Genomic DNA, 57,671 nt, shown 5'->3' on the forward strand with positions numbered 1-57,671 from the left:
CGTTGCAAGAAATAGAATCGCAAAAATTGATCTTTCAACAGGTCAAGTTACATCGTGGAATCCGAATGCAAATGGCACAGTTTATTCAATTTTGCCAGATCCATCAGGAATAGGAATTTATGTTGGTGGTGCATTTACGAATATAGGTGGTGCTGGAAGAAATCGCCTTGCAAGGTTAAATCCAACCACGGGCAGTGCGGATACTTGGAATCCAAATGTTGGAAATGGTGCGATTTACACAATTCAAGTTTATGGGACAACCGTCTATGTCGGAGGGTCATTTACATCTATAGGTGGCATTACAAGAAATTATATCGCAGGGATAAGTGCATCAACTGGGGCAGTTGTGTGGTATCCTACTCCTGGAGCAAATAACACCGTTTATTCTTTGAAAGTTTTATTAACTTATGGTGATTTTTTATTATGTGGTGGCGCATTTACGACAATTGCAGGGCAGACGAGAAGTAGATTATGCTCTTTTGATCTAAGCACAGGAAATATAACAAGCTGGGCTCCAAATGTAAATGGAACAGTTTATTTTGTTACGGCTGATGTTAATGATATTTTTATAGGTGGAAGTTTCACAACCGTTGACGCTCAGCAGAGAAATAGAATTGCGAAATTTAGCAATCCTTCATTTCCACCTGTCCTTTCAAATTGGAATCCAAGCGTAAATAACACAGTGTATGTTATCGGTCAGAACGGAAGTGATGTTTTTATAGGTGGGAGCTTTACGCAAATAAATCTTTATACACGAAATTACATAGCAAGCATTGATCTTTCAAGTGGGAAATTAACAAACTGGAATCCGGGAACAAATAACACGGTTTTTACGATGCTTGCTGTTGGTTCAACGCTTTACATAGGAGGTCAATTTACCACTGTTGCGGGGCAACCGAGAAATCGTCTTGCTTCTTTTAATTTAACAGATGGAACTCTAACATCGTGGAATCCATCCGCAAATTCGGATGTGAGAACTATTGCAAGTGATGGCATTAATTTTCTTTTCGTCGGTGGTGCATTTACATCTATCACGCAAGGAGCAGCTTATACAAGAAATTATCTTGCTTCTTTTTCCTTGAGTTCAGGTTTAATAACGCCGTGGGCGCCAAACGCAAATGGAAACGTTTATGCTCTCTCTGTTTCAGGCGGTGCTTTATATGTTGGTGGTGCATTTACAAGTATACACGGTCAAACACGAAATAGATTAGCAAAGTTTGATTTAAACTCTGGCGGGCTTCTTTCGTGGGCGCCAAATGTTAATAATATCGTATGGGCAATCGCTGTTTCCGGCTCAAATGTCTATATCGGGGGTCAATTCACATCTGTGAATTTAACAACGAGAAATTATATAGCACTTGTTGATGCTGTGAGTGGAAATCTTTTGCCGTGGAATCCAAACGCAAATGGACAAATTTACACTATCACCTTAACAGGTTCTACGGCTTATGTCGGTGGTGCTTTCACAATTATAGGCGGACAGCCGAGAAATCGCATCGCTGGGATTGATCTCGCAACTGGTTCTGCTACATCCTGGAATCCGAATGCAGATAACTCTGTCTATACAATTTTGCTTTCACCTTCAACAGGAAGAGCTTATATCGGAGGTCAATTCACGCAGATAATGGGACTTCTATATTCATATCTTGCAAGTTTGACGATTCCGGATTTATTTGAGCAGGTTTTAACAGTTGGATTTTCTGTTAGTTCAATTTCAGTTATCACAGGTTCAACTGGAAATACCGCATATGTAAGGTTAAGCTGGCTTGATAGAACACCGCCTGAGGAAGGAGTTTATAGTTTTACATTTGAAATCACAAGCCCAAGCATATCAATAAATTCAGGAAATGTATCGCTACATCCTTCAATTTCTGGAAGTTTCAACATTTCAAAAACAAACATTCCTGGTGGTGTAAGGGTCACGATAACAGGGAATTCTATAAGCTCATTGCTTATAGATAATGGCTTAAGCGAAGGTGTATATATTGTTGCTATTTTAACATTTGATGCGCCCACGATAGATGGAACATATTACATAAATCTAACAAACATAAACCCAGCGCAAATACGCACCGTTAATCCTCCATATTCGTTATCAAATCAAACTATAACCGATGGGTATACAACTTTGACTGTTAACTCAATTACTCTCTTCCCCATAACAGTGCCATATTTTACTCCCGTTGGATACACACAAAATAGAAAATACGGAGACATAAACTGGGATGGCTCAATAGATATATCAGACATTACATCGCTTGCAGATATTATAATTGAGAATTACTCTGCTGTGCCTGTGAATGATCCAATATATGGGACAAGATATTTTTATGAAGGTGATGGCTACGGTGGAACGAATCTAGATAAAGCGGACAGAAGGTCTGCTGATGTTTGGGGAACTGGCGGAGATGGCGATCCAACAAATGGAGAAGGAGATGATCAAATTGAACAAATGGATCTTGCAGTTCTTGTTGATGCTGTGACAAATGGAGTTTGGCCAAGTTATAGCGGTGTTATATCAGCAGTTGTAGGAAGACCTGCATTTAAAATCTCCAATGGAAATTATCAACCCGAAAATTTACACGCCAAATTTAGAAAAAACACAACAGATGTATTTGTAAATTTTGAAATTTTCAACCCCGGAGAAAAATCAAGCAAAATAAAAGTTACGGTGGAAAACCAAAGTTATGGTTTGAAAGGCTTACAAATAGAATTTGCTTCGTCTATTTTGCCGGGAGAAATTCAAATATGGGCTTTACCTGATGCAAGTGGGTTAAAAATTGCCTGGGCAAGAAATGAATTCAACAAAGTTGTTATCTTACTTTTTGCCGAAGGTGGCAAGACATTTAAAGTAGGGAAAATTTCATATTTTACGATAGTTTTAGCCAATATCACAGTTGAACAATTCCTCGCATCAGAGCCAAAAGTAATAGCAAGTATAAATAATCTCTCTTATAATGTTGGATTTAATGTGAGTAATGCATCTGGAATTACGCCTTCAACTTACATACTTCACCAAAACTACCCAAATCCGTTTAATTTAGAAACAGTGCTTGATTTTGAAGTCCCTGAATACTCAAGCGTTAAATTGATAATATGGAATTCGCTTGGACAAAAGGTAAAAGAACTTTACAGCGGGATTGTCGCACCGGGCAAATACAAATTATTTTGGGATGGTAAAGATGATTTTGGAAATTTTGTTTCATCAGGTGTTTACTTCTACACGATGTATGCGAAATCACTTGAAGACGGGAGAGAATTCACGATGACAAGAAAAGCAATACTTATGAAGTGATGTTGTGTTAAAATCTACCCCCTTTTTTGATTTATCATTAACCGATTTAAATTAACTCATTGATCATCTTCAAAAGTTTGACTATATCAAAAGGTTTCTCAATAAATCCCGCAACACCTTTAATTTCTTCTCTCTCCGACTCAGTGATATAGCCGGTTGCAATTATAACCTTCACATTTGGATTTATCAAAAGAAGTTGTGCAAGCGTTTCTTTACCGCTCATCTTTGGCATGTTCAAGTCAAGAATCACAAGGTCAATCTCATCCTTATGCTCTTTATAAATGTTCACGCCTTCAAAACCATCTCCGGCTGTATAAACTTTAAATCCTTCAGTTTCAAGGAGTTCTTTTCCAGCAAACCTTATTTCTTCCTCATCGTCAATTAAAAGTAATGTTCCTGTTTTCTTCACTTCCACTTTTAAATCTGTTTCTACCTTTGTTTCTTCTTTATAAACTGGCAAATAAATTGAAAACTTTGTTCCTTTCCCAACTTCGCTATAAACTTTTATAAAGCCGTCGTATGATTTAACGATTCCATAGACAGTTGAAAGTCCAAGTCCTGTTCCTTTTCCAACTGGCTTTGTCGTGAAAAACGGCTCAAACAATCTTCTTTTAACCTCTTCCGTCATCCCAATTCCTGTGTCAATCACATGCATAACAATATATTCAACTCCCGGCTTTGCGTCAAATCCATTCCCGAATCTATTTTCCATTTTAAAAATTAACTTCCCACCATCTGGCATAGCATCTTTTGCGTTAACAGCAAGATTAAAAATTATTTGCTGAACCTGCGCTTCTTCACCAAGAATTGTAAAGTTATCAGCGCCAAATTCGCAAGATATCTCAATGTTTCTCGGAAATGTCTCTCTAAAAACTCTAACAGATTCTTCAATTAAATGATGAAGATTTATCGGTTTCACCTCACCCGTTGGCTTCTTCCGTGCAAATGTGAGAAGTCGTCTCGCAAGTTCTGCCCCTCTTAAAGCAGTTGATGTAATCGTGTTAATCCATTTCTCATATTCAGGATTTTTAACCTTCATTCCAAGAAGTTGACCTGCACCGATTATTATCTGCAATATGTTGTTAAAATCGTGCGCAATTCCACTTGCAAGCGTCCCAAGTGCTTCAAGCTTTTGAGATTGTTGTAGCGCCTCTCTCCTTTTAACTTCCTCCGTCACATCAATAATCATACCCTGCGCTGCTGGTTTCCCTTCGTATTCAACTCTTTTAGTATAACCCTCTATGAAAATAACCTGCCCATCCTTTCTTAATCCTTTTGCACTCCACTTGTTTATCTCAAACTCACCCTTCAATCTTCTTCTCAACTGTTGATTCAATCTTTCTCTGTCATCTGGATGTATCAAAACAGAATAATTTTTCAAATTCAAAATTTCATCTTTCGTATATCCAAAAATCTCGCAAAACTTGTCATTGACAAATTTAAATCCGGATGCGTCCATAAGATAAGCCCCGAAAAATGGATTTTCAACAATTGACCTGTATTTTTCCTCAGATTTTAAGAGTTCAATCGTTCTTTTCTCAATTTCATATTCAAGATGTTCGGAAAATTTAAAATTAAGATAAAGCACCGTCACAACGCTTATAACTATGCCCAGCAAACTCAATATCAACCAGACGAAAGCCGATTTTGGTAAAACTTCAAGAAGTGAAAAATCTTCAAGAAAATGATAATCACAAATCAAGAAACCATCCCCATTAAAATTTACAGGGGTAAGAGAAAGAGCAAGAATTGTTCGCCTTGAATTTTTGTATACTCTTGATGAAAAACTTTCAGGGCTTTCTGCCTTCTCCACGCCTTCAAGTATTGAGCGAATTGATTCGGGTTGATCAACAACAGAGCTTAAATACTGTAGAAAATTTTTGCCAAGTTCTTTTTCGGAATCCGCAGAGATTATGTTGCGTGATAAATCAATGAAATAAATGTTTGCAGGTGATTCAAGCGTCTTTTTTAAATTTTCTCTGATGCTGTCAAAATTTATTTCAATTCCAACTCCACCTGAAAAAATTTTATTTGCTTCATACCTTGGATAGAAGATATAGAGATGGTAATGCCCGCTTTCGTCCCTGAGAAAAAGCGATGCGCTTGAATTATCTGGAGAAAAATTTTTATAAGGTATCCAAATCTCAACAGCTTTAGGATGAGAATAAAAAACATTTCCCTTTTCATCAAAGAAGAAAACATTTGAGACAAGTTCCCCGTATCTTTCAATCAAACTTTTTAAAGTGTCTCTAATTTTTTCGCTTCTAAAATCATTTTTAGTCAAAAGCTTAACACGCATTGATAAATTTTCAATTTCCCTTTCGCTTTCCCTTGCAAAAACTTTTATTATCTCTGCATCTTTTTTGACTTTGTCAAAGAAAACTCTTTCCTGAATTTGGAAAAACACTCCCGCCGAAAATGTTCCAGTTAAAATAACCGCAATCCCTGCAAATACAGCCATAACTGTAAATCGCCTAATTAACCCCGCTTTTGCAATTGCAAGATATTTTGAGCCAAACTTATCAAGAATTAAAGGCGAATGCGAAATTAAAACATGCAATATGTTGAATGTTAAGAATCCAGCGACAAATGTTCCAGCTATCTCAAACCCAAGATAAATTTTATTGAGAATGTTTGCTGAAATACCCAACTTTAAACCCCATAGCCACACAAATGCCTCAATCAAATAGTAAAGCGAGACAAGTTTTATTTGTTTGCTTCTCTTCGGCGCTTTCTCGCACACAATTTTATTCGTAAGCATAATATCACCAAATACAAAATAAGCAACGAAAAACTGCGCTTGAATCAAAACATAAAATAGGTCAGTGAAAAGATAAATTATCTTTTCATACGATTGCATCAAGAAATATGGAACAAGCGAAAGGAGATATACAAGAAGAATTGGGAATGCTTTTTTCAAAGTTGATTTTAAACTGCCAATCTCGGTTATTCTGGCGAAGAAATTGTGAAGCGAGAAAATCCCCGAGATCAAAAGAAAACCAGCGAGAAGATAAATAAATTGCAAAATTATAAGTTCTGTGCTCGTGATGATGCCAAAATTAGCAGTGATGTAAAACGACTCATAAGTTGCAATTAGATAAAAGACAGTGGAGAAAAATAGAAGAGATGAACCTGTTCTTTTCCCAGTTTCAGATGTTAATCTATAAGCAAGAACTGTAAGCGAAATTACAGGCAAAAGAACATATAAAAATTCAAGTGCTTCACTTACAAGACCTAATAAGTGTGACTCCACAAAGACCTCATAATTTTAATTTCAAAGCAAAATTCAAAAACATAGTTGCCAAAATCATAAACACCTACTTCTGTTCCTGCGGGGTTGCAGCTGGTTGAGATTGTCCCTGTTGAGGAGCAGGAACAGTAACGGGCGGAACAGATTTAGCTCTTTGCTGGATTATGCTTTCCCGGACGCTTTCGGGTGTTTTTTTCCGGGAAGAAAGAAAAGATTGATTATAATTGCAAGCAGAAGAAAAATTGCCCCAAGAGTAATGGTTGCTTTGCTTAGAAAATCTGCTGTTCTTCTTATTCCGAATACAGTTCCGAAACCAGCGCCACCAAATGCGCCAGCAAGCCCACCACCTCTTCCAGCTTGAAGCAAAACCGCAATTATAAGCAAAACCGCAATAATTATCTCAATTGCAACAAGAACAGAATACATCGTTTTAAGCTTCGGTTGAATTTTGTTTTTAAATTTTTTTGTGTTTAAAATTTAATCAAAATTACCAACAAAAACAAAATAACTCCCTAACAAGAAAGGTCTAACGATTGCATCAAAAGCCAAACCTTGTTTAATTTAAAACCAGAAAAATAAATTTTCCCAACCCGATGCGAATTTTAATTTACACAGGCAAAGGTGGCGTCGGAAAAACAACTGTTTCATCAGCAACTGCTGTTTTATGCGCTGAACTTGGCTATAAAACAATCGTCATAAGCACTGACCCAGCACATAGTTTAAGTGATTCGCTTTCAAGAAAAGTCGGAAAATATCCAGTTAAAATCACCGATAAACTTTATGCGCAGGAACTGGATGTAAATGAAGAGCTTAGATTAAATTGGGATAAAATTCAGGGTTTTGTAGTTAAGTTTTTGTCTTATCAAGGTTTTGATAGATTCATAGCCGAAGAATTTGCAATTTTCCCGGGGCTTGAGGAATTGTTCAGCTTACTTAAAATTTCTCAATACCATGATCAGAAAAGTTATGATGTCATAATAATTGACTGTGCTCCGACCGCAAGCACAATTAGAATGTTAAGTTTTCCAGACATAGTAAGTTGGTATATGGAGAGATTTTTCCCGCTTGAAAGAAAACTTGTAAAAACGATAAGACCTGTGGCTGAAAAAGTTGTCAAATTCCCTCTTCCATCTGATGATGTTTATGCGCAGGTTGAAGAACTTTACAAAAAAATTGAACACACAAAGAAAATTTTAACCGATGTCAAAAAATCTTCTGTAAGAGTTGTTGTAAATGCAGAAAAGATGGTTATAAAAGAATCACAGAGAGCATACACATATTTGAACCTTTTTGGTTTCCCAGTTGATCTCGTGATTGTGAATAAAATTTTTCCAGAGGAAATTCAAGATAAACATTTCAAAAAATGGAAACAGACGCAGTCAAAACACATTGAAACCGTTAAAGAAGCATTTTCACCGATACCTATAAAAATCTCTTTCCTTCAAGATGATGAAATTACCGGACTTGACAAACTTTTAAAATTTGCTCATAATCTTTATGGCGATGATGACCCGACGAAAGTTTATTACGAAGGCAAACCGATTCAAGTTGAAGAATCAAACGGGCGATATTTTCTTAAATTGAAAATGCCATTTTTCACAAAGAAAGAGCTTAACATCTGGGTAAAAAACGACGAATTAATAATTGAACTTCCGAGCTTCAGAAGAAACATATTTCTTCCTTACACACTTGCGTCAGCAAAAATTAAAGAAGCAACTTTAAAAGATGGAATTTTAACAGTTGAATTTGAAAAAACAAAGGAGGGTTAAAAAATGCCACAGGAAAAAGAAAAACAAATGCCGAAGTATTACATACCTCTTCCGGATTTTTCAGCAATACTTGAATCATTACCGCCGGAGCTAAACGAGACGAAAAAACATTTTATTCAAGCAAATAAGGAATTTCTACTCGCCATTAGATCAATAATTGATGCTGGAATTGCAATAGCAGATAAATTGCTTGAGGAAAAACCAAAGCAAGAGCCAGCAAGAAAAGTTAAAGTAAAGTGATTATCTTCGTATCTCAAAACTAAAAGATGCCCAGAAACTTTCCCAGTTGACATCTTTACATTTATCACAAGGCAGAAGATGAACTAAACGGATCAGCCAGAATCCATCTGAATTCAGTTTAAACTTAACAATGCCATTTTTATCTGTTTTGATTCTTTGCTCCGTGAATTTACCATCTTTTGAACTTTGATTATAAACCATCACAGTTTTATAAGGCAGAGGTTTGCCTTCAAATAAAATTTTCGCCTCCATACTATCCCCCACGCTTAACTCAAATGGATTTTGAAGCAAAATTATTTCAAGTTTTTGCCCGAAAACTTTTTTATAAACCTCACCCTTAAAATTACTTCCAGAAACGATCAGCGATTTCAAAAATCTGCTGTATCTTTCCTTCTCAACTTTCCTTTTTCCCATCTTTTTCCAGATTTCCTTAATCTCATCAAGATTCTCGTGTTCAAGATACTCTTGAAATTCTTCAGGTTTCAGTTCTATATACGCAAAGTCCCTTTCCATAAGGATAAGCCCCAAACCTTCAAAATCAACTTTTCTATTTAACACAGGAATTGTTCCATCTTTAAGTCCATCAATCAAATTGAATTTTGTCTCATCTGTGATTAACTCAAATTTCTTTGTCATATTCTTTTGAAATTCACGCTCAATTTCTTTGTTAAGTTTATCTCCAACGAAAAGATGAACGATAAGCGTATCACCTTTTGACAGTCTAAATTTTTGCGGATGAAGCCAGTAATCGTGTGAGTAAAGTTGATTTAAAAGCAAAATAGCAAGCAAAATTTTCTTCATTTTTGCTCCAATTTTTTACATAAAGATAATTGCCCTTGCTTTTTTGTTCAGGTCATAACCTGTGAAATCATCGCCATCAAAATCATATGGATCGCCATATCCAAGCCAGTTCCAGTCGTGCAAAATCGCAAGTTTGTCTTTTTTGTTAAGTGAGTTATAATTTGGGATGACATTTTTAAGTCGTGGATAATTTGCATATTTTGACGGGTCAACGATTGAAAAAACCTTTTTATGTCTTCTCATTTCGCCCCATTTTTCATCAGAAATTCGCTCGGTTTTATAAACATAAACTTCGCCCGCCTTCATTTTAATTAATCCGCTTTTAACAAATTCCCCTTCATCATACACAGTTATTTCAGCGCCCGTGGCAATTATAGATGCTTTGAGAAGAAATTCACACAAAAGATATGCGTTAAATTCATTTCCCCCGATCCTCGTTATCCCGCTTGCTATTGAATTGTCAATGTATCCACCTCGTTTTAAAACTATCAAACCTTCTTTTTCAAGTTTCTCAAGCGCTTCAACCTCGTTCATCCCAGAAGATAGAAAAAGTTCAAGTTTTTTTGAAATTACATTTTTCACTGGTTCTTTTTCGCCAGCCCACATCATAAGTTCAACATTCTCCCAATTCGGAAATACAGCAAACCTTTTAAAATTTATCTTACCAGCTGTCCAGACAAATTCAGAATTATACCACCTTTGCAATTTCATTATCTCTTCCCATTCATCGTCGCTTAAAAAATTTTTCCCGTTATCCTCTATCCAGTATTTTATTCTTCTTGCCATAAATTTCTCCTTTTCATTGTTTTAAAAAATTCTCAACATACTTGCCGAAAAAATCAAATTCAAGATTTACCCTATCTCCGACTTTTTTAAATTTAATGTTCGTGTTTTCCCAAGTGAATGGAATTATTGAAACTTTAAATCTATCACGATTTACATCAGCAACCGTTAAACTTATCCCATCCACTGCAATAGAGCCAGTTGGAATGAGATATTTTCTAAATTCAACGGGAAATTTTATCTCAAAAATCCAGCTATTGTGAAGTTTTTTTATGCTTTTAATAACACCCGTTGTATCAACATGACCTTGGACAATGTGTCCACCAAGGCGTTCCCCAAGTTTAAGAGCAAGTTCAAGATTGACGAAATCGCCGACTTTCAAATCTCCAAGATTTGTTTTTTTAATTGTTTCCTCAACTGCTTCAACTTTAAAGGAATCATTTGATTTCTCAAAAACCGTAAGACAGACGCCATTAACGCTTACGCTATCGCCAATTTTAATTTCACTTAACAATTTTTTTGATTCAATTGTTAAAACTCTCGCCTCGCCCTTTTGCGCAATTGATTTAACTTTACCTATTTCCTCTATAATTCCTGTAAACATCTTCAAATATAAAATTCGTTTGATTGACTTGACAGGTTAAAAATAAAGTTAAAGTGCAAAAAAATCAAGCAAGTTGAATTTTTCAACCGTTTTTTATTATATTGTCTCAAAATAAAAAAGGACTCCGAAATATGACTTATCTTGTAACCGCACGGAAATACAGACCGACAAAATTCAGTGAAGTTGTAGGACAAGAACATGTAACCGCAACGCTTTTAAATTCACTTAAACTTGGAAGAGTTGCGCACGCTTATATCTTCGCAGGTCCAAGAGGCGTCGGGAAAACAACCGTTGCAAGAATTCTCGCCAAAGCAATTAATTGCTTAAACCCAAAAGATTACGAGCCATGCAATGAATGTGAAATGTGCGTTGAAATTTCAAGTGGAAGAAGCATTGATGTCCTTGAAATTGATGGGGCATCAAACAGAGGAATTGATGAAGTCAGAGATCTTCGTGAGTCCGTAAGATACACTCCAACGAAAGCAAAATACAAAGTTTATATAATTGACGAAGTTCATATGTTGACAAAAGAAGCATTCAACGCTCTTTTAAAAACGCTTGAAGAGCCACCGCCACATATACTTTTCATCTTCGCAACCACAGAACCACATAGAGTTCCGCCAACAATTTTATCAAGATGTCAGAGATTTGATTTCAGAAGAATTGAAATCCAAAAGATAATTGAACGACTTAAATTAATCGCACAGCAAGACAAAATTCAAATTGATGATGATTCACTCTTTACAATCGCAAAGAAAGCAAACGGCTCATTAAGAGACGCTTTAAGTATATTTGATCAAGTTGTCTCATTTTGCGGTGAAAAAATTAAAATTGAAGATGTAATAAATGCGTTAAACATAATTGATCAGGAAATCTTCTTCAAAGTCACAGACATAGTCAAAAATAAAGACATACGTGCTGGATTTGAGCTTGTTGATGCAATTGTGAAACAGGGATATGATTTTCAGGAATTTTTAAGCGGTTTATCCGAACATCTTCGGAATATACTCGTGGCTATTACAACTAAATCAGATGAATTGATTGAAGCAACGGAATATTACAAGAAACGTTATCTTGAAGAAGCAAAACAATTTAACGAGCCAGATGTTTTAAGAATGCTTAAAATTGTAAATGATGCGGAGATAACGATCAAATGGTCTCCGCAACCGAGATTAAAACTTGAAATGGTGATAACCCAGCTTGCAAGTATAGACAGCACAGTTAAAATTCAGGAACTTATTTTAACTGTGCTGTCTATACTTGCAAGCTGGGTTATCACCATTTCAAGTATAGACAGCACAGTTAAAATTCAGGAACTTATTTCAAAAATTGAAGAACTTGAAAAGAGGTTTGATTCCGAAAATTTTAATAATCCCCCGAAAGGGGGAAATAAAATTGAACCAGTGAAAACACAATCAGCTCAAAACACGGAAAAGAAAGAAGAAACCAAAAACGAAGATCATTCTCTTCAAACCGAAGACATCTCAACAATTAACATTCTTTTTGAAGACCCGCTTGCAGATTATAAAACCAAACCATCTGCAGAAGCTGATAAACCCGAAAATAAAATTGAAAATCCAGATAAACTTTTAAATTCAATCCGTGAAAAATGGGATGAACTTGCGGACATTGCACAAAGTTTTAATTTAAATCTTGCCACTGCTTTAAAATTATCCTATCCAATTGAGCTTAAAAATCAAAAACTCAAAGTTGGGGCTTCAAACGACATTCATCTTGAATGGATAAAGAAAAATCGCCCGTTCATCAGAGAAAAATTAAAAGAGTTGTTTGGTGTTGAATTTGAAATTGAGCTTGGGATTTGTGATGTTGAAAAATTTAAAGAGGATGTCGTAAAATACAGCCCCGATTTAAAATTAAAAAAATTGATAAATGAGTCGCCATTTGTCAAATCACTCGTTGAAAATCTTGGTGCAAAGCCGATTGATTAGCTTAATGTTTTCAATTTTTGCTCTGACAACGATTTCGTTTTCAAATAGTTTTAAATTTTCAAAATACGCTGGTGATTTTCTTAACATTGGCGTTGGCGGAAGAGCACTTGGAATGGGTGGAGCATTCACAAGCATCGCAAATGATGTGACCGCAGGTTATTGGAATCCCGCAGGTCTTGCTGAAATCTCAAACTCGCAGATAATTTTAATGCACGATGAAAGATTTGCTGGAATTGTAAACTACGATTACATTGCTTTTGCTTTTAAACCAAGCAATTCATATTCACTTGCAATTTCCTTGATACGAATTGGAGTTGATGACATTCCATTTACAGAAAACGCATTTTTTGATAATAATGGAAATGGAATTTTTGATCCCGATGTTGATCGGCTTGATCCAGAGCGTTTTTCCTTTGTTTCTTCATCTGACTGGGTTGGGATATTTTCTCTGGGGAAAATTTCGGACGGAAAACTTTCAATCGGTGGGAATGTTAAGTTAATTTACAGAAAAATTGAAAAGAATAACGGAATTGGGATTGGCTTTGATTTCGGGGTTAAGTATAAAATTTCAAACTTTGCAATTGGTGCGGTTTTGAAAGATGCAACCTCAACTCTCGTTGCTTGGAACACTGGCAGAAACGAACTTATAGCACCATCACTTTCAACAGGGATAAGCAGAGAATTTCAAATTCTCTGGGGAAAATTTACACCTGCGATTGATTTAATTTTAAGATTTGAAGGAAGAAAACGAACTGCATTTCTCGGGACAAATTTTTTAAGCGCGGACTTCAACATAGGTGCTGAATACACTTTCAAAGAGATAATTTCAATTCGCACTGGCTTAACTGAAAACAAAGAATTTACACTTGGAACTGGGCTAAAATTAAATCGGCTTGACATTGATTATTCATTTGCAAAATTTAACTCTGAACTTGGAAACACGCATAGAATATCTGTAAAATTTACAATCATTTAGAAAATAAAACCATTGAAAATATATGAATCTTTACGCTCTTGCAATAGCTGCTCACCCGGATGATATAGAGTTAAGTTGTAGTGGAACGATAATAAAACTTACGCAAAAAAATTATCCTGTTGGGATTCTTGATCTGACAAGAGGAGAACTTGGAACGCGTGGGGATGAGAAAATAAGAGAAAGCGAAGCAAAGGAGGCAGCAAAACTTATGGGAGTGAGCATAAGAGAAAATCTTGGGTTGCCAGATGGCGGGATTGAAGTGACAATGGAAAATAAAATTGAGCTGATAAAAATCATAAGAAAATACAAACCAGAGATAATTTTCGCACCATACTGGATTGAAAGACACCCGGATCACGAAAACACAAGCAAACTTGTTCGTGAAGCGTGGTATTTGTCTGGACTTGTTAAGTTCAAAACAAAGCTAAACGGAAAAATCCAAGAACCGCACAGACCGAAGAAAATTTTCTTCTATGTCCAGTATTATTATCAGCAATTCACACCAAACTTGATAATTGATATAACCGATGTTTTTGAGAAGAAGTTAAAGGTGATTGAATGTTATAAGTCGCAATTTTTCAATCCGGGCGTGAAGATAAGCGCAAGGGAGACACTTTTGAGCACGCCAGATTTTAAAGAATATCTTGTAGCGCGAGCACGATTTTTTGGTGAGATGATAGGTCGCAAATATGGCGAGCCGTTTTTAACACTTAGCCCTGTTGGTTTAAATGGAATTGAAAATGTAGTTTTACCTTTGCGAAGTTAAAAATAAAAACTTTACAAAATTGAAAACCGAAGAAATTCTTGGGCTTGTAAATGTAATTTTTTACACACTTCACATCGTCATCTTTACAATTCTCGCATACAGACAGAATAAAAACGGTGGGATTAAATCAGCGTTGCTTGTTTTGATTTTTTTGTTTGTTCTTTTCTTCATTGCTCTTCAAGTTGGCGGATTTATCGCAGGAGCATTTTTCATCGGAAAAGAGATGACCTCAAAATTAAAAGCAATCCACGACACACTTGTTATATTTATTTCAACAATCATTGAATCGCCTGTCTGGTTCATATTTCTGAAAAGAAAAAAAGAGCAAGATGAAACAGAAAACAATAGCACTAATAGCGCACGATAGGAAAAAGGCTGATATGGTCGCATTTGCAACTCAAAACAAAAAGAAGCTTGAAAAGTTCAACTTAATCGGGACAGGAACAACTGCAAAACTTGTCCGAGAGAAAACCGGTTTGAAAGTGAAGGCATATCACTCTGGACCATACGGTGGAGATGTTGAAATAGCAGATCTTGTCGTCAAAGGCAAATGCGATGTTGTTATATTTCTACATGATCCACTTGAACCTCATCCGCATGATCCAGACATAAAAACGCTAATGCGGGTTTGCGATGTTTACAATGTTCCACTTGCGACAAATCTTGCGACCGCTGAGATCATAATCAACGCAATTTCTGAAGGCATTTAAAAACTTAACAATTATTTTCTGCTAAAATCAAAATTTCAACAGGTTCAAAGAAGAAATAATGTAAAAATAAAGGCTTATAAAAAGCCACGCAATCAAATCAAGGATTAAACCTGCTTTAATCATATCCAGCAAACTGACATATCTTGTCCCATAAACAATTGCATTTGGTGGTGTAGCAACGGGCAACATAAAAGCCATTGATGCACCAATTGTTGCAGGTAAAACGACAAAAGTTGAGTTAACGCCCAAACCAGAACAAATTGAAATAAATATCGGAACCATCATTGAAGTAACAGCGGTATTTGATGTAACTTCGGTTAAAAGCTCCATAAAAATTACGGCGATAAAAATAAGGAGGAAAAGTGAAGGGTGACCGAAAAATTTTATAAATTCATTTGCGAGCACATTTGCAAGTCCTGTTTTAAAAAGCGCATCCGAAAGAGCTATCCCACCACCGAACAAAAGCAAAGTTCCCCAATCAACATATTTTGAATCATTCCAATCAAGGACAAATTTTCTTTTGCCAAGATCAACTGGCAATGCAAATAAAACAATACATCCGAAAACCGCTATCAGATACTCATCAAACCATTCAAGTTTATGCCCCAGAAATGGGATAAATTGCCAGAAAGGATTTGTCAGCCAAAGGAAGACCGTCAGAAGAAATCCAAATAGTGTTAATTTTTCAGCTTTTGTTAACTTGCCAAGTTTATTTTTCTCACTTAACAATACATCTTTTATCTCATCCCCAAATTTAATTTCAAATTTGAAAACCAACTTTAACACAAGCCATAAAGTTGGTAGAGTAAAAATTAGAAATGGGATGCCGAAACTCATCCACTCAAGAAAATTAATCTGCGCAATTTTCTCTTTTGAAAGTATTGAAACAGCAATACCATTCGGTGGTGTCCCGATTATTGTTCCAATTCCACCAATTGAAGCGGAATAAGCCACGCCAAGCATCACCGCCTTCGCATATTTTGAATTGTAATCAACATTTAACTTGTTAAGTATCCCAAGAGCAATTGGCAACATCATCGCTGTAGTTGCTGTATTTGAAACCCACATTGATATAAAAGCAGTTGCAATTATCAAACCAAATAAAATTTTTCCGGGGCTTTTTGCTATATTTCCACGAGTTAAAATCCATAAAGCAATTCTTCTGTCAAGTCCCCACTTCTGCATCGCTCCAGCAATTAAAAATCCAGCAAGAAAGAGAAAAATCACGGGATTTGCATAATTCAAAAATACATTTCGCCCATTTAGTTCAATGAGTTTTCCACTTTGAACTCCATAAACTTTAAACAACGGCAAGATAACCCCGGGCAAAAGCGAAGTAATAGGGATCGGCACTGCCTCACTGACCCACCATATAATCATCAAAATCAAAAGCGCAAGCGTTATCTTCATACTGTATGATAGCGTTAAAACATCTGAATTAACACTTGTGGATGAAAGTCCACTTTTTGCATAATCAATAAAAGTTTGCGGAGTCGGTAGAGCAAGAATCAAGATAAAAAGAATAAGCCCCATAAAAAATCCAATGTTTCCACGAATTCTGTCAAATTCCATAATCATTCAAAATTTTTTAGTAAATAAACTCCTGAATATCGTAAAGCGTAATTTTTACTCCACGGGTGATGAGATTTTTAAGACCATTTTTAATTTCGTTAATTTGCTCCCTCAATTCAAACTTGTTTAAAATTTGCGAACCAATTTCATCCATAATTTTGACATACTCTTTTGCTTCATCAAGGACAAGGGGCGAGATATAAACTATATCACCATCTGAAAGTGGCATTTTCAAAATTGTCTCAACAGTGTTTTTTATGTGCTTCTCATAAAAACTTTTCCCACCTGCACCAGCAAGAACTATAATCCCGACATTTATCCCAGCGTTTTTAATTGTCTCAACAACTTCAACGCATTCATCAGGTGAACCTGGCTTGTTCAGATATTTAAACAATTCGGGATCACCTGTTTCAAGTCCAATGTAAATTCTCTTAACCTGTAAATTTTTCAACTCAATATATTCTGCGATGCTTTTTCTTTCAGCGCCGAAAATATCAAGAAAAGAATATATCCCGTCAAACACATAATCAAAATCATCTTTACTTTGCGAAATTGGAAATTCTTCGTGAATAATTTTTATTAACTCAATCAATCTTTTTTGTGGAATTATCAAGGCATTTGCATCGCCAAGAAAAATTGACTTTCGCAGTCCTATCGCACGCCCGAAAAATTCTTTAACTTTCTTGATGTGCTCTCTGAATTCATCTGGGGATTTTATCCTAAATTTTCTATCTTGATAGAAACTGCAAAATGTGCATTTATTCCACGAACATCCCTCCGCAGGTTGAAGCACAAGCGAAAGATATTGATCTGGAGGTAAAATGCTTACGGGCTTGTAAATTGAGAAAAATTTAAATCCATCTCTTTCAAGATTTTCATAGTTCCACTTTAAAATGTCATCAAGACGCAGGAGCAAATCTTCATCAACGCTTTCAAAATTTGACAACGCTTTTTTTATTTTTTCAACTCTTTGGAGAACATCCTCAATAACTTTAACTTTTTCATCTTTATCTACAAAAACCTTAACCTTGAATTTATCGCTATCAAAAAATTTTTTCATCAATCTATTGTCAAGTCCACGCCTGTAACTTACTCCATCAAAGAATCCGCCCATAAATCTTCCCTCTGCGTCAAAATAATAAATAAATCTGTGCTCTTCCGAAATCGTCGTTGAATACTTTTGAATGTTGAAATAAACATTCCCAAATTCCTGGATAAAAAACTTAACTACATTTTCTCCAACCTTTTCCATCGCAGATTTTGAGATTTTGGGTTTAAATTTTTATTTTCAAGTCGTAATTTAAAAACAAACGCTTATTTTCCAAAAATGATTTATCCGACGAAAATTGAAAAAATTGACAATGACAAGTTAAAATTCACCTGGAGCGATGGCTATGAAAATATCTTCACATTTAAATTTCTGCGAGATAATTGTCCGTGCGCTACATGCTCTGCTGAAAGAGAAGAAAGTCCGTTGGTGAAACTTCCCGTTTCGGGGCAGTATGAGATAAAAGATATAACTCTCGTTGGGAATTATGCTATTCAAATAACATGGGGAGACGGGCATAATACGGGGATTTACAGTTTTGACTATCTTCGTGAGTTAAAAGAAGAATAAAAAAGGGCGGTGTTAAAACCGCCCTTTGATTTTTAAATTTCACGCTCCACAAGTTTCTTTTTCAATTGAGATATGTGCCAGGTGATATTGATTTCCTTCGGGCAAGCTTGAACACAGTGGAAAATTGTATGACAGCGCCATACTCCATCAGGCGTGTCAATTATATCAAGACGTTCATCCGTCGCTTCATCCCTTGAATCAAAGATAAATCTGTATGCTTTAAGCAAAGCAGCAGGACCAAGATAATTATCATTTGACCATGTTGATGGACAACTTGTCGTGCAACAAGCACATAAAATACATTTTGACGCTTCCATTATAAGTTCAACATCTTCGGGGCTTTGCAATCGCTCTCGTTCCGGCGGTGGTGTTTTGGTAATTAAATACGGTTTAACCGCTTCATATTTTTTCCAAAAATCTGTAAAATCAGTCACAAGGTCTTTTATAATCGGCATCCCAGGCAATGGTTCAACAACGATTGGCTTTTTATAAGTTTTGTCTCTATCCGTATATCCAAGGTCTTGCAAAAGAATTGAACAAGCAAGCATATTTTTGCCATTTATCCTCATTCCATCTGAGCCACAAATACCGTGTAAACAGGAACGACGAAATGTCAATGTTCCATCAATTTCATTTTTTATGTAATGAAGGACATCAACAACCCTATCTTTTGGGTCTGCGTTAACTTCATAATCTTTGTAATAAGGTTTCTCGTCTGTTTCTGGATTGAACCGGAAAATTCTAAAGGTTACCTTCATTTTCAAACCTCATTGTGATTTTTTAATATTTTCTTTCCATAGGTGGAATTTTGGTTATGACGACAGGTTTATATTTGATTATTGGTTCTTTGTCTTCGTTTTTATATATAAGCGTATGCTTGAGCCAATTTTGATCGTCTCGCTTCGGATAATCCTCACGATAATGCGCACCTCTGCTTTCTGTTCTATTCAAAGCACTGTATGCAATTGCTTCAGCGGTGTCAAGCAAATTTCCAAGCTCAATCGCTTCAATAAGATCAGTGTTAAATCGTTTACCCTTATCATCTATTTTGACTTCTTTATACCTTTCCTTCAACTCTTTGATTTTTTCAATCGCCTCTTTAATTCCTTCCTCGGTTCTGAAAACAGAAACTTTATCCATCATAATCTCTTGAAGTTCTGTTCTAATCCTTGAGACGCGTTCTTTGCCGTTGCTGTTGAGCAATCTTTCAACGGTTTTACGTGTCCATTCATCCGCATCTTTTGGAAGTGGTGCGAAGTCGCGTTCTTTTATATATTCAGCCATTTTCTTTCCACCACGACGACCGAAAACAATTATATCAAGCAAAGAATTTGTCCCAAGACGATTTGCTCCGTGAACAGAGACACACGCAACTTCACCAGCTGCGTAGAAACCTTCAATTTTAGTCCCTTTATCATCAATTACAACTTCTGCATCAACATTTGTCGGTATTCCGCCCATTGCGTAGTGCGTCGTTGGCACAACAGGAATTGGCTCTTTTAGTGGGTCAACACCGAGATAAATTCTCGCAAAACCGGTTATCTCAGGAAGTTTTTTGTTTATAATCTCCGGTCCAAGATGTGTTAGATCAAGCAAGAGATAATAAGTTCCATCGGGTCCTTGAATTCCCCTGCCCTCGCGGATTTCAGTATACATTGCTCTTGAAATTACATCACGTGGTGCGAGGTCTTTTATTGTAGGTGCGTATCTTTCCATAAATCTTTCGCCGTGTTTATTCCTCAACACACCACCTTCACCTCTTGCAGCTTCCGAGACAAGGATCCCAAGACGCCAGAGTCCCGTCGGATGAAATTGAACAAATTCCATATCTTCAAGCGGAATTCCTCTCCTATAAACTATTGCGAAACCATCGCCCGTGCCGACAACTGCGTTTGATGTTATCCTGAAAACTCTGCCATATCCACCAGTTGCAAACATAACTGTCTTAGCGTGGAAAATGTGAATCTCACCAGTTGCAATCTCAATTGCAACCACACCACGGATGATGTTGTCCTGGACAATTAAATCCGTGACGAAAAATTCAGGAAAGAACTGAACACCTTTTTTAATGCAGTTTTCATAAAGTGTTTGAAGCATCACATGTCCTGTTCTATCCGCAGAAAAGCAAGCTCTTTTTACGGGGACTCTTTCACCAAATGGATTATTTGGATCTTTCGGTTTTGTGTGCCCTCCAAAAGGTCTTTGCGCAATTAAACCTTTCTCATTTCTTGAGAAAGGCATCCCCATATGTTCAAGTTCAATGATTGCACGAATCGCATCATAACACATTATTTCAATTGCATCCTGATCCCCGAGAAAATCACTTCCTTTTACAGTGTCAAAAAAGTGATATTCCCAGGAATCCTCTTCTTCATTTCCAAGTGCAGCACATACTCCGCCCTGTGCTGTTCCTGTATGTGATCTTGTTGGATAAACTTTTGTTAAGACGGCGCAGGAATAACCTTCGGGAATTTCAAGTGCTGCTCTTAACCCCGCGCCCCCAGCTCCGACGATTACAGCGTCAAATTGATGAATCATTTTTTACACCTCTTGAAATTTTGTTTTAAAAGTGCTTTAAAAATGTAATGCTGTGCTTACACCAAGAACCCAAAAAGCAATTCCAGAGACAACAATTATTCCATAAAGTGTAATCGCAAGCCATGGTTTCATCTTGAAATCTCTCAAAATAGACCAAACACCATTCAATCCATGCCACAATCCAAGCGTTATAAAAGTCAAATAAAACATTTTCCAATATGCATTTGAAAACCTCGCAACGGATTGCTCATAAGAATGACCTGTCTCAGGTGAATAATGCATCAAAATATAATGCCCTACCATCGCAAAAATTAAAAATATCCCAGTTATCCTCTGCAAAAGCCAGCTTATTGAACCGCTTTTTCTTGAACCGTAATATCTGAATGACATTTTAAACCTCCGATTTGTTTTAGGTTTTCAGAGTAATCCAGCAAATGCCTGATGTATCTCGTGGCTAAAGATGAAATAACCCATAACAAGAAATGCGATAATCCCGATTATCATAAGATAAGCAAACGCCTTCTTGTGGTAGAATGAACCCTTGCCGAAATCAACGAGCACAATTCTAATTCCGTTCAAAGTATGCGCAAGGACGAAAGCAAAAAGCAACCATTCAAGAACCTTAAACAATGGCTTTTGAAACAAAGCCATTTCAGCATCAAAAGCTTCTTTTCCTTTTGTAAGCGTTGAAAGGGCGTAGATATGGACATAGATATACGCAGTCAGAGCAAGTCCAGAGATTCTGTGAATTATCCACGCCCATCCCCCTGTCTCTTTTTTGTAGGAGGCAACCAGCTTGAAGTAACCTTCACCTGTTTTTGCTACTTTCATACAAGTGCTCCTTATGTTTTTTTGTTATCGTTTTAAAATTAAAAAAACTCAATTTCAATATCAACTTTAACAGCCCCTCTTTAACCGAAACAAAATCTCGCCAGCAAACAAATGAATTTAATTTTGCAAAATTTTTGCTTAAATTATTTTTTGAAAAGACGAAAATTAACACTTTAAGAAAATGGCAAGGACAAAAGAAAAACAACTTATCTCAATAGTCATACCCCTATATAACGAAGTTGAATCTTTAAACGAACTTTACCAACAAATTAACGAAGTCGTCAAGGCAAACAAATACAACTACGAGATAATTTTTGTTGACGATGGCTCTGACGATGGCTCGCTTGATGTTTTAAAAAAATTGAGACAGAAGGATAAAAATGTTAAAATCATAAGTTTCAGAAGAAATTACGGGAAATCAGCTGCTCTTGCAGTTGGATTTGAGCATGCAAAGGGCGATGTTGTGATAACTATGGATGCTGATTTACAGGATGATCCGCACGAGATTCCGAACCTATTGAAAAAACTTAATGAAGGTTATGACCTCGTCTCTGGATGGAAAAAGAAAAGATACGATCCGATAACAAAAACAATCCCATCAAAAATTTTCAACTTTACAGTTTCAACTTTAACAGGGATAAAGATTCACGATTTCAACTGTGGTTTAAAAGCATACAGAAAAAGCGTGACGCAAGATATAAAAGTTTATGGTGAATTGCATCGCTATTTGCCTGTGCTTGCACATTGGGCTGGTTATAAAATTGGCGAAGTTATCGTCCAGCATCATCCAAGAAAATATGGAAAGACAAAATTTGGAATCAGCAGATTTCTAAAGGGTTTTCTTGATCTCTTGACAGTTTTATTCACGACAAGATATTTCAAAAGACCTCTTCATCTTTTTGGAACTGTCGGGCTTCTTGTGTTTTTGCTTGGTTTTGGCATCACGCTTTATCTCTCGCTTTTGAAAATAATTGAAGGAATTGCATTGAGCAATAGACCGCTTTTCATACTTGGAATTATGCTCACAATTGTCGGAGTTCAATTTATCTCAATCGGTTTGCTTGGGGAGATGATAACACGAGCATATCAGCATCTTGAAACTTATTCAATCAAGGAAATACATCTTGACTAAAAATGAAAATAATCATCATCTCACCTGCTTATCCATACAGAGGCGGAATTGCGCACTACGCTGGGCTACTTTTCAAAACCCTTGCTCAAAGAGGACACAATGTAAAAATTTTCAACTTCAAAAGATTATATCCGAAACTTTTATTCCCAGGCAAAACGCAATTTGAACAAGTTTCTGAAACAGAAAAAATTGAAACAGAAAGGATTATTGACTCAATCAATCCATTTAACTGGATCATCACTGGCTTAAAAATTTTGCGTGAAAAACCAAATGTGTTAATTTTTAAATACTGGCTTCCATTTCTTGCTCCATGTTATGGAGTTATATCCGCTGTTGTTAAGATTTTTTCCCATACAAAAATAATTTTCATCTGCCACAACATAACTCCGCACGAAAAATTCCCATTTTCAAAATTGCTTACAAAATTTGCTTTCGCTTTCGCAGATCATTTCATAGTTCAATCAAATGTTGTTGAAAATGACCTAATCAAAATAAAGCCAAAGGCAAACTATAAAAAAATTTTTCATCCAATTTATGACATATTTGGTGAAGAAATTGACAAAAAAGAAGCAAGAAAAATTCTGGGATTAAATCCGAACGATAAAATTTTGCTCTTTTTTGGATACATCAGAGCGTATAAGGGGCTTGATTTAATTTTAAGAGCGATGAAATTTATACTTGCACAAATTCAGGTAAAACTTCTCGTTGCAGGCGAATTTTACGAAAACCCCGAAAAGTATTTTAAAATTGTTGAAGATGAAGGAATTTCTGATTTTGTCATCTTTAAAAGCGAGTATATCCCAAACGATGATGTCAAAGTTTATTTTTCTGCATCTGATGTTGTGGTTTTGCCGTATGTTTCAGCAACTCAAAGCGGAATCGTTCAAATCGCCTACAACTTCAATAGACCTGTAATTGCAACAAATGTTGGTGGACTTCCGGAAGTTGTCTTTAATGGTGAAACGGGGTTAATTACCGAACCAGAGCCGGAAAAAATTGCAGAAGCTGTGGTGAGGTTTTTTAAAGAAAATCTTGGGGAAAAATTTTCAAAAAATGTTAAATCCGCCAAAGAGAAATTTTCTTGGGAAAATCTTGCAAACGCAATTGAGTCAATCATAAATGAAAGCGGGGGCTGAAAAGCCCCCGCTATTTCATTCCTCTTCAACCGCTTCTTTCTGTTTCTGCGCCTCGGCTATGATTTTGTCAGCGATTTCTTTCGGAACTTCCTCATAATGTGAAAATCTTGCGGTGAAAACTCCCCTTCCTTGCGTGAGCGATCTCAAAGCTGATGAATATCTATAAAGTTCTTTCTGCGGGACATACGCTTTGACAATTTGATATGGACCCTCGGCTGTCATCCCTATAACTTTGCCCCTTCGGCTTGAAATATCCCCAATTACACTCCCCATATATTCCTCAGGAACTTTAACTTCAATCTCATAGATTGGTTCAAGGAGCACTGGATTTGCGTTCATAAATGCTTTTTTAAATGCCATTGACGCAGCAATCTGGAAAGCAAGATCGGACGAATCAACAGGATGGTAAGAACCATAATCAAGCGTGACTTTCACATCAATGACTGGATAACCTGCGAGCACACCTTTTGCCATAGTGTCTCTTACCCCTTTTTCAACAGCAGGAATATAATTTCTTGGGACGACGCCACCTACTATTGCATCAACGAACTCAAAACCTCCACCTCTTGGCAATGGTTCAAGGACAAGCCAGACATCTCCGTATTGACCTCTTCCACCAGTTTGTCTTTTGTATTTACCCTGCTCCCTTGCCCTGCCTTTGATGGTTTCACGATATGGAATTTTTGGCTCACCAAGTTCAACTTCAACTCCGTATTTTTCCTTCAATCTCTTTGCGATTATCATAAGATGCGTTTCACCTTGTCCACTTATCAATGTTTGCTGCAATTCATTATCAACTGTGAAAACAAATGTCGGGTCTTCCTCGTGAAGAGCGTGAAGCCCAGCTGCAATTTTTTCTTCCTCACCCTTATTCTTTGAGATGATCGCAAACTGGATGACAGGTTCAGGGAATTTAATCGGTGGGATAACAACTGAAAATGTCTTTGTTGAAAGTGTATCGTTTGTGTGTGTATTTTTCAACTTTACAACAGCACCTATATCACCAGCATAAAATTTATTCACTTCTTTTCTTTCTTTTCCATTCATAACATAAAGCTGGCTTAATCTTTCAATCGTCCCATTGCTTTGATTGACAAGGTCAATCCCACGAGTTATCGTCCCAGAGAAAACTTTGAAAAACGAAAATTCGCCAACGTGTGCTTCTGAAACTGTTTTGAAAATGAAAATAACGGGCTCGCCAGATGAATTATAATTTAACTTGATAGTTTGTGATGTATCGCCTTTTAAGTTTGCTTCAACAAATTTTTTATTCGGGCTCGGACAATAATCAACCACAAAATCAAGAATTGGTTTAACACCGATATTATGATAAGCATCTGCGCAGAAAATCGGGAAAATTTTTCTCTCTGCAAACGCATTGATAAAACCAGATTTTAACTCCTCATCGCTTAATCCACCATTTTCAAAAAACTTGTTCAAGAGCTCTTCATCAGTTTCAGCGATTGATTCAATTAATTCCTCACGCATCTTCTCTGCCTTCTCTTTCAAATCCGCTGGTATTTCTTCCTCGGTATAATTTCCAGATAAGTCCCTTGCAAATTTTAACACTTTCATTCTCAAAACATCAACAATTGAATCAAAATTTGTCCCCTGATTTAACGGGAATTGAACAACGACCGCTTCATGACCAAATCTTTCTCTTATTTGATTTACGACATTATCAAAATTTGAATGCTCCGCATCAAGTTTGTTTACGACAAAGATGACGCTATTTCCCGTTTCTTTTGCAGATTCCCAAGCTGTTTCAGTTCCAATTTCAACTCCTTCAATTGACTTAACAAAAAGCAAAGCGGTATCAGAAACTTTTAAACCGCTCTTTACCTCACCGATGAAATCAGCATATCCTGGCATGTCAATTATGTTGATCTTAACATCTTTCCACTCGCAATGCAAAAGAGAAAGATTGATTGAGACCTGTTGCGCAATTTCATCTGGATGATAATCCGAGACGGTATTTCCCTCTTGAACTCTGCCAAGTCGTGTTGTTACGCCAGCGCTGTAAAGTATGGCTTCCGCAAACGATGTTTTTCCCGAACCACCATGCCCAATTAATCCAATGTTTCTGATTTTTTCTGTTGGATATTCCTTCACCACCATCAACCTCCTTTTTGTGTTTTATGCTTTTAGCTTTGTTATAACCGTGCGAATTGCCTTTATCAACGCAAAAATTTTTGTCAAGCCCGATGGCAAACCTTCAAGCGTTGAAGAACTATCGGTTGAAAAAACTCCCTTCACACGCTGGAAATATGATTGAAATGTTTCTGTCAAGTTCTGAATCGTTTCAAACTGCGATTGAGCTTTTGATGTTACATCAGCAAGTTGTTCTGATACTTTCTGGAAATTGTCAAGAATTGTTGGAAGTTTTGAGTTTAGCTCGGTCGTCGTCCTGTTTAAATTTTCAAGCAAAGTTTTCAATCTGATAAAAACGATGACAAGATAAACCAACGCTGAAATTGCCGAAACAAGCAAAAGAGCGGTTAAAATTTGAATTAAAGTTTCCATTTGAAACACCGAGATTAATTTTAAAATAAAAAAGGCAAGACATCCCGTCTTGCCCTTTAAAGTTTTCAGCTTTTGCTCTTCTTTGTTTCTTCTTTATAAGTTTCAACTCCCGACTTCACTGCTTCTTTAACGGTTTCAACTTTTTGCTTTGCGCTTGAAATTATCTCATCAACTTCTCTTTTAATTTTTTCTGCTTCTTCTTTTGCTTTTTCAATCACTTCTTCGGCTTTAGCTTTTGCTTCACCTAGATATTCACCAGCTTTTTCCTTCGCAAGTGTTGATTTTTCCTTGATCAAAGCTCTCATTTCCCTTCCACTCTTTGGTGTAAACAACATAGCAAGCACAGCCCCTAATGCACTCCCAACCAAAAAGCCAATTAAAAATCCCCGAAACATTCCTTCATTATTTTCTCTCGCCATGACTTACCTCCAGAATTTAGTTTTCAATTTAAATGCTCATACACAAAAATCATAACATTAAACACAATCTCACTTCGCAAACAAAATAACCTTCACACTTGCTCACAATCTCAAAATTAAGATAAAAACCTGATTTCTAAAAATCAAGATTTTCATCAAAGATGCAAAAACGCCTCCCCGAAATTCGGGGAGGTTTAAATTAACCAGATCAATTAGCTGTATCTCCGGGATTAAGTTCAATTACGCTCTTTTTAAACTTCGCTGGCAAATAATTCACAAGTTCAGATGGAGTTCCTTTAAGAAGTGGGAAAGTCCCGTAATGCATCGGGATAACATATTTTGGCTCAACAAGTTTAATCGCTTCCGCTGCTTCCCTTGGTCCCATCGTGAAGTGCCCACCGATGCAAACAAGCATTAGATCAGGACTGTAAAGTTTTTTAATTAACTCCATATCCCCAAATAAACCCGTATCGCCAGTGTGATAAACTTTGAAACCATTTTCAAATTCAACAACATATCCAGCCGGATTTCCACCTTCAATTATGTTATTTCCATCCGAAATCCCAGAACTATGCACTGCTGGAACCATTGTAATTTTAATTCCATCAACTTCAACTGTTCCAGAATAATTCATTCCGATAAGCTGTTCCTCTGCAACTCCTTGTTTTGCAAGGTATCTTGACACTTCAAATATGGCTACAACCTTTGCACCTGTTTTCTTTGCAAGATCGGGTGCTTGTCCAACGTGGTCAAAATGTCCGTGAGTAAGCAGGATAAGATCAACCTTGTCAATTTTCTTCGCTGACGCCGGTGCTTTTGGATTCTCAAGCCATGGGTCAATTAAAACAATTTTACCATTGGGTGACTTCAAAAGAAAAGCAGCATGCCCAAGCCAAGTGACTTCAACCCCTTTGAATCTTTGTCCTTTTTTCTCAGCCGAAGTTGCTACCCCCGCAATTGCAATCGCAAGGATAAGTGTTAAGATAAGTAGCTCCTTCATTTTTCCACCTTCATTTGTTTTTGTTTTTTATAATTTCAAAAACTTCGCAAAATTTTGCAACATTAATTTGACTTCCTCACCGCATCTCTTATGGCTTCCGCAACTACATAAACAGAAAGTTCTGCGATAACTTCAAACTCAGATTCAATCTCTCCGTTTGCAAGTGTAAAGACAACATCACCATCATAACTTGTATGAGATGGACGAATTGCTCTTGAAAGCCCATCATCAGCTCGTTTTGAAATTTTGTATGCTTCAATCTTTGATAGTTTTGCATTTGTCATCACACAAACAAGCGTTGTATTCGTTCCAAATTGAATCTTTCTTTGTAAAGCAAATCTAAATTTTTTCTCCAACCCGATAAACTTTCCATCAACTCTTGCGCCTGCGATTATTTTTCCGTCTTCATCAACCACATCACCTACTGAATTTACAACAGCAACAGCAGAGACAATTAAATCATCACTTTGAACGATTGAAAACCCAAATCCGCCATTCATCCTGTGCTCAAATCCCGCCCATTTGCCCACGGTTGTTCCAGTGCCAGCGCCGACAAGACCTGTTTCAAAGTTAACACTTGCATTTAAACAAGCCTTATAACCATCTTCCGCAGTCGGTCTTATTTTTGGATTTCCAACATTTAAATCATATACAACCGCAGCTGGAACAATCGGAACTTTCGCCCACGGAGTTTGATAACCAATTCCATTTTCTTCAAGATAACGCATAACTCCATCTGCAGATGCAAGCCCGAATGCGCTTCCACCTGTTAAGACAACTGCGTGAACTTCTGAAACGGTCATCTCCGGCGATAAAAGTTCAAGCTCACGGCTTCCCGGAGCATTTCCACTTACAAAACAACTTCCAACAGTTCCGGGCGGGCACAAAATCACCGTGCAACCGGTAAGCGCTTCAAGATTGGTTGAATGCCCGATTTTAAAACCAAGTTTTTCAAACATAGCAAGACAAATTCATATTTTTTCAAAAAACATTAAAATCCCGATTATGATAAACGCAACTGCTGCGATTTTCTCTATGATGTGAGCGGGGATAATTTTCGTCAAAGCATCTCCAATGATTGCACCTAAAAAAGTGATAACCGCAAAAGCAATTATCGCACCAAGAAAAACAGAGATAGGTTTCTTTGATTGGGCTGAAAGCGATAGCACCGCAAGCTGCGTTTTATCCCCAAGCTCAGCAAGAAATATAGCCCAGAAAGTTGTGATGATAATTTTCCAGGACATACGAATTCACTTTTTGTTTTTAAAATTGTAAATCAGAAGTAAAAGTGATACAAAACCACCACCGATTATATCTGCAAGCGCATCGGTGACATCTGGCATTCGCCCCGGGACAAATTCCTGATGTAATTCATCAAATATCCCGTAAACAACGCAGATAAAAAACGCAATCGCAATGCTGAAATGTTTGAGGAAAAAACTTTTATTTTGATATTGAAAACCGCGATAAATCAAATATGTCAAAATTCCAAACAAGGTTGCATGGACGAATTTATCAAACAGATCAAAAGGTTCTTCAGGGAAATAATTTCCCGGAATTGATGAAAGAACAAAGATCAAACCCATCCACAGGAAAGCAGGAAACTGATACTTTAAAAAATTTTTCACCCCTTGTCCTCTTTCATAACTTTTTGAATTGCCTCTGGAATCATGTTCAAAATATCCATTGCCATCATTGGAAGTTCTCCAAATTTATCACGAGCCAAATCTCCCGCAAGACCGTGCAAATAAACTCCACAAATTGCCGAATCAACAGCACTTAAACCTTGCCCCATAAAACCAGCTATCATTCCAGTTAAAACATCTCCGCTTCCAGCGGTTGCCATTCCTGGATTACCCGTTGAATTGATGAAAACTTCTCCTTCTGGATTTGCGATCACGGTTGTATCGCCTTTGAGGACAAGCACGACGCCATATTCAAGAGCAAAATTTCTTGCGATGTCAATTTTCTCACGCTCTATTTTCTCAACAGGTAAATCCGTCAAACGAGAAAATTCACCCGGATGAGGTGTTAAGACAATTTCGGTCCTTAAACTTTTAAGAATGTTAAGATTTCCAACCAAAGCGTTTAATCCATCCGCATCAATTACTGCTTTTTTGTTTAATTTTTTGATGACATTTAAGATCACCTGCTTCGTCTCATAATTTTTTGAAAGTCCTGGTCCAATTATCAAAACATCAGCCCACTCCATATACTCTTCAATTAAATCAAGAGCGTTCCATCCAATCGTATGTTCATTCGTTTCTGGCAGAGGAAGTTTCATAACTTCTGTTAATTTTGTTTCAAGCACTGGGCTTAAACTTTCTGGAACTCCGGCGATAACTGCACCAGCCCCAACTTTCATTGCTGAAAGAGTTGACATCGTCGCTGCACCCGTCAAACCCGGCGAACCAACAAGCGCAAAAATTTTCCCGCAGCTATATTTATGTGCATTGAAAGGACGAATTGGCAATCTTCTTTTAACATCCATCGCCTCAAGATAATATGTCTTTATCCCAACCTCGTGATAAACAAAGCCCGGAATCCCAATGTCAATTATGTAAATTTTCCCCGGCAAAATTTTTCCCCAATTCAACATAAGCCCTGTCTTCGGAACTCCCATCGTCGCAGTAAGATCAGCTCTCACAGCAATACCTTCTATCTCGCCCGTATCACCATTTAAACCAGATGGAATGTCAATTGAAACAGTGTAAACTCTCTGCGAATTTATCCAGTTTATCACATCATAAAACAGACCTTGAACCTTCCCCTTGAAACCAATTCCAAAAATTGCATCAATTATAATATCTGGCTTCGGATATTTATCAAGTTCATTCACATTTTTCAAAGTGATGATCTCAAAAATATCTTTCTCTCTTTTCCCTTGCCTTATTCTTTGCGCAATTTCATAGTTTGTCTTTGCATCACCACGAAGTTTCTCCGGTTCAACAAGCATAAAAACATAAACTTCTGCTCTCATTCCGAAAAGTTTTCTAGCAACTGCGAGCCCATCACCACCGTTATTTCCACCACCGCAAAAAACAAAAGCTCTTTTTCCACCAACAGAACCATACTTCATCAAAATTGAATGTATCACGCCTTGCGATGCATTTTCCATCAACAATAGCCCCGGAATCCCAAGTTTATCTATCGCATAACTATCACATTTTTTCATTTCTTCAGTTGATGCAACAAGAAGCATAACCGCAAAATAGTTTTATTTTTAAAAACTAAACCCACTGGTAAGTTCTTTTTTCACAGCTAAACCCGTTTTAAAAAATCTCTATGCAAACTAAACCACAGCTCAAAGCGTCAAAATCCTTCTAAAAATTAAAACAATTTCTCAAAATATCTTGTCACAAGCGTTGGCAAAATTCCAATTATAAAAATTCCAATTGCAGAGATTAAAATTGCAAAAGAACCAGAAGCCGAAATTTTCTCATCGCTTGGATTATAAACTTCCGACGGTGCTTCTTTAAGATACATATTTACGACGACATTGAGATAGTAATAAACCGAGACAAGCGTAGCAAGTACCCCGGCAACTGCAAGCCATGTCATTCCAGCTTGAACCGCTGAAGCGAAAAGATAGTACTTTCCAACAAATCCAGCAAATGGGGGGAACCCTGTCAATGCAAACATAAAAATGGACATCAGAACACCAATTAAGGGTTTTCTATGTCCAAGCCCAGCGTAATCTTTTATATCAAGTGATTTATTTTCTTCTTTTTCAACTATTGAAACAACCCCGAAAGCACCAACTTGCATAAGAACATAAGCAAGCGAATAATAAAGAATTCCTTGTTTACCAAGTTCATTTGCGGATGCGAGCCCAACCAAAATATATCCAGCATGGGCTATACTTGAATAAGCAAGCATTCGCTTAATGTTCGTTTGGGAAATTGCTATTATATTCCCAAGAGCCATGGATAAAACTGAGATAACAGCTATTGCCTGCCTTACCTGTTCATTTGTGCCATTTAAGCCAAAAATAAAGACGAGAACGAAGGCACCAAACGCTGCTGATTTTGAAACTGCGGACATGAAACCACTTGCAGGTGTGGGAGCTCCTTCGTAAGCATCGGGTGCCCACATATGAAATGGGACAGCAGCAACTTTAAAAGAAAATCCTATAAGTAAAAATCCAACGCCAAGCCAAAATAGAAAATCGCTTTGGTAATTTTGGATATTTGCAGAGATAATTTTTAAATTCGTTGTCGTTGTGCTTCCATAAATGAATGTAATCCCAAACAACAAAAACCCGGTTGCAAAAGCCCCAAGAAGTAGATATTTCAAACCGGCTTCGTTTGATTTCGGGTCTGTGCGGACAAAACCAGAAAGAACATAAAGAGAAATTGACATTAACTCTATCCCGAGAAATGTAATAATTAAATCAAGACCGGAGGCAAGAAACATCATGCCAGCAGTTGCAAATAAAATCAGTATATAAAACTCACCATAGTTTGTTTTTCGCTTAATAAGATAATCCTTTGAAAGTAAAATTGTAAGCAAAGCCCCAAGACAAAAAACGAAATCAAAAAAACTTGCATATCCTCCAACGGCAATCATACTGTTAAACGCTGTTGAATACATCGGATAAGTGTAAATTGAGAAAAATCCAGCAACGATAAGTGAAATTATACTGAAAATATAACTAATGGTTTCGCTTTTTTTGAAAAGTGCTTCTAAAATAACGACAATTAACCCAGCTAAAGATACAGTTAAAATAGGTGATGTTCCTATCAAATCCGTGTAAAAGCTCATCGCTTGTTTGTGTTTAATTTTGAATTTTTATTATCTAAAGAAGATGAACCATATAAATGTGAAAATCGGCAATAAAATTGGCATTGAGTACTTGATCATATAACCAAAGAAACTTGGCATCTTAATATGTGCTTGTTCGGCTATTGATTTAACCATAAAATTAGGTCCGTTCCCAATATATGTCATCGCTCCAAATATAACTGCGGAGACAGAAATTGCCTGAACATATTTCCATGAATCATTGGTTACTGGAAAAACACCAGAATTATGTAAAATTTGAAGATGGCTTAAGTCGTTTGGGGAAAGCATCCCAAGCATTGCTTTCATATGAATTGGATTATCAACGCTTAAACCATGCAATCCAAAAGCTGCGCTCAAGAAGTTAAGATAGGTTGGAGCGTTGTCAAGGAAAGACGATAACACACCTGTGCCCCAGAAAAATTGACCCGGATGAGTGATCCCAAGTTTTTCTGCGTTTAGCTCAAGCCAATCAAGGGCGGGAACCATAGTCGCAAAGATTCCAGCAAATAATATCGCAACCTCTTTTATCGGGATAAAGTTGAAATCATTTCTTTCGTGGATTTCTCTTTTTGTTGTAAGATAACTTGCCACTGCTGAACCGATCATTATAATCTCACGAATTGGTTCCTCAAGGAAAACCGCACCAAGAATTATCGCAAGAAATATAACATTGTGCAAACCTTCAACCACTGCTTCCTCACCCTTTGCTTCAATTTCTCTTTCCATTACATCGGGTAACTTTTTATAATTGTATCGGTCAATAAGATAAAATACAAATAACACAGAACCAACAGCTATTAACCATATATACCAGACTCTCGTTATCACCCAGAAAAATGGAACTCCTTTAAGGTAACCCAGGAAAAGAGGTGGATCCCCTATTGGGGTCAGCATACCACCAATGTTTGAAACAATAAAGATAAAAAAGACGATATGATAACCAGAAATTCTATATTTATTCAACCTTATGTAAGGTCTTATTAAAACCATTGAAGCGCCCGTTGTCCCAAGGAGATTTGAAATAACCGCACCAATTCCAAGCAAGATGACATTTGCAAGCGGAGTTGATCTTCCTTTAACTCTTATGTGAATTCCACCTGCAACGACAAAAAGCGAACCTATTAACGAGATGAAACTAAAATACTCAATTGCGGTGTGAATCATTCTTGGAGCATTTTTCAAAATAAAGAAATAATAAACTACCGAAACAGCACCTAACGCAAAAGAAACAAGCGGATAATTATGCTCCCACCAATGACGATTTATAAAAGGCATAACTGCAATCGCAAGAAGAAGCAAAATAAATGGTGTGATCATCACTGGATTAACTGGAAGAATTTCATACTCTATGGCAAATGCATCAGACGCTGGAACAAGAAGAAATAAAATTGTGATTAACGCAGGGATGATATATTTTTTCACCTTTAACTCCGTTTTTGTTTTCAGAAGAAAAATTCTTTAATCAAAAACGCTGCAAGCCCGATAAGATAAACAATTACAAATATAAACAACCTATCTATTCGCTTATTCACATCATCAAACCGCCTATTCACATCGTCAAAACGCCTATTTACATCATCAAATCGCTTACTCACACCGTCAAACCGTTCGTTCATATCTTTGTTCATTACATCAAATTTCTCATCAACCCTGATGAATCGCTTATCAATCTCATCAAACCTTTTGTAAAAACTATCAAACTTTTTATAAATTTCATCAAAATGCTTGTAGACATCATCAATTCTTTTGTTAAGACCATCAATCCGCAAATTCACATCGTCAAATCTTTTATTCACATGCTCAAATTGTTCCCTGACCCATTTAAGCTCCGTTTTAATATCTCTTATATCCTGACGCAAAATGTCAAGTTCTCTGAAGACAATCGCAAATGGATCGGCACGATAAACATATTCTTCCTGTCTTTCCTTGGCTTGTTTCATAATTCCACCAGAAATTATTTTTGCGCTCTCAAAACTCCCGAACGATACTTCTCCATCTGCTCAACGATTTTCTTTACGCTTGGCTCTGACTTCTTCAAAAAAGTATTTGGATAAATTCCAATCCAGACGATAAAAACTATAACAAGAGCAAGCGAAACAATTTCTCTGATGTTTAAATCTTTCAAATTTTGATTTTCTGGCTTTGTGACCTTTCCAAAGAAAATTCTCTGATACGCCGTAAGTAGATAAACAGCTGCAAGAATTACGCCAGTTGCAGCAAAAATTGCAAATATAGATGTCCCGAGAAATTTTGATTTAAAAGAACCAAGCAAAATCAAAAATTCTCCAACAAATCCATTTAATCCAGGCAAACCAAGCGATGAAAGAGCAACGATCATAAACAATGTCGCATAAACAGGTGTAACTCGTGCGAGTCCTCCAAACTCTGAAATCATCCTCGTATGTCTTCTATCGTAAATCATTCCAACAAGCATAAACAGTGCACCTGTTGAAAGTCCGTGATTTACCATTTGAATCAATCCACCTTGCACACTTTCAACCGTTAATCCCATTAATCCAAGAACGACAAATCCAAGATGGCTCACAGATGAATAAGCGACAAGCTTTTTTAAATCTGGTTGAACAAAAGAGACAAGCGCACCATAAATAATTCCAATTACAGCAAGCGTTGCAATGTAGGGCAAAAAGATAAATGTTGCATCAGGAAATAAAGGAATTGAAAATCTCAAAATCCCGTAAGTTCCCATCTTCAAAAGAACGCCAGCAAGGATCACGCTTCCTGCGGTTGGAGCTTCAACATGTGCATCAGGTAGCCAGGTATGAAATGGGAAAAGTGGAACTTTTATAGCAAAGCTCAAGGTAAACGCAAGAAACATTAAAATTTGAGCATTGATTGAAATTTTTGGCGCAATTTCATATAACTTTTCAAGGTTTCCCGTAAATTGTCCATTTATCTGACTTGCGAAGTTTCCAAGCGCAATTATAGCAACAAGCATAAGCAAACTTCCAACCATAGTGTAAATCACGAACTTAACAGCTGCATAAATTCTATTCTCTCCACCCCAGATTCCAATTATAAAATACATCGGGATCAACATCGTCTCCCAGAAGATGTAAAAGAGAAATGTATCAAGCGCACAAAAAACCCCATTCATTCCCGTTTCAAGAAGCAAGAACATAATCACATAACCTTTAACTCTTTTTTCAACCGAGCCCCATGTTGCAAGCAATCCAACGGGAGTTAAAAAAGTTGTCAAAACAAGAAGCAAAAGCGAAATCCCATCAATGCCAATTCTATAAGAGATGTCAAGCGACGGAATCCACGGATATGTTTCAACGAATTGAAAACTTGTCGTTTGCGGTTGATATTTCAAGAAAACATAAACGGAGAGAAGAAATGTAATTGAAGTGAAAAAGATGCCGAGAAATTTTATTAAGTTTTTTCTTTCACTACTTATCAAAGAAATTACAAGTGCTCCAACTGCAGGTAGAAAAATTATCGCAGTTAAAATATGTTTTTGAAGCCACTCCATTTCTCAATCTTTTTAATTTTTTATTTTCAGAAGATAAGCCACAAGATTATTAAAATTCCTATCACAAACACAACTGCGTAAAACTGAACAATTCCATTTTGAATAAACCGTAAAACAGAACTTACAATAGAAGTTAATTTCGCACTTCCATTCACAGCACCATCAACTATTTTCACATCAAAAAATTTCCACAATAATTTCTCACTTCCCCATGTCACTGGCTTCACAACAATTGCATCATATATTTCATCAACATAATACTTGTTATAAACCAATTTGTAAAGCCCCGAAAGATTCTGCGTCAAATTGCGAACAATATCCATTCTTTTGAGATACAGATACCTTGCAAGTAAAATTCCAGCGATAGCAATTGAAACCGAGATTATCATAAGAAGAAATTCAGCAAACGATGAATGAGCGGTTTCAAAAGTCAATTTAGCGCTTGCATCTTCAAAAACAGGTTCAAGCCAGTGATGGAATAAATTTTTGACGCCAAACGATTCAGGAATTCCGATAAAGCCAGAAACGGCAGAGAAAAATCCAAGTATAACAAGTGGCACGGTCATAACTTTTGGAGCTTCGTGCGGATGTTTCGCACCGTATCTTGGTGGTGTTTCAAAGACGAGCGCAACCAAACGGAACATATAAAACGCTGTCATAAAAGCACCAATCACACCAATTAGCCACAACCAGAAAGAACCTTGTGAATAAGCACCCCAGAGAATTTCATCTTTGCTGAAAAATCCAGAAAGCGGTGGAATTCCAGCAATCGCAAGCGATGCGATGAAAAATGTTTTATAAGTTATCGGCAATTTATCTTTCAAACCGCCCATCTTTTGGATATCTTCCTCATTGTCAAGTGCGTGCATAACCGCACCAGCCCCAAGGAAAAGAAGCGCCTTAAAGAATGCATGAGTTGTAAGATGAAATATCCCAGCTGAAAAAGCCCCAACCCCCATCGCAAGAAACATATATCCAAGCTGACTTATCGTTGAATATGCAAGAACTTTCTTGATTCCATTTTGCACAAGTCCCATTGATGCAGAATACACAGCGGTTAAAGCGCCAATTATCGCAACAATTGTCATAGTTGTCGGAGCAAGGGCATACAAAACGGACGATCTTGCGATCATATAAACTCCAGCTGTAACCATCGTCGCTGCGTGAATTAAAGCGCTAACGGGAGTTGGTCCTGCCATCGCATCCGGAAGCCACACATAAAGTGGAATTTGTGCGGATTTACCAGTCGCACCAATAAACAAAAGCAATGTTATCCAGAAAACTGTTGTATCCCCAACTTGAAGTTTATTTGCAATTGAGAAAACAGTGTTAAAATTTAAACTTCCAAAATACTTATACATCAAAAACAAGCCAATTAAAAATCCAAAATCGCCAATTCTATTTACGATAAATGCTTTTCTCCCTGCGTCGCTTGTTGTCATCTTTTCAAATGGTCTATCATACCAAAATCCAATTAAAAGATATGAACAAAGCCCAACGCCTTCCCATCCAAGAAACATTAAAAGATAATTATCCGCAAGGACGAGATTTAACATCATAAAGATGAAAAGGTTCAAATAAGCAAAAAATCTCGCAAATCCTCTATCCCCGTGCATATACCCAATTGAATAAATGTGAATCAAAAATCCAACACCTGTGACAACCATAGCCATCAAAACCGAAAGAGGATCAACAAGATAAGAAAATGAAACATCAAGTCCTCCTGTTTTAATCCAATTAAAATACTCAACTATAAATTTTCTCTCATACGAAGGCAAACCAATAAGTTCAATGTAAATCAGAAACGAAACAAGAAACGATGCACCGACTGTTAAACTTCCAAACCAGCCAATTATTTTTTCTTTCTTGATTCGCCACCCGAATAAACCGTTAATGATGAAACCGAGAAGCGGGAAAAGCAAAGCAAGTCCAATATACCTGTGCATTTTTCAGGTGCCTCTTTTTTTCTTTACCATTTTAATAAATTGATTTCATCAATGTTAACTGTTAACCTGTTTCTGAAAATTGCGATCACAATTGCAAGCCCGACCGAAACTTCAGCAGCAGCAACGACCATCACAAAAAACACAAGCATTTGCCCAATCTCATTGCCGATATAACTTGAAAATCCAACAAGAGCTAAATTAACAGAATTTAGCATAAGCTCAATACACATAAAAATCACAATGGCATTTCTTCTTATCAAAACTCCGAGAACCCCAATTGTAAAGAGAATCAAACTTAGAAACAGATACCAGGAAAGCGGGATCATAATTTCTTTTCTCCTTTATTTTTTGTTCGCATCCTTTCTCACTCAAATTTTCTTTTAGCAAGGACAATAGCACCAACAATCGCAACTATCAAGATAAGCGAGGTTATCTCAAAAGGCAGGATATAATTTGTGAATAATTTTTCTCCGATAAATTCAATTTTGCCAATTTCAACCGAATTTTCCGCTGGCTTTAAAAATCTACCACTCACAGATTTACCAAGTCCGAAAGCTATCTCAGCAAAAACAAGCAAAACAATTACAAAGGCAATTAACCTTCTTACATCAAACCTATCGCTCAATCTTTTCTCATCTTGAAGGTTCAAAAGCATTATGACAAAAACAAACAAAACCATTATAGCCCCTGCATAAACAAGAACCTGAATTATTGCGATGAACTGCGCGCTTAATGTAAGGTAAAGAATTGAGAGGGATAAAAAATTAACAATCAAAAAGATTGCGCTTTTTACGGGATTTGCCCTCGTTATCATAAGTATTGCGGATGCGATTGAGACAAAAGCCAGAATAAAAAAAACAAGTGCTTGTGCAGTCATCTCACAATCGGTTTATTTTTAAACTCGTTGATAAATATAAAAATTTGAAGCCAAATAATCAAAGAATTTCTCGGTTAATTGTTTTTTAGGCGCTTTTGGGTTAAATTTACAAAAAAATTCAAAAACAATTTGAGGTGAGAAGCAAACTATGCCGATAATGGCAAAGATGAGAGACAACCTGCCAGCAATACTTTTATCGCTCGTTATACTTTTTCTCTTGACAATTGTCCTTGACTGGGGAATGGACATAACAGGAAGACATCACAGAGAAGGCGGTTTCCGTGAACCAATAGGAATTGTAAATGGGGAGGAAATAAGCTATCAGGAATTTAACCGTGCACTTGAAGCACAAATTGAGGACTTCAAACAAAGAACTGGAAGTGATCCCGACGATTTTATGCTTGAACAACTCAGAAATCAGGTCTGGGAACAACTCGTAACCCAAAAACTCGTTGAACAGGAAATTAAAAAACTCGGCATAACCGTCACAGATGAAGAAATCACCGACTGGGTTTTGAACTCGCCCGAGACACTCCCAGAACCTGTGAAAAGAAATTTCATTGATTCAACAGGAAATATAGACCGTGCACTTCTTGAAAGAGCTTTAAAATCAACATCACCGCAGGCAAAACAATTCTGGATTGAGGTTGAGAAATTTTTGAAAGCTCAAAAATTAACAGAAAAATTGCAGAGCCGTTTACTTGCAAGCATTAGAGTAAGCGATGGTGAAATAAAAGAAAGATTTGAAAAGCAAAATACAAAATACGAGATAAAATATGTCTCGCTTGATCCGAATAAATTTGCAAAAGAAATAAATGAACCAACGGATGAAGAAATAAGAGAGTATTACAGAAATCATCAAGATGAATTCAGAATTCAAGAGACAAGAAGATTAAGATATGTCCTTTTCCCCGATGCTCCATCTTCCGAAGATACTGCTTCAGTTGTAAGAGAACTTGAAAATTTAAAACAGCAAGCCCTTAATGGTGCTGATTTTGTTGAGCTGGTGAAAAATTACTCTGAAGTTCCATTTACAGATGTTTTCTTCAAACACGGCGAACTTTCACCGGAAATTGAAAATGCAATCTGGGATAGGAAAGTTGGTGAAATCGTTGGACCAATCAAAGCAAGCGATGGTTTCCATCTTGTTAAAATTCTTGAAGAGAGAAAAGGAACAGATACATTTGTAAAAGCAAGCCATATTTTAATTCTTCTCGGTCGCGATACAGCAGAATCATATAAACTTGCCAAAGAAATCCTCGCCCTTGCGAAAAAAGGTGAGGACTTTGCAAAACTTGCTGCAACTTTTTCAGCTGATCAAGCAACCGCAAGAAACGGCGGTGATCTCGGATGGTTCGGAAAAGGAAAAATGGTCAAGGAATTTGAAGAAGCATGCTTTAAAGCAAAACCAGGAGAAATCGTCGGACCTGTGAGAACACAATATGGTCTGCACATAATTAAAGTCGTCGCAAAAGATAACAGAGAATTGAAAATTGCCAATCTCAAATTAAGCGTCAGAGCAAGCTCCGAGACAATTGAATCACAGAGAAAGCGAGCCGAAGATTTCAGCCACACGGTAAGCGGTAAAAACTTCGTTCAGGAAGCGTCCGCTCTCGGACTTGAAGTTAAATCAACACCACCATTTACAAAAGATTCGCCAATCCCCGGCATCGGAATGAATAAATCAATTTCTGATTGGGCTTTTTCAAATAAAATTGGAAGCGTAAGCCCTGTCTTCAAAATAAGAGGTGGCTTTGCTGTATTTACGATAACCGAAATAAAAGAAGCTGGAATAAGACCGCTTGAAGAGGTTAAAGAAGCAATAAAAGTAAGAGTTAGAAGAGAAAAACTTAAAAATAAAGCATATGAATATCTCACGACATTACGCAAAAAACTTAACGAAAGTGAAGGTCTTGACGCAATCACAAAATTTGATTCAACTCTTGAAGTGAAAACTGCTTCCGGCTTCACGCTCTCGGGTGGAATCCCCGGCATAGGAACAGACGAAAATGTCATTGGAAAACTTCTTGACTTAAAAGTAAATCAAATTTCCGAGCCGATAAAAGGAAATTCTTTCGTTTACATCATTCAACTTGTCAATAAAACTCCTTTTGATTCAACGCTTTATAAATCTCAATATGAAACCTTAAAAGAGCAAATTTACAACGAAAAGCGCAACACTTTATTTTTCACATGGCTTGACAACTTGAAGAAAAATTCAAAAATAGTTGATAATCGGGCGTTGTATTTTGAGCATTAAAATTTTGAGCACTATGCGTCTAAAAATTTTTCTAACCTTGTTTTTAATTTTCGGCACAGCGTTTTCCCAATCAAGGAAAACGCTTGCCTTGAACTTTAATTATGTCATATCCGCATTCGTTTATCCAAATGTTATTTCAAGCGATAGGGCTCTACGGGATTTTTCAAATGAAATAAACAACTGGTTTGGTTTCTCTGGCGATTTCAAATATGAAGTTACAGAAGGATATTTCGTCGGATTGTCAATTGAATCTGTTGATAAGACGATATCAGATTATTTAATTCGCAGAGTTGGGAACGCAAATTTAAGAATCCCGATTGAAGATAGATACACGATTTACATTGCTGAATTAAGTGCTTTTTTCGTTGCTCCGTTTAGTTCACAAAAATGGCAAATTTACATAGGCGGTGGAATTGGTGCATACAAAGGCAATTTTTCAAAATCAATTCTAAATCTCAAAAGCAAAATTCAAAAATCCCCTGTTAATCTCGGAATTCATGTGATGTCTGGCGTTCAATTCAATTTTACGGAAAAAATTGGCTTAAAAGGAGAATTAAAGTTTCGTGATCCAATCGTTGAAGTTGAAAGCAAATTTACCGATAACCAGATAAACTATAACGGTTATATAATTCAGATTGATCCTTCCCCATTTAGAACTCGGGTTAATTTTGATACAATGACATTTGTTCTCGGGCTTGTGTTCTCGTTTTAAAAAATTAACACAAAAACCAAATATGACCACATACGCAGAACAAAAAAAGATGATTGAAGAACTACAGCGAATTTCTTACAGATTGAAAGGGAAAGACAAATACGATTTTGAAATGTTTTTAAAAAGACACAAAGACGATGAAGACCTTGACTCGCTCTCAATGAAACGATTGCGTGAGATTTACGAAAAATATGTCGTAAAGAAAGAGAAATAAACGAATGGTTGGATTAATCGGCATTGCGGTGATTGTTTTAATCGTAATTTTTGCAATTTTTTATGGTTATGGTTTGATATTAAAACAAGAACGCTCGCAAAATCCATATTCCTCAAAAGCAAAATGCACACTTTGTGGGAAATTTTTTGATAAAGAAGAATTAGTTGAAAGAGCAATTGGAATTGAAAAACTTTATTACTTCTGTGGCGATTGCATTCAGAGTTTATACATTGATTATCTCAATAAAAAACAAAATTAACACTTGAAAATGTTGCTTTGTGAATTCAGTATGACCCCAATCGGTCAGGGTGAAAGTGTAAGCAAGTTTGTTGCAAGATGCATTGACATAGTTGATAAAAGTGGGCTTGAATACAAATTAACACCAATGGGAACGATAATTGAAGGTGAATGGGATGAGGTCTTTGATACGATCAAGAAATGTTTTGAAGCACTTAAAGAGGATTGCAACAGAATATCAATCTCAATAAGAATTGATTACAGAAAAGGCAGAAAAGGTGCAATTGAGAGCAAGGTCAGAAGCGTTGAAGAAAAACTCGGACGAAGCGTCAAAAAAGGTTAATTCTTTTCGCTTTTAAACTTTTTCAAAATTCCAAAAGGTATGATAATAACATACGCAATGAACAAAATTATCGGTGCAAGCGTCACAGCGATAAAACTATCAACACCTCCAATTGCCATAAGATAATACCCGATGAAAATCAAAACTATGCCAAGCCCGATCACAAAAAAGTTTTTCTTTGAAAAAGGAAGTTCGTGCTTTTGAAAAAGAACCTTTTGCTTTCTTTCTTTTGGTTTCGCCATTTTGTTAAGTTTTTTCTTTTTAAATTTCTCAAAAGATAAAAAAAGAAAAAAAGTTTTGCAAATATGCGGGCAAAAATTTTTATGCTTATCATTCCGATTCTTCTTCTCTCCTGTGATCACGGTTTGAAACCTCCCGAAACCGAAACATCACCAACTTATGAAGAACCTGGATTTGGTGGAACTGTTTATTTCAAAGGAACATGGCCTGATTCAATCTACGATTTAAGGGTAGTCGCATTCAGAAAATATCCACCGCAGGACATTATAAACGAAGTTATACAGGGACGAGCAAAATTTAGCGAAACCTTACCTAAAAGAGTTGATTCAACAAAATACCAAGTTCTTGCTGATACAGGAAAATGGGAATACATCGTCGTTGCACTTCAATACGGTTCAAACATTTTTTCAGATTGGAAAGCCATCGGTGTTTATGACACAACCCCGGAAGACACAATTCCAACATCAATTTACATTCCGTATGGGAAGTTTCTAAGAAACATAAACATAAACTGCGATTTCAACAATCCTCCTCCACAACCTTTTAAAATTTCCGAGATAATCGGAGTTTTGCTCTTAAAACAAAATCAGGATTTTGAAAGATGAAGGTTTTAATTTTTTTATTTTTGCTTTCTCTTGAATCCCTTGCTCAGCAGAAAACAGGAAACTTAACAGGTAAAGTGATTGATGTAGAAACAAAGCAACCAATTTTCGGCGTAAATGTGATAATTGAAAACACTTTTCTTGGTTCTGCTACCGACGCAAAAGGCGAGTTTAAAATCAAAAACATTCCAGCCGGAAAGTATATTTTAAAACTTTCAGCAATTGGATATGAAACCACAAGGATAGAAATTGAAATTGCACCATCCCGTGAAACGAATCTTTTAATTGAAATGAAACCGACAGCTTACACAGTTGAACCAGTTGTCATAACCGCAACAAAAAGAGAACAAACTTTAAGCGAAATTCCGATAAGCACAAATGTTGTTGAATCAGATTTAATTTCTTCAAGAAACAATCTTCAAGTTGATGACATACTTCGCTATGTTCCGGGCGTGAATATAATTCAGTATCAAATTAACATTCGTGGTTCAAGCGGATATAGTCGTGGCACGGGGACAAGAGTTTTAATTTTGTTTGACGGAATGCCTTTTTTGACAGGTGACGCCGGCGAAATTATCTGGGAAGCGATACCAGTGTGGCAAATTGATAGAATTGAAGTTGTAAAAGGCGCTGGCTCTGCTCTTTACGGCTCAAACGCAATTGGCGGAGTTATAAATGTCATAACAAAAGAAACTTCGCAAAGAAAAAATTTTAGATTCAGAACTTACTTCGGAATGTATGACAAGCCATATTATGCACAATGGAGATGGAGCGAAAGAGATAGATTTTATTACGGCGGATTTGCCTCATTTAACGGAATGATTGGAAACCTTGGAACATTAATCCACATTCAAAGAGGAATTGACGAGGGTTATAAACAAAATCAAAACTATCACAGATGGAATATTTTCACAAAGTTTAAATACAACTTCTCCGCTTACTCAACGATAAATTTCCTTTTCAATTATCTGCGTCAGAAGAACGAGACATTTTTCTACTGGAAAAATTTAAGAAACGCTCTAAGACCCAGAGATGAAGACATTGGGGCGATGGTGAGTTCAGAAAGATTTAACACCCTTGTTCAATTCAAGAAAATTTTATCTTCAAACCTTTTTTACATTGCTCGTGCTGGATTTTTCAGAAACAAGTGGAATGACAACGCAACTCCTCAAAACCGAAGCACAGCAGGGCTGACAAATTACGAGTTTCAAATAAATTATCAACCTAACGAAAAGCATTATCTCATATTCGGGATAGATGGAACATTTAATCTTGTTAAATCCTCTCTGTTTGGTAGAAGAAATTCACATTCAATTGCTCTTTATATTCAAGATGAATTCAAAGCCACTGAGAAATTTACTTTTTCCTATGGTTTGAGAAATGACCTTTACAAACTTGACACTTTGAAATACACAGGTCAGATAAATCCAAAATTGAACGCACTGTACAGGTTGAGCGAAATGTTAAGTTTGAGGACTTCGTTTGGGACAGGTTTCAGAGCCCCGGCTATAAGCGAGGCATTCACAAGCACAACAGCAGCTGGCGTAACCGTAAAACCAAACCCATCTTTAAAACCAGAAAGAGCAATATCATTTGAAATTGGTTCAAGATTCATTAATCCTATCATCTCGGCTGATATAGCAATTTTCTGGAACCATTACTGGAATTTGATTGAACCTGTCTTTGATGTGGACGGAAAGATAATTTTTAAAAATGTCACAGAAGCAAGAATTCAAGGCGCTGAAATTGGTTTAAATCTTTTCCCCGCAAGTCCAGTTAATTTTTCTCTTGGATATACATACCTCAACCCGTGGGATTTGAGTGAAGATGCAATTTTGAAATACAGACCAAGGCATATTTTTTACGCAAATGGAAATTTAAGTTATAAATTTTTCTTCATCGGGGTTGATTTCAGATTTATAAGCAAGTATGAGAGAATAGACGAACTTTTAAAATTAATCGTCCCTGATGCAGAAGCAAGAGTTCCAATTTATGTCGTTGATGCAAGAGCCGGATTAAACTTTAAAAATTTGCGTTTGTTTTTTAATGTGAATAATCTGCTTCAATACAATTATGTTGAAATAGTCGGAAATTTGGCACCGATTAGAAGTTTTAATGTTTCTGTTGAGTTTGAAATTTGATTTATGTTTATTGACAACTTCAAAAAAATTTTTTATCTTAAAGTGAAAACATAAACAACGAGAGATTAAGCAGATGCAGAAAAAAATTTTCTTTGTTCTTTTCCTGATCACTTTACAAAGCCTTTGTATAGCTCAAAGTTCAGCGGGTGCGGGTGCAAATTTCCAGCAAAGATTTATAGTTGATATGCCAACCGCTGGAATTTTAAAATCAAACAGCGTTGCTCTTGACGCTGATTTCTTCTCCGACGGCGGTCTTATGTTGCGCCTCACAGCTTCAGCATTTAACAGATTAAATTTCGGAATCTCATACGGCGGAAGCAAAATCATAGGCAACGGAAGTGTAAACTGGTTTAAACTCCCCGGTGTAAACTTAAAAATTAGAATAATTGACGAAGCTCTTAATTTCCCAGCAATCGCAATTGGATTTGATTCACAAGGAAGAGAAAATTACATTGACAACTTGAAAAGATACGAATTCAAATCACCCGGATTTTTCGCCGTCGCAAGCAAGTCATTTAAATTTCTTGGATATTCTTCAATTCACGGTGGGATAAATTATAGCTTGGAAAAAGACGACGGAGACAAATCATTGAACTATTACATCGGCTTTGATAAAACAGTCGGAAGCGATATAACAATTGCGGTTGAATACAATTTCGCAAATAACGATAATTCCGCAAATGCACTTGGTAGCGGGAAAGGCTACCTTAACGCAGGAATTAGATGGTCATTAGGAAATGGATTTACCCTTGAACTCAACTGGAAAGATATACTTATAAACAAAGAACCCGGAAATTCAAGAGTTGTAAAACTTGAATATATTCAATCTTTTTAATAACGAGAGAATTTTTTGCTCTTCCACATTGTTAAAGTAGTTGAGAGAAAAAATCGCATACAATTTCAGGAGGTGTGAGAAATGAAAAAATTAATTTTGTCAGTTTTGATAAGTGCTTTATTCTGGGGTTGCTATACTCAAATTGGGACTTTGAAAGAAGACGAAGGTTATTCAGAATCCAAACCGAAAAAAGAATATCGCTATTACTCCGAAAATTATGATTACAACTATGACACTTGGGTTTATCACAGATTTGTTTATCGTTATTATCTTCCCTACCCAAGATATTATCTCTTTTTCAGATACTACACTCCGGGCTTTGCCGTTGGCTGGGGAGAATGGTGGTATTACGACCCATATTGGTTTGATTATTACTGGTGGGATTGGGATTGGTACTGGTGGAACAGATATTACTGGTACTCATACTATTGGTATTTCCCGATGTGGTATTATTATCCGTGGTGGTACAGAAATCCGATCATCGTTATAATAAACAATCCGTATTATTCGCCCGGTGACGGAAAAAATATAGTTTACAGACCGAGAAACTTTGGCTCAACTCGTGGTGGAATTTCAAGCACGAATGAAACTCCAAACATTGCGCAACCGCCATCAAGAACAACTCCAAAGGGAACATCCTCAGATGGTGCTTCTCAAAGTAGTGGTGGAAGTTTAAGAAAACCAGCTGGTTCGGGTAGAGAATCACCTTCTATTGAAAGAGGAAAAGATGCAGAAAGACCAAGGGATACAGGTTCAACAAGGACACCATTAACGCCGAGAATCGTCCCAAGGTCGGGAGATGGAAATTCAAATTCACCGAGAGAAAATTCAACGCCTCCACAAAGAAGCTCTCCACCAAGAAGAAGCGGAACGCATAGAAATTCAATTGAAATTTACCGAGATTACGAAACCGGCAGAAGCACATTGATTGAAATTCCACAGCACAATTTCCAAAGACCGAGCGTTATAAATCATTCACCACAAATTCAAATTAACAATTCAAACAATTCAAATCAACCCGAACAACATAGAAGACAAATAGGAAATAGAAGAAAATGAAGAAAGCAATTTTTTTAACTTTGATTTTTTTCGCTGGTTGTTATACTATCATCAAGCACCCTGAAATAAGTTATACTGGTTCATCTGGTGAAACTTACACATCTTATGTCAATTACCGAAGCAATTGTGCAAGTTGTCATTCTCTTTCTGAGCTTGCTTATTATTATGAATTTATTCCAGCGCACACTTCATCGCCGTGGGTTTATTACAACACACCGTGGTGGTTTTGGTGGATAAACAATCCACCCGATACATCTCGGGGGCAAGGTTCAACGCCTATTGCAACGCCAGAGCGAACAAGAGATTTCGGCTCGCATCGTTCAACAGGGAATGAATCGTTTTCACCTCCACCACCGACCCGAACCCCTCCAAAATCAGGAGCAGATACAACTCCATCATCAACTTCTTCAATTGGGAAAAGTGATACAACAAAGTCAAATGATGGGAGAAATACCCCATCGGTTCGCTCTTCAAACGAAGGTTCAAGAGAGCAATCCAGAGAATCAAACACAACAGAAGAAGCAAAAAGAAAAATCGGTTCAAGGAGAAAATGAAGAAGTTAACACTCATAATTTTAACTCTTGCCTTGAATTTTTCATTCGCACAATTTCCAGATGACGCTTTAAGATATTCAAATATAAATTTTGGAGTTGGTGCAAGAGCCATCGGACTTGGATTTACTTACATCGGTGTCTCGGATGATTATTCAGCCATCTTTTGGAATCCCGCTGGACTTGCACAGGTGAAAAGATTTGAATTCGCAGGTGGATTAAATTATCTTGCATTGACGAATTCAACAAGGGTATGGGGATATTCAAACTCTTTTGAAAATACAGCAACAAATTTAAATTCAATCGCTCTTGTTCTTCCAATCCCGACAATTCGCGGTAGTTTGGTATTCGCTGGTGGTTATACGAGAATTTCAGATTTTACAGGGACACTTTCAATTTCACTTTTTAACACGCAAAATTCAATTGTCCCATCACTTTACGACCCAAATCCAGATTACGACCTTGCTTGGAAACTTGGACTTGAAGATTCAACAGGAGCAACACAAATTTTGAACAATGTTTCTCAAAAAATAACACTTTACGAGAGTGGTGGACTTAACAATTGGTTTATCTCTGGAGCAATTGATATAGCGGAAAATTTATCCGTCGGAGCAACAATTTCAATCGTGTCGGGAAGTTACAAATACGACAGGCAATTCATTGAAAGCGACACAAGAAATTATTACACAAATTATCCGTGGGATTTTAAAGAGTTAACAGTTTCGGACATAATTGATGCAACCATAAGCGGTTTTTCCGCAAATGCAGGATTAATGTATAGAAGCAACATTTTCAGAATTGGACTTATGACGAGATTGCCAGCATCTATCAGCGTCAAAGAAAATTATACAAGAAGTGGAGAAAGCTCATTTGACAATGGAGATAAATTTTCTGATTCATACTCTGGAACTTCAAGATATGGTGTTTTATCACCATTTTATTTCGGCGCTGGAGCTTCGTTTAACATAAAAGATATTGTTTTAATTGCAGGAGATATGGTTTATGTTGATTGGAGACAGATGGAGTTTAAAAATAATCCGGACCTCGTCCAACTTAACAGAGATATAAAGCAGATATTCACCGAAACAGTAAATTTAAGCGCTGGTGTTGAGGTGACACTTCCATTTTTACAGCAAATCAAAGTAAGAACAGGATATTCTTACAGACCATCTCCATACGCAGAGGACAAAGGAATTTCAAGCAGAGCAACAAAATTATTAACTTTTGGTTTCACCGTTCTTTTACAAAAGACACTTCTCATTGATTTCGCATACATAAATGGAAAATGGAACACAATTCACACGCAATACAGCTACATACATAACAACAATTTTTATGCATTAATCACAGACGAAGAAAACACAATACGAAACTTTGTTCTGACACTGCGATATAGATTTTAAAAATAAAACGGGGAAGTGAAAGTTGAAGCGTTTTATTTTACTTGCTTTAATCATTTTCTGGAGCTGTAGTGCTTCAAAACAAACAACGAAAGATAATCCATCCCCTGCAAATGTTCCATCTACGAAAATTCCCAATCCCTTCCCATTCGGGAAAAAATATGAGTATGTTTACAAACTTGTTAAGCCAGTTGAAAGAGAGAAACTTTACTTTTCGGATTCAAACATCGCTGTTGAATTTGTGATTGATGAATCATTTATCCACTTGCGATTGAAAAACAAAAGGAGTGAGAAAATTTCACTTGCTTTGAATGATGCCCAAATTTTCATCAACACACGCTCATCAAAGGTTTTAAACTTTAACTATTTCAACGAATTCAATTATTCCCCGGTTGTTTTAAAAACAGATGCAATTGATGTTTTTCAAAATGCATTTGTTGAACTTCATCTCGCACCTGCTGATAATGTGATTTCAATCTCAGGGGACTTTGAAGTTGTTAATTTCTATCCAGTTGCTGATTTCAACGACAGCAAAAAGTTAGAGGAAATCCGAGCCAACATCGGAAAAAGAATCGGGCTTTATCTACCAGTTGAGACGGAAAACGAAATTTATGATTATTATTTTGAGTTCAAAATTATTGATGTGAAAGAAGCTGGACCTTATTATCCAAGAAAAAAGCAAATAACTTCCGTTCAACAAATTCAAGTTCCCTCTGAAATCGTCATCAAAGGAGAAGGTCTAAATCCATCCGAAAGTTTCATCGCTTCAACTTTGATTTCTTTCTTTGTTTTGATCTCAGCTTACTTTATTTTCGCTCGTGAAAAGGGAAAAATTTGAGATGCGAAACCATAAAATTGAGGATAAGTTAAGGGAAATTTTACAGGATAAAACATCCGGTGCGTCAATCCTATCGCAAAAGCTGATTGAAGTCATCAAGACAAAGTCATTGCAGACCAAAAGTGAAAAAGAATTCTCAACATTCCTGAAAAAACTTCAAAATGATTTAAAAGATAATCATCCTCTTCTGTTTCAACTTCACAATGTTGTTTATCTTATTCAGAAGAGTTTAAAATCCGGCGGAATTAAAGTCGCTTTGACGGAAATTGAAAAAATTGAACAAGGGTTAAATATCTCCATTCAAAAGATAACCGAAAACTTTTTGAAATGGTTAAACCTGAAAAGCATAAAAAAATTTTCAACTGCTACATTGAGTTATAGCGGGACAGTTTTAAATGTGCTTAAAAATGTTAGAAGCAAGATTCACAAAGTTTATATCTTCCGATCGTGCCCAAATTGTGAAGGTGAAACGATGGCTGAAAAACTTGCTGAAAACGGAATAAATGTTTATCTGGTGAATGATTTTGCAATTGATTATGTTTTAAACAATGTTGATTTCGTGCTTTCTGGATGTGATGCGATTTTTGAAGATGGAAAAATTCTTAACAAAGCGGGAACATCTTCTGTTTTTAAACTTGCAAAATTATCGGATAAAGACACGATTGTTTTAGCAGACTTTTTGAAAATCACACATTTAAAATTTGATTACAAAAAACTCGCAAGAAACGCCTTCACAATCAAAAGAAAAGAGAAACTAACGAACCTTGATTTAATTTTTGAATTAGTTTCCGCTGAATTTATCTCAAACTACATAACCGACTTTGGAATTTTCACAAACCAAAATTTAAACTCAAATGAAATCATTCATCCTACATCTAAAATGTTCGGTTTGCGGTGAAAAATTTGACTACAGACAAATTCAAACATACTGCGTCAATTGCAACGAGCCATTGATTGCAATTTATGATTATGACGGGATTAGAAAAAGTGTTAAAAAAGATGATTTCAAAAGAAGGATTGACAGCATGTGGAGATATTTTGAGTTTTTGCCCGTGCTTGATGAGGCAAATGTTATAAGCCTTGGCGAGGGATGGACGCCGTTAATTAAATTGAAAAAGTTTGGGGATTTGCTTGGGTTAAAAAATTTATTTTTGAAAGATGAATCTTTTAACCCAACTCTTTCATTCAAAGCACGTGGGATGTCCTGCGCAGTTTCAAAATTAATTGAACTTGGAATAAGCAAGGTTGCTGTCCCAACCGCTGGAAATGCAGGTGGTGCTTTAAGCGCATATTCAGCCAAAGCAGGAATTAAATGTTTCATAAGCGCACCGAAGGATACCCCTGAATTAATACTAAAAGAATGCAAATTTTACGGCGCTGAAATTAAACTTGTTGATGGCTTAATATCCGACGCTGTTAAGTTAATTCAGGAGCGAAAAGATTATTTTGACATTTCAACTATGAAAGAGCCATATCGTTTGCAGGGAAAGAAAACGCTCGGATTTGAAATCGTTGAACAACTTGGCTGGAACGTTCCCGATTGGATAATCTATCCAACAGGCGGAGGAACGGGATTGATCGGGATATGGATTGCAATTAAAGAATTGATTGAGGTGGGATTAATTGATAAAAAATTTCCAAGGATGGTTGCGGTTCAATCAAGCGGTTGTGCTCCGATAGTTAAGGCGTTTAAAGAGGGCAAAAAGCGAGCTGAGTTCTGGGAAAATGCGAAAACTTTGGCTTACGGGCTTCGTGTCCCAAAACCATTTGCAGATAGATTAATTCTTGAAATTATAAACGAAAGCAACGGGCTTGCTCTTGAAGTTGATGACGATGAAATAATTAACACAATGAAAGAACTTGCAAAAGTTGAAGGAATTATCTTCTGCCCCGAAGGTGCAGCAACGGCTGTTGCGCTTAAAAAATTAGTTGAAAACGGATTTATGAAAAATGATGATGTTGTTGTAATTTTTAACACTGCTTCTGGATTAAAGTATTTTTAAAACAAACAGAGACAAAACAATGTTTGAAGGAAAAAATGTCGTTGTAACAGGAGCAACTGGCGGGCTTGGTTCGGTGGTTGTTAGATATTTTCTTGAAAATGGAGCCCATGTTTTCGCAGTTTATAGAAAAGACAAAAAATTTAAACTTGTCTTCAAGGATCTGCTCAAAAATAAAAATTTGACAGGGATAAAAGCAGATATAACGGATGAAAAAGATGTTCAAAAAATTTTTAAAATTGTGAAGAAAAACGGCGGAGTTGATTTCTTGATAAATTGTGCTGGTGGATATTACGAAGGTGAGATGATCTTTGAACTTGAAGAGGAAAAATTTGATGAAATGCTTGATGTAAATCTTCGCTCTGCTTTTTTGTGTTCTAAATGGGCTTTACGAGATATGATTCCAAAAAGATATGGAAGAATTGTGAACATTTCCGCTATGCTTGCTCTTAAACCTTCCCCGGGAAAAGGTGCATACATAGTTTCAAAAGCAGGTTTAATTTCACTTACGGAAGTAATCGCAGAAGAAGTGAAGGATTTCAATATAACCTGCAATGTTATATTGCCGAGTATAATTTCAACCGAAGAAAACAAAAAAAGCATGCCAGCGATGGATTTTTCACGATGGGTTGAGCCGATTGAAATTGCAAAATTAATTTCTTTTCTCTGCTCCGAAGATGCGAAAAATATAAATGGCGCAGTCATAAAATTCCCGGGTAAAGTTTAGAAATTTTTGAAAAACGGAATTTTTTTGTTAATTTTGAATGCAAAATTTAAAATAAACAATGAGAACCTATGATAAAAATCGGAGTTCCAAAGGAAACCTATCCGGGAGAAACAAGAGTAGCACTTATACCAGCCAATGTTCCAAACTTCAAAAAGATGGGCGCAGAAATTATAGTTGAGTCCGGGGCTGGAGAAAAAGCCGGGTATCCGGATTCAGAATATCTTGAAAAAGGGGCTCAAATTGTAAAATCAAGAGAGGAAGTTTTTTCAAACGCTGATGTCATCCTTCAAGTCAGGGCTCTTGGAGCAAACCCAGTTGAAGGTAAAAAAGATATTGCTTTGCTCAAAAACGGGCAGATTTTGATTGGTTTTATGGAGCCATTCCTTGCGAAAGATTTGATTGAAGAAGTCGCACAGAAAGGGGTTATCTCTTTTGCGCTTGAACTTTTGCCAAGAACTTCAAGAGCACAAAGTATGGATGTTTTATCTTCAATGGCGACGATTTCAGGTTATAAGGCAGTTTTAATTGCTGCGAGTTATCTTCCAAAAATGTTTCCAATGTTAACAACAGCAGCTGGAACAATTTTGCCTGCGAATGTTTTCGTAATTGGTGCGGGTGTTGCTGGACTTCAAGCAATTGCAACAGCACGAAGATTGGGCGCAGTTGTAAGAGCTTACGACATAAGACCTGCAACAAAACAGGAAGTTGAAAGTTTAGGTGCGAAATTTGTTGAACTTGGGCTTGAATCTCAGGAAGCGGAAGATAAAAGAGGTTATGCAAAAGATATGGGAGAGGAATTTTACAGACGACAAAGAGAAATGCTTACAAAAGTTGTCGCTGAAAGCGATGTTGTTATATCAACTGCTTCGGTTCCGGGTAAAAAAGCACCAGTTTTGATAACCGAAGAAATGGTAAAAGGAATGAAACCGGGCTCGGTTATAGTTGATCTTTCCGCTGAAAGAGGAGGAAATTGTGAATTAACAAAACCGGGTGAAATCGTTGAAAAGTATGGTGTAAAGATCATTGGACCGGTGAATGTCCCGGCTACTGTTCCCTATCACGCAAGTCAGATGTATTCAAAAAACATAACAAATTTTTGCTCGCTTCTAATTAAAAATGGCGAAATTAACATTAACTTAAACGACGACATTTTATCAAGCACATTGCTAACAAAAGATGGAAAACTTACAAATTCAATTTTTGATTAAAAACAAAAAATTTTAAACGAACATGGACAGCTTCATTGCAGCGTTAACAATCTTTGTTCTTGCTATATTTGTCGGTTTTGAAGTCATAACGAAAGTTCCACCTATTCTTCACACTCCGCTGATGTCTGGATCAAATGCTATTTCTGGAATTACAATAATTGGTTCAATAATTGCAGCTGGAGCAAAATATACGACGCTTGCTGCTATACTTGGAGTTACTGCGGTTACATTTGCGACGATAAATGTTGTTGGTGGTTTTCTTGTCACGCACAGAATGCTTCAAATGTTCCAGAAACCGAAAACAGACCAAAAAGAGAAGAAAAAATCATAATTAAAACAAAAAAGAACCTGCTATGCCACAAGCATTTGTAAATATAGCTTACCTAATTTCTTCAACTTTATTTATCTTCGCATTGAAAGGTTTATCTCATCCGAGAACAGCAGTAAGGGGAAATCTTCTTGGCGCACTTGGAATGTTAATTGCGATTGTCGTCACATTAATGGATAAATCAATCGTAAGTTATGAACTTATAATTCTTGGTTTTATTCTCGGTTCTGCAATTGGTGCAATTTCCGCTTTGAAAGTTCCGATGACATCTATGCCACAGATGGTTGCGATATTTAATGGATTTGGTGGTGGCGCTTCAACTTTAGTTGCTGCACTTGCGTTTATTGAAGCGATTGAGCTAAATAAAGCAATGGGAACGCAGGAAACAGTTGCAACGGTTGCTTCTGGTTTGATCGGTGCTGTGACATTTTGGGGAAGTATGGTTGCATTTGCAAAGCTTGAAGGTTTGATTGAAGAAAGACCGATTAGATACAAAGGTGAACAAATTGTAAAAATAATCTTCGCTCTTGCATCAATTATTTTTGGAATTATTTTCGGAATGGAGAAAAATATGAACTATTACTGGTATCTTGTTGCGACATCATCAATTCTTGGTGTCTTGCTCACGATCCCAATTGGTGGAGCGGATATGCCTGTTGTTATTTCACTTTTAAACTCGTATTCGGGACTTGCTGCGTGCGCAACTGGTTTCGTCTTAAACAATAATGTTTTAATTATCTCTGGTTCGCTTGTTGGTGCATCCGGAATTATACTGACAAATCTTATGTGCAAAGCAATGAACAGGTCTCTTACAAATGTTTTGTTTGGTGGATTTGGTGAAATAGTTGCGGAAACAGATGAAGATAAGGTCTATGGAGGCAAGATAAAATCAGCAAGCCCGGAAGAAATTGCAATGTTGCTTGAAAATGCAAGACGTGTCGTTATAGTCCCCGGATATGGAATGGCTGTTTCACAAGCCCAATTTGCAGTCCGAGACCTTATGAAAGTTCTTGAATCAAAGGGAATTGAAGTTGAATTTGCAATTCACCCAGTCGCTGGAAGAATGCCCGGACATATGAATGTCCTTCTTGCGGAGGCAAATATACCTTATGAAAAGCTTAAAGAAATGGACGAAATAAATCCAACTTTTGAGCAAACGGATGTGTCAATTGTAATTGGAGCAAATGATGTTGTGAATCCGCTTGCAAGAACTGATTCAAACAGCCCAATCGCAGGAATGCCTATTCTTGATGTTGATAAATCAAAAACCGTCGTTGTTATAAAAAGAAGTTTAGCGCCCGGATTTGCTGGGATACCAAATCCGCTTTTTGCAGCTGATAACACTTTGATGTTATTTGGAGACGCAAAGAAAATGGTTCAGGAATTGATAAATGCTTTAAAAGAGTCATAATTTGAATTTGAACTTTGAAAGATCCCCGACATATGTCGGGGATTTTTTGTTTTTGAACGACTTAACAAATTTTTGAAGATAAGCGGGGAAAAATTTAAATTAAAAATAAAAAGCCATGACAGAACAACCAATACCACAGCAAATTAACATTGAACTTGGTGAGAAAGAAGCAGAAGGAATCTATTCAAATCTTGCAATCATAACTCACTCCCCTGCTGAATTTGTAATTGACTTCACACGAATTTTGCCCGGTGTCCCAAAGGCAAAGGTCTTTGCAAGAATAATTATGACACCGCAACATGCAAAACTTCTTTTAAAAGCGCTTGATGAAAACATAAAAAAGTATGAAGCAACTTTCGGAGAAATAAAAATCTTTGGGGAATCAGATCAAAAAATGCTTGGCTTTAAACCTTAACAAAATTGCGGAGGTTACAATGTTTGGATATTTTGTTCTTGTCCTTCACACACACCTGCCTTATGTAATTGGGCATGGACGATGGCCACACGGAATGGATTGGCTCAACGAAGCAGCAAGCGAATGTTATATCCCATTGCTAAATGTCTTCAACGAATTAAAAAGAGAAAATGTCAATTTCAAAATTACGATCAACATTTCACCAATTCTTGCAGAGCAACTTTCAAGCAGAGATTTCGTTGAAGAGTTTTTGCAATATCTTGATATGAGGATAAAACTTGCAGAACAAGACGAAATTGAATTCACAAGAACAGGGCGAAAAAATCTCGCAAAAATTGCAAAGTTCTGGAAAGAATACTACCAAAACATAAAAGAAAGCTTCAACGATGAATATAACCAAGATTTAATCTCTGCATTCAGACATCTTCAAGATGAAGGGCATATTGAAGTAATTACCTGTGCAGCAACGCATGGTTATCTCCCGCTTCTTGCGCTTGATACAAGTGTTCAAGCTCAGATTAAACTTGGTGTAAAGGTTTATGAGAAATACTTTGGCAGAAAACCAAAAGGAATATGGTTGCCAGAGTGCGCCTATAGACCTGCGTATAAATGGAAAATGCCGGTCCAGCCAGAGCAGAACTTAACAGAGACAGAATATGAAAGGAAAGGCATAGATGAATTTTTATCCGAAAACGGAATTGAATTTTTCTTTTTTGATACCGCAACCTTGAAAGGTGGGAAAACGATCGGAGTTTATATTGAGAGATTTGAGGGATTGCGAAAACTTTGGGAACAATTTGAATCACAGGTCAAATACCGACCCGAGGAAGAAAAATCACCATATGAGATTTATCTTGTAAGTTCAGGCAAACCTGGGAAAAAACCTGTTGCAGTTTTAACACGAGACCCTAAAACAGGTCTTCAGGTCTGGAGCGGAGAATGGGGTTATCCGGGAGATGGTTGGTATCTTGATTTTCACAAGAAAAAATTTCCAAGTGGATTGAGATACTGGCGTGTTACGAATTCAAAAGCTGACCTTGCGGATAAACTTGAATATGAAATTGAAAAAGTTGAAGAACGTCTTGAGGAAAATTCTTCACACTTCGTTGAATTAATCACAACAACGCTCAAAGAATA

58 protein-coding genes (1 of these 58 running past the window's edge) are annotated in these 57,671 nt (G+C 36.7%); 31 read left to right on the plus strand and 27 right to left on the minus strand.

The window, feature by feature from the left end; genetic code table 11:
* Window positions 1–3,295: FlgD immunoglobulin-like domain containing protein (locus tag AWW83_RS04995; protein ID WP_092349429.1), on the plus strand; the 3,295-nt coding region annotated here is incomplete at its 5' end.
* Between the two features lie 46 nt (window positions 3,296–3,341).
* Here AWW83_RS04995 and AWW83_RS05000 read toward each other — a convergent pair.
* Window positions 3,342–6,548 carry a hybrid sensor histidine kinase/response regulator gene (locus AWW83_RS05000; RefSeq protein WP_092349434.1) on the minus strand — a complete coding sequence of 1,069 codons (3,207 nt, stop codon included), beginning with the start codon at window positions 6,546–6,548 and terminating at the stop codon, window positions 3,342–3,344.
* Between the two features lie 159 nt (window positions 6,549–6,707).
* Window positions 6,708–6,971: a preprotein translocase subunit SecG gene (gene secG / locus AWW83_RS05005; RefSeq protein ID WP_092349437.1), complete on the minus strand. Its 264-nt coding sequence runs from the start codon at window positions 6,969–6,971 to the stop codon at window positions 6,708–6,710.
* Window positions 6,972–7,138: 167 nt separating this feature from the next.
* Here secG and AWW83_RS05010 point away from each other — a divergent pair, with 167 nt between their 5' ends.
* Together AWW83_RS05010 and AWW83_RS05015 are read left to right on the plus strand one after the other, a co-directional pair.
* Window positions 7,139–8,314, plus strand: a complete 1,176-nt coding sequence (locus AWW83_RS05010; protein WP_092349440.1) for an ArsA family ATPase — start codon at window positions 7,139–7,141, stop codon at window positions 8,312–8,314.
* 3 nt (window positions 8,315–8,317) lie between these two features.
* Window positions 8,318–8,554, plus strand: coding sequence for a hypothetical protein (locus tag AWW83_RS05015; RefSeq protein WP_092349443.1), 237 nt, complete (start codon window positions 8,318–8,320; stop codon window positions 8,552–8,554).
* Here the strand turns inward: AWW83_RS05015 and AWW83_RS05020 are convergent, their stop codons facing one another.
* The 3 genes from AWW83_RS05020 to AWW83_RS05030 are packed head-to-tail and all read right to left on the minus strand — an operon-like array spanning window position 8,555 to window position 10,742.
* Window positions 8,555–9,355 (minus strand): DUF4198 domain-containing protein, encoded by an 801-nt coding sequence (locus AWW83_RS05020; protein WP_092349446.1) that lies wholly within the window; start codon window positions 9,353–9,355, stop codon window positions 8,555–8,557.
* 15 nt (window positions 9,356–9,370) lie between these two features.
* Window positions 9,371–10,141, minus strand: coding sequence for a hypothetical protein (locus AWW83_RS05025; protein WP_092349449.1), 771 nt, complete (start codon window positions 10,139–10,141; stop codon window positions 9,371–9,373).
* A 13-nt stretch (window positions 10,142–10,154) separates the two neighbouring features.
* Window positions 10,155–10,742 (minus strand): riboflavin synthase, encoded by a 588-nt coding sequence (locus AWW83_RS05030; protein ID WP_092349452.1) that lies wholly within the window; start codon window positions 10,740–10,742, stop codon window positions 10,155–10,157.
* Between the two features lie 131 nt (window positions 10,743–10,873).
* Here AWW83_RS05030 and dnaX point away from each other — a divergent pair, with 131 nt between their 5' ends.
* Genes dnaX through AWW83_RS05055 form a run of 5 tightly spaced genes read left to right on the plus strand, consistent with a single transcriptional unit; the run spans window position 10,874 to window position 15,143 of the window.
* On the plus strand, window positions 10,874–12,691 hold the full coding sequence (gene dnaX / locus AWW83_RS05035; RefSeq protein ID WP_092349455.1) for a DNA polymerase III subunit gamma/tau: 1,818 nt from the start codon (window positions 10,874–10,876) through the stop codon (window positions 12,689–12,691).
* Between the two features lie 4 nt (window positions 12,692–12,695).
* Entirely contained in the window at window positions 12,696–13,667 is a 972-nt protein-coding gene (locus AWW83_RS05040) for a PorV/PorQ family protein (RefSeq protein ID WP_092349458.1), read from the plus strand.
* Window positions 13,668–13,689: 22 nt separating this feature from the next.
* Complete coding sequence (gene bshB1 / locus AWW83_RS05045) at window positions 13,690–14,433, plus strand: bacillithiol biosynthesis deacetylase BshB1 (protein WP_092349461.1); 744 nt, start codon at window positions 13,690–13,692, stop codon at window positions 14,431–14,433.
* Window positions 14,434–14,452: 19 nt separating this feature from the next.
* Entirely contained in the window at window positions 14,453–14,800 is a 348-nt protein-coding gene (locus AWW83_RS05050; protein ID WP_092349464.1) for a hypothetical protein, read from the plus strand.
* Window positions 14,763–15,143, plus strand: a complete 381-nt coding sequence (locus tag AWW83_RS05055) for a methylglyoxal synthase (RefSeq protein WP_092349468.1) — start codon at window positions 14,763–14,765, stop codon at window positions 15,141–15,143. The genes AWW83_RS05050 and AWW83_RS05055 overlap by 38 nt, the downstream gene beginning before the upstream one ends.
* Before the next feature lie 27 nt (window positions 15,144–15,170).
* Here the strand turns inward: AWW83_RS05055 and AWW83_RS05060 are convergent, their stop codons facing one another.
* Entirely contained in the window at window positions 15,171–16,715 is a 1,545-nt protein-coding gene (locus AWW83_RS05060; RefSeq protein ID WP_159421112.1) for an SLC13 family permease, read from the minus strand.
* Between the two features lie 16 nt (window positions 16,716–16,731).
* Window positions 16,732–17,967, minus strand: coding sequence for a radical SAM protein (locus tag AWW83_RS05065; RefSeq protein WP_092349476.1), 1,236 nt, complete (start codon window positions 17,965–17,967; stop codon window positions 16,732–16,734).
* Window positions 17,968–18,042: 75 nt separating this feature from the next.
* Between AWW83_RS05065 and AWW83_RS05070 the strand changes: the two genes are divergently transcribed.
* Entirely contained in the window at window positions 18,043–18,333 is a 291-nt protein-coding gene (locus AWW83_RS05070) for a gamma-butyrobetaine hydroxylase-like domain-containing protein (protein WP_234697251.1), read from the plus strand.
* Window positions 18,334–18,365: 32 nt separating this feature from the next.
* Here the strand turns inward: AWW83_RS05070 and AWW83_RS05075 are convergent, their stop codons facing one another.
* The 4 genes from AWW83_RS05075 to sdhC are packed head-to-tail and all read right to left on the minus strand — an operon-like array spanning window position 18,366 to window position 21,702.
* Window positions 18,366–19,091 carry a succinate dehydrogenase iron-sulfur subunit gene (locus tag AWW83_RS05075; RefSeq protein ID WP_092349479.1) on the minus strand — a complete coding sequence of 242 codons (726 nt, stop codon included), beginning with the start codon at window positions 19,089–19,091 and terminating at the stop codon, window positions 18,366–18,368.
* A gap of 22 nt (window positions 19,092–19,113) precedes the next feature.
* On the minus strand, window positions 19,114–20,871 hold the full coding sequence (sdhA, locus tag AWW83_RS05080; RefSeq protein WP_092349482.1) for a succinate dehydrogenase flavoprotein subunit: 1,758 nt from the start codon (window positions 20,869–20,871) through the stop codon (window positions 19,114–19,116).
* Window positions 20,872–20,907: 36 nt separating this feature from the next.
* Window positions 20,908–21,261, minus strand: coding sequence for a succinate dehydrogenase, hydrophobic membrane anchor protein (gene sdhD / locus AWW83_RS05085; RefSeq protein ID WP_092349485.1), 354 nt, complete (start codon window positions 21,259–21,261; stop codon window positions 20,908–20,910).
* A 27-nt stretch (window positions 21,262–21,288) separates the two neighbouring features.
* A complete protein-coding gene (gene sdhC / locus AWW83_RS05090; protein ID WP_092349488.1) occupies window positions 21,289–21,702 on the minus strand; it encodes a succinate dehydrogenase, cytochrome b556 subunit in 414 nt (137 codons plus the stop codon).
* Between the two features lie 181 nt (window positions 21,703–21,883).
* On the opposite strand from sdhC, the gene AWW83_RS05095 reads away from it, so the two are divergent.
* Both AWW83_RS05095 and AWW83_RS05100 read left to right on the plus strand, forming a co-directional pair.
* Complete coding sequence (locus AWW83_RS05095; RefSeq protein WP_092349491.1) at window positions 21,884–22,834, plus strand: glycosyltransferase family 2 protein; 951 nt, start codon at window positions 21,884–21,886, stop codon at window positions 22,832–22,834.
* Between the two features lie 2 nt (window positions 22,835–22,836).
* Window positions 22,837–23,970, plus strand: coding sequence for a glycosyltransferase (locus tag AWW83_RS05100; RefSeq protein ID WP_092349494.1), 1,134 nt, complete (start codon window positions 22,837–22,839; stop codon window positions 23,968–23,970).
* Between the two features lie 15 nt (window positions 23,971–23,985).
* On the opposite strand, the gene fusA is transcribed toward AWW83_RS05100, so the two are convergent.
* The 15 genes from fusA to AWW83_RS05175 all read right to left on the minus strand — a co-directional run bounded on the left by fusA (window position 23,986) and on the right by AWW83_RS05175 (window position 39,013).
* Window positions 23,986–26,082, minus strand: a complete 2,097-nt coding sequence (gene fusA, locus AWW83_RS05105; protein ID WP_092349658.1) for an elongation factor G — start codon at window positions 26,080–26,082, stop codon at window positions 23,986–23,988.
* A 24-nt stretch (window positions 26,083–26,106) separates the two neighbouring features.
* Entirely contained in the window at window positions 26,107–26,493 is a 387-nt protein-coding gene (locus AWW83_RS05110) for a hypothetical protein (protein ID WP_092349497.1), read from the minus strand.
* 65 nt (window positions 26,494–26,558) lie between these two features.
* Window positions 26,559–26,912 carry a YtxH domain-containing protein gene (locus tag AWW83_RS05115; protein WP_092349500.1) on the minus strand — a complete coding sequence of 118 codons (354 nt, stop codon included), beginning with the start codon at window positions 26,910–26,912 and terminating at the stop codon, window positions 26,559–26,561.
* Between the two features lie 208 nt (window positions 26,913–27,120).
* Window positions 27,121–27,912, minus strand: coding sequence for a metal-dependent hydrolase (locus AWW83_RS05120; protein ID WP_092349504.1), 792 nt, complete (start codon window positions 27,910–27,912; stop codon window positions 27,121–27,123).
* A gap of 62 nt (window positions 27,913–27,974) precedes the next feature.
* Entirely contained in the window at window positions 27,975–28,871 is an 897-nt protein-coding gene (locus AWW83_RS05125; protein WP_092349507.1) for a P1 family peptidase, read from the minus strand.
* Window positions 28,872–28,883: 12 nt separating this feature from the next.
* Window positions 28,884–29,156: a TMEM165/GDT1 family protein gene (locus AWW83_RS05130; RefSeq protein WP_092349511.1), complete on the minus strand. Its 273-nt coding sequence runs from the start codon at window positions 29,154–29,156 to the stop codon at window positions 28,884–28,886.
* 6 nt (window positions 29,157–29,162) lie between these two features.
* On the minus strand, window positions 29,163–29,540 hold the full coding sequence (locus AWW83_RS05135) for a VanZ family protein (protein ID WP_092349514.1): 378 nt from the start codon (window positions 29,538–29,540) through the stop codon (window positions 29,163–29,165).
* On the minus strand, window positions 29,537–31,114 hold the full coding sequence (locus AWW83_RS05140; protein WP_092349517.1) for an NAD(P)H-hydrate dehydratase: 1,578 nt from the start codon (window positions 31,112–31,114) through the stop codon (window positions 29,537–29,539). Before AWW83_RS05140 ends, AWW83_RS05135 begins: the two co-directional genes overlap by 4 nt.
* 128 nt (window positions 31,115–31,242) lie before the next feature.
* Window positions 31,243–32,676, minus strand: a complete 1,434-nt coding sequence (locus AWW83_RS05145) for an NADH-quinone oxidoreductase subunit N (protein WP_092349520.1) — start codon at window positions 32,674–32,676, stop codon at window positions 31,243–31,245.
* 30 nt (window positions 32,677–32,706) lie between these two features.
* A complete protein-coding gene (locus AWW83_RS05150) occupies window positions 32,707–34,119 on the minus strand; it encodes a sodium:proton antiporter (RefSeq protein ID WP_234697252.1) in 1,413 nt (470 codons plus the stop codon).
* A gap of 20 nt (window positions 34,120–34,139) precedes the next feature.
* A complete protein-coding gene (locus tag AWW83_RS05155) occupies window positions 34,140–34,637 on the minus strand; it encodes a hypothetical protein (protein ID WP_092349523.1) in 498 nt (165 codons plus the stop codon).
* A 14-nt stretch (window positions 34,638–34,651) separates the two neighbouring features.
* On the minus strand, window positions 34,652–36,190 hold the full coding sequence (locus tag AWW83_RS05160) for a complex I subunit 4 family protein (RefSeq protein ID WP_092349526.1): 1,539 nt from the start codon (window positions 36,188–36,190) through the stop codon (window positions 34,652–34,654).
* Window positions 36,191–36,216: 26 nt separating this feature from the next.
* Window positions 36,217–38,136: an NADH-quinone oxidoreductase subunit L gene (gene nuoL, locus AWW83_RS05165; protein WP_092349529.1), complete on the minus strand. Its 1,920-nt coding sequence runs from the start codon at window positions 38,134–38,136 to the stop codon at window positions 36,217–36,219.
* Window positions 38,137–38,159: 23 nt separating this feature from the next.
* The gene (gene nuoK / locus AWW83_RS05170) at window positions 38,160–38,462 is read right to left on the minus strand and encodes an NADH-quinone oxidoreductase subunit NuoK (RefSeq protein ID WP_072150559.1); all 303 of its coding nucleotides are present in this window, start codon (window positions 38,460–38,462) and stop codon (window positions 38,160–38,162) included.
* Window positions 38,463–38,500: 38 nt separating this feature from the next.
* Entirely contained in the window at window positions 38,501–39,013 is a 513-nt protein-coding gene (locus tag AWW83_RS05175) for an NADH-quinone oxidoreductase subunit J family protein (protein ID WP_092349535.1), read from the minus strand.
* 148 nt (window positions 39,014–39,161) lie between these two features.
* Between AWW83_RS05175 and AWW83_RS05180 the strand changes: the two genes are divergently transcribed.
* Genes AWW83_RS05180 through AWW83_RS05200 form a run of 5 tightly spaced genes read left to right on the plus strand, consistent with a single transcriptional unit; the run spans window position 39,162 to window position 42,779 of the window.
* Window positions 39,162–41,273 carry a peptidylprolyl isomerase gene (locus AWW83_RS05180; protein ID WP_092349538.1) on the plus strand — a complete coding sequence of 704 codons (2,112 nt, stop codon included), beginning with the start codon at window positions 39,162–39,164 and terminating at the stop codon, window positions 41,271–41,273.
* Between the two features lie 13 nt (window positions 41,274–41,286).
* Window positions 41,287–41,985 carry a porin family protein gene (locus AWW83_RS05185; protein ID WP_143713897.1) on the plus strand — a complete coding sequence of 233 codons (699 nt, stop codon included), beginning with the start codon at window positions 41,287–41,289 and terminating at the stop codon, window positions 41,983–41,985.
* 49 nt (window positions 41,986–42,034) lie between these two features.
* A complete protein-coding gene (locus AWW83_RS05190) occupies window positions 42,035–42,199 on the plus strand; it encodes a hypothetical protein (protein WP_234697253.1) in 165 nt (54 codons plus the stop codon).
* 4 nt (window positions 42,200–42,203) lie between these two features.
* Window positions 42,204–42,458 (plus strand): hypothetical protein, encoded by a 255-nt coding sequence (locus tag AWW83_RS05195; protein WP_092349547.1) that lies wholly within the window; start codon window positions 42,204–42,206, stop codon window positions 42,456–42,458.
* 9 nt (window positions 42,459–42,467) lie between these two features.
* Entirely contained in the window at window positions 42,468–42,779 is a 312-nt protein-coding gene (locus AWW83_RS05200) for an MTH1187 family thiamine-binding protein (RefSeq protein ID WP_092349550.1), read from the plus strand.
* Here the strand turns inward: AWW83_RS05200 and AWW83_RS05205 are convergent.
* Window positions 42,776–43,021, minus strand: coding sequence for a hypothetical protein (locus tag AWW83_RS05205; protein WP_092349553.1), 246 nt, complete (start codon window positions 43,019–43,021; stop codon window positions 42,776–42,778). The genes AWW83_RS05200 and AWW83_RS05205 overlap by 4 nt on opposite strands.
* 63 nt (window positions 43,022–43,084) lie before the next feature.
* Between AWW83_RS05205 and AWW83_RS05210 the strand changes: the two genes are divergently transcribed.
* The 15 genes from AWW83_RS05210 to AWW83_RS05280 all read left to right on the plus strand — a co-directional run.
* Complete coding sequence (locus tag AWW83_RS05210; RefSeq protein WP_092349556.1) at window positions 43,085–43,624, plus strand: hypothetical protein; 540 nt, start codon at window positions 43,085–43,087, stop codon at window positions 43,622–43,624.
* The gene (locus tag AWW83_RS05215; RefSeq protein WP_092349559.1) at window positions 43,621–45,762 is read left to right on the plus strand and encodes a TonB-dependent receptor; all 2,142 of its coding nucleotides are present in this window, start codon (window positions 43,621–43,623) and stop codon (window positions 45,760–45,762) included. Before AWW83_RS05210 ends, AWW83_RS05215 begins: the two co-directional genes overlap by 4 nt.
* Before the next feature lie 73 nt (window positions 45,763–45,835).
* Window positions 45,836–46,597, plus strand: coding sequence for a hypothetical protein (locus AWW83_RS05220; RefSeq protein ID WP_092349562.1), 762 nt, complete (start codon window positions 45,836–45,838; stop codon window positions 46,595–46,597).
* 81 nt (window positions 46,598–46,678) lie between these two features.
* Window positions 46,679–47,656 carry a hypothetical protein gene (locus AWW83_RS05225; protein WP_092349565.1) on the plus strand — a complete coding sequence of 326 codons (978 nt, stop codon included), beginning with the start codon at window positions 46,679–46,681 and terminating at the stop codon, window positions 47,654–47,656.
* Window positions 47,653–48,210 carry a hypothetical protein gene (locus AWW83_RS05230; protein WP_092349568.1) on the plus strand — a complete coding sequence of 186 codons (558 nt, stop codon included), beginning with the start codon at window positions 47,653–47,655 and terminating at the stop codon, window positions 48,208–48,210. The genes AWW83_RS05225 and AWW83_RS05230 overlap by 4 nt, the downstream gene beginning before the upstream one ends.
* Window positions 48,207–49,610, plus strand: a complete 1,404-nt coding sequence (locus AWW83_RS05235; RefSeq protein WP_092349571.1) for an OmpP1/FadL family transporter — start codon at window positions 48,207–48,209, stop codon at window positions 49,608–49,610. Before AWW83_RS05230 ends, AWW83_RS05235 begins: the two co-directional genes overlap by 4 nt.
* A 22-nt stretch (window positions 49,611–49,632) precedes the next feature.
* Complete coding sequence (locus AWW83_RS05240; RefSeq protein WP_092349574.1) at window positions 49,633–50,445, plus strand: hypothetical protein; 813 nt, start codon at window positions 49,633–49,635, stop codon at window positions 50,443–50,445.
* Between the two features lies 1 nt (window position 50,446).
* Window positions 50,447–51,343 (plus strand): eIF2B alpha/beta/delta subunit family protein, encoded by an 897-nt coding sequence (locus AWW83_RS05245; RefSeq protein ID WP_092349577.1) that lies wholly within the window; start codon window positions 50,447–50,449, stop codon window positions 51,341–51,343.
* Window positions 51,300–52,448 carry a threonine synthase gene (locus AWW83_RS05250; protein WP_092349580.1) on the plus strand — a complete coding sequence of 383 codons (1,149 nt, stop codon included), beginning with the start codon at window positions 51,300–51,302 and terminating at the stop codon, window positions 52,446–52,448. Before AWW83_RS05245 ends, AWW83_RS05250 begins: the two co-directional genes overlap by 44 nt.
* A gap of 19 nt (window positions 52,449–52,467) precedes the next feature.
* Window positions 52,468–53,172 (plus strand): SDR family NAD(P)-dependent oxidoreductase, encoded by a 705-nt coding sequence (locus AWW83_RS05255; protein ID WP_092349583.1) that lies wholly within the window; start codon window positions 52,468–52,470, stop codon window positions 53,170–53,172.
* A 68-nt stretch (window positions 53,173–53,240) separates the two neighbouring features.
* Window positions 53,241–54,380 carry a Re/Si-specific NAD(P)(+) transhydrogenase subunit alpha gene (locus AWW83_RS05260; RefSeq protein ID WP_092349586.1) on the plus strand — a complete coding sequence of 380 codons (1,140 nt, stop codon included), beginning with the start codon at window positions 53,241–53,243 and terminating at the stop codon, window positions 54,378–54,380.
* A 22-nt stretch (window positions 54,381–54,402) separates the two neighbouring features.
* Window positions 54,403–54,711 carry an NAD(P) transhydrogenase subunit alpha part 2 gene (locus tag AWW83_RS05265; protein ID WP_092349589.1) on the plus strand — a complete coding sequence of 103 codons (309 nt, stop codon included), beginning with the start codon at window positions 54,403–54,405 and terminating at the stop codon, window positions 54,709–54,711.
* A gap of 22 nt (window positions 54,712–54,733) precedes the next feature.
* A complete protein-coding gene (locus tag AWW83_RS05270) occupies window positions 54,734–56,119 on the plus strand; it encodes an NAD(P)(+) transhydrogenase (Re/Si-specific) subunit beta (RefSeq protein ID WP_092349592.1) in 1,386 nt (461 codons plus the stop codon).
* A gap of 115 nt (window positions 56,120–56,234) precedes the next feature.
* A complete protein-coding gene (locus AWW83_RS05275) occupies window positions 56,235–56,534 on the plus strand; it encodes a DUF3467 domain-containing protein (protein ID WP_092349595.1) in 300 nt (99 codons plus the stop codon).
* 19 nt (window positions 56,535–56,553) lie between these two features.
* Window positions 56,554–57,671, plus strand: partial view of a glycoside hydrolase family 57 protein gene (locus AWW83_RS05280; protein WP_143713898.1) — the 5' portion only. Its footprint extends 610 nt past the window's final position; 1,118 of the gene's 1,728 nt are visible here — the first part of the coding sequence; it begins with the start codon at window positions 56,554–56,556; its stop codon lies off the right edge, out of view.

The organism is Candidatus Chryseopegocella kryptomonas (assembly GCF_001536065.1).
In the GTDB taxonomy this organism is placed as follows: Bacteria; Bacteroidota; Ignavibacteria; order Kryptoniales; family Kryptoniaceae; genus Kryptonium; species Kryptonium kryptomonas.

Excerpts from the sequence above, each read along its gene's own strand:
- secG (WP_092349437.1), bottom strand. The coding sequence starts at position 6,971 with ATGTATTCTGTTCTTGTTGCAATTGAGATAATTATTGCGGTTTTGCTT.
- AWW83_RS05010 (WP_092349440.1), top strand. The coding sequence starts at position 7,139 with ATGCGAATTTTAATTTACACAGGCAAAGGTGGCGTCGGAAAAACAACT.
- AWW83_RS05015 (WP_092349443.1), top strand. The coding sequence starts at position 8,318 with ATGCCACAGGAAAAAGAAAAACAAATGCCGAAGTATTACATACCTCTT.
- AWW83_RS05020 (WP_092349446.1), bottom strand. The coding sequence starts at position 9,355 with ATGAAGAAAATTTTGCTTGCTATTTTGCTTTTAAATCAACTTTACTCA.
- AWW83_RS05025 (WP_092349449.1), bottom strand. The coding sequence starts at position 10,141 with ATGGCAAGAAGAATAAAATACTGGATAGAGGATAACGGGAAAAATTTT.
- AWW83_RS05030 (WP_092349452.1), bottom strand. The coding sequence starts at position 10,742 with ATGTTTACAGGAATTATAGAGGAAATAGGTAAAGTTAAATCAATTGCG.
- dnaX (WP_092349455.1), top strand. The coding sequence starts at position 10,874 with ATGACTTATCTTGTAACCGCACGGAAATACAGACCGACAAAATTCAGT.
- AWW83_RS05040 (WP_092349458.1), top strand. The coding sequence starts at position 12,696 with ATGTTTTCAATTTTTGCTCTGACAACGATTTCGTTTTCAAATAGTTTT.
- bshB1 (WP_092349461.1), top strand. The coding sequence starts at position 13,690 with ATGAATCTTTACGCTCTTGCAATAGCTGCTCACCCGGATGATATAGAG.
- AWW83_RS05055 (WP_092349468.1), top strand. The coding sequence starts at position 14,763 with ATGAAACAGAAAACAATAGCACTAATAGCGCACGATAGGAAAAAGGCT.
- AWW83_RS05060 (WP_159421112.1), bottom strand. The coding sequence starts at position 16,715 with ATGGAATTTGACAGAATTCGTGGAAACATTGGATTTTTTATGGGGCTT.
- AWW83_RS05065 (WP_092349476.1), bottom strand. The coding sequence starts at position 17,967 with ATGGAAAAGGTTGGAGAAAATGTAGTTAAGTTTTTTATCCAGGAATTT.
- AWW83_RS05070 (WP_234697251.1), top strand. The coding sequence starts at position 18,043 with ATGATTTATCCGACGAAAATTGAAAAAATTGACAATGACAAGTTAAAA.
- AWW83_RS05075 (WP_092349479.1), bottom strand. The coding sequence starts at position 19,091 with ATGAAGGTAACCTTTAGAATTTTCCGGTTCAATCCAGAAACAGACGAG.
- sdhA (WP_092349482.1), bottom strand. The coding sequence starts at position 20,871 with ATGATTCATCAATTTGACGCTGTAATCGTCGGAGCTGGGGGCGCGGGG.
- sdhD (WP_092349485.1), bottom strand. The coding sequence starts at position 21,261 with ATGTCATTCAGATATTACGGTTCAAGAAAAAGCGGTTCAATAAGCTGG.
- sdhC (WP_092349488.1), bottom strand. The coding sequence starts at position 21,702 with ATGAAAGTAGCAAAAACAGGTGAAGGTTACTTCAAGCTGGTTGCCTCC.
- AWW83_RS05095 (WP_092349491.1), top strand. The coding sequence starts at position 21,884 with ATGGCAAGGACAAAAGAAAAACAACTTATCTCAATAGTCATACCCCTA.
- AWW83_RS05100 (WP_092349494.1), top strand. The coding sequence starts at position 22,837 with ATGAAAATAATCATCATCTCACCTGCTTATCCATACAGAGGCGGAATT.
- AWW83_RS05110 (WP_092349497.1), bottom strand. The coding sequence starts at position 26,493 with ATGGAAACTTTAATTCAAATTTTAACCGCTCTTTTGCTTGTTTCGGCA.
- AWW83_RS05115 (WP_092349500.1), bottom strand. The coding sequence starts at position 26,912 with ATGGCGAGAGAAAATAATGAAGGAATGTTTCGGGGATTTTTAATTGGC.
- AWW83_RS05120 (WP_092349504.1), bottom strand. The coding sequence starts at position 27,912 with ATGAAGGAGCTACTTATCTTAACACTTATCCTTGCGATTGCAATTGCG.
- AWW83_RS05125 (WP_092349507.1), bottom strand. The coding sequence starts at position 28,871 with ATGTTTGAAAAACTTGGTTTTAAAATCGGGCATTCAACCAATCTTGAA.
- AWW83_RS05130 (WP_092349511.1), bottom strand. The coding sequence starts at position 29,156 with ATGTCCTGGAAAATTATCATCACAACTTTCTGGGCTATATTTCTTGCT.
- AWW83_RS05140 (WP_092349517.1), bottom strand. The coding sequence starts at position 31,114 with ATGCTTCTTGTTGCATCAACTGAAGAAATGAAAAAATGTGATAGTTAT.
- AWW83_RS05145 (WP_092349520.1), bottom strand. The coding sequence starts at position 32,676 with ATGAGCTTTTACACGGATTTGATAGGAACATCACCTATTTTAACTGTA.
- AWW83_RS05155 (WP_092349523.1), bottom strand. The coding sequence starts at position 34,637 with ATGAAACAAGCCAAGGAAAGACAGGAAGAATATGTTTATCGTGCCGAT.
- AWW83_RS05160 (WP_092349526.1), bottom strand. The coding sequence starts at position 36,190 with ATGGAGTGGCTTCAAAAACATATTTTAACTGCGATAATTTTTCTACCT.
- nuoL (WP_092349529.1), bottom strand. The coding sequence starts at position 38,136 with ATGCACAGGTATATTGGACTTGCTTTGCTTTTCCCGCTTCTCGGTTTC.
- nuoK (WP_072150559.1), bottom strand. The coding sequence starts at position 38,462 with ATGATCCCGCTTTCCTGGTATCTGTTTCTAAGTTTGATTCTCTTTACA.
- AWW83_RS05175 (WP_092349535.1), bottom strand. The coding sequence starts at position 39,013 with ATGACTGCACAAGCACTTGTTTTTTTTATTCTGGCTTTTGTCTCAATC.
- AWW83_RS05180 (WP_092349538.1), top strand. The coding sequence starts at position 39,162 with ATGCCGATAATGGCAAAGATGAGAGACAACCTGCCAGCAATACTTTTA.
- AWW83_RS05185 (WP_143713897.1), top strand. The coding sequence starts at position 41,287 with ATGCGTCTAAAAATTTTTCTAACCTTGTTTTTAATTTTCGGCACAGCG.
- AWW83_RS05190 (WP_234697253.1), top strand. The coding sequence starts at position 42,035 with ATGATTGAAGAACTACAGCGAATTTCTTACAGATTGAAAGGGAAAGAC.
- AWW83_RS05195 (WP_092349547.1), top strand. The coding sequence starts at position 42,204 with ATGGTTGGATTAATCGGCATTGCGGTGATTGTTTTAATCGTAATTTTT.
- AWW83_RS05200 (WP_092349550.1), top strand. The coding sequence starts at position 42,468 with ATGTTGCTTTGTGAATTCAGTATGACCCCAATCGGTCAGGGTGAAAGT.
- AWW83_RS05205 (WP_092349553.1), bottom strand. The coding sequence starts at position 43,021 with ATGGCGAAACCAAAAGAAAGAAAGCAAAAGGTTCTTTTTCAAAAGCAC.
- AWW83_RS05210 (WP_092349556.1), top strand. The coding sequence starts at position 43,085 with ATGCGGGCAAAAATTTTTATGCTTATCATTCCGATTCTTCTTCTCTCC.
- AWW83_RS05215 (WP_092349559.1), top strand. The coding sequence starts at position 43,621 with ATGAAGGTTTTAATTTTTTTATTTTTGCTTTCTCTTGAATCCCTTGCT.
- AWW83_RS05220 (WP_092349562.1), top strand. The coding sequence starts at position 45,836 with ATGCAGAAAAAAATTTTCTTTGTTCTTTTCCTGATCACTTTACAAAGC.
- AWW83_RS05225 (WP_092349565.1), top strand. The coding sequence starts at position 46,679 with ATGAAAAAATTAATTTTGTCAGTTTTGATAAGTGCTTTATTCTGGGGT.
- AWW83_RS05230 (WP_092349568.1), top strand. The coding sequence starts at position 47,653 with ATGAAGAAAGCAATTTTTTTAACTTTGATTTTTTTCGCTGGTTGTTAT.
- AWW83_RS05235 (WP_092349571.1), top strand. The coding sequence starts at position 48,207 with ATGAAGAAGTTAACACTCATAATTTTAACTCTTGCCTTGAATTTTTCA.
- AWW83_RS05245 (WP_092349577.1), top strand. The coding sequence starts at position 50,447 with ATGCGAAACCATAAAATTGAGGATAAGTTAAGGGAAATTTTACAGGAT.
- AWW83_RS05250 (WP_092349580.1), top strand. The coding sequence starts at position 51,300 with ATGAAATCATTCATCCTACATCTAAAATGTTCGGTTTGCGGTGAAAAA.
- AWW83_RS05255 (WP_092349583.1), top strand. The coding sequence starts at position 52,468 with ATGTTTGAAGGAAAAAATGTCGTTGTAACAGGAGCAACTGGCGGGCTT.
- AWW83_RS05260 (WP_092349586.1), top strand. The coding sequence starts at position 53,241 with ATGATAAAAATCGGAGTTCCAAAGGAAACCTATCCGGGAGAAACAAGA.
- AWW83_RS05265 (WP_092349589.1), top strand. The coding sequence starts at position 54,403 with ATGGACAGCTTCATTGCAGCGTTAACAATCTTTGTTCTTGCTATATTT.
- AWW83_RS05270 (WP_092349592.1), top strand. The coding sequence starts at position 54,734 with ATGCCACAAGCATTTGTAAATATAGCTTACCTAATTTCTTCAACTTTA.
- AWW83_RS05275 (WP_092349595.1), top strand. The coding sequence starts at position 56,235 with ATGACAGAACAACCAATACCACAGCAAATTAACATTGAACTTGGTGAG.